The following is a 57,671-nucleotide window of genomic DNA, read 5'->3' as shown; positions in this document are numbered from 1 at the left end:
TTGCTCAAATTGAGGCCGTTGTTTATGCAGGGCAAGCGCACTCAGAAACTTTGCCGAATGGTTCAAGGAAAGGCTTTTTCATTGGTGATGGCACTGGTGTTGGTAAGGGACGCGAAATATCCGGCATCATTTTGGATAACATGTTGCAAGGTCGGAAAAAAGCCGTTTGGGTTTCTTTTAATGAAGGCTTGATAGAGGATGCTAAAAGGGATTTTGCGGGTGTGGGAGGCGACCCGTCAAAGTTGTTTTTCCAGGGAAAGACCAAAGCTGGTAACGCAATCAATCAAGAAGAAGGCATATTATTTACAACCTATTCGACGCTACGCGGCGGGGAGAAAAAGCAGGCAAATGATTTGGGACAAAAGGGCGGTAAGTCTCGCGCTCAACAGATCATAGATTGGTTAGGTAAGGATTTTGATGGTGTTATCGCATTTGATGAAGCCCATAGCATGGGTAATGCCATTGCTATTAAGGGAAAACGAGGCGTCAAGAAGCCATCACAACAAGCGATAGCCGGTATTAACTTACAACGCGAATTGCCTAATGCGCGTGTTACCTACGTGTCAGCCACCGGGGCTACCGAGATAAGCAATCTTAGCTATGCGGATCGTCTTGGCTTATGGGGCGAGGGCACGCCGTTTGCCGACACAACTGCCTTTATCAACGGGGTGTCGAAAGGCGGCATTGCATCAATGGAATTGATCAGCCGAGACATGAAGGCGATGGGCATGTATTTGGCAAGGTCGCTGTCCTACGATGGTGTGTCTTATGAAAGGTTGGAACATCCACTATCTGATTTACAGGAAGATATTTACAACGAACTGGCCGGCGCTTGGCAAGTTGTTCTAAATAACGTTGAGCAAGCTCTTGAACTCACTCAAGCCGGTAAGAGTGGTCCGGGTAAAAGTGCGGCTATGTCGCAGTTCTGGGGCGCACATCAACGATTCTTCAATCAAATTGTCACTGCCATGCAGACGCCGGCAGTGATAGATCATATCCGCGACCAACTGGACGCTGGCCATGCGGCTGTGATTCAGTTGGTAAATACAAACGAAGCAGCACAGGAGAGGATTATCGCCGACGCTACGGCGAATGATGCCCCTTTGGAGGAATTGGATTTTACGCCTCGGCAAATGCTAATGGATTATGTCAGAAACGGATTCCCGGTAGCTGCTTATGAGCAAACACAAGACGCTAACGGCAACACCACCTACATTCCAGTACGTGACTCGGAAGGGAATCAAGTATTTGATCGAGAGGCAATTGCTTTGCGCGATTCGCTGCTAGACACGTTGCATCAAATCCGTGTTCCTGAAAATCCATTGGATTCAATCATCAATGCTTTTGGTTCTGATCGGGTCGCAGAGGTTACTGGCCGTGGACGGCGCTTTGTTCAATCTCGCGATGATGAAGGTAATCTACGAGTTGTCGAAGAAAAGCGCGGCAAGAACTCTTCTCGGGCCGACGCTGAGGCGTTTCAAGCCGACAAAAAGGACATTCTCATATTTTCGGGTGCTGGCGGGACCGGTTATAGCTTTCATGCCGACAACACTGCGGAGAATCAACGTAAACGGATTCATTACATCTTACAACCTGGTTGGCGAGCCGATGCCGCCGTTCAAGGGTTTGGGCGAACTCATCGAACCAATCAAGCCCAAGAGCCCCATTATGTATTACCTACCACTAACTTAAAGGCACAAAAACGATTTGTATCTTCAATTGCTCGTCGGCTTGACCAACTCGGAGCGCTTACTCGCGGGCAGAGAGAGGCCACTAGCCAGGGTATGTTTACCGCTTCCGACAATCTTGAAAGCCAATATGCATCGACCGCACTGAATAACTTTTTTCGTGATCTGTATCGTGGGACCACAAGCCTTAAGTTCCACGAAGTTACCAAGCAGATGGGGCTTAATCTGCTTGATGAAAATGCTTCATTGAATGAGAGCAATCTGCCGGCTATACCGCAGTTTTTAAACCGCCTGCTGTCACTGAAAACTGGCATGCAGAATCAAGTTTTTGGCGAATTCGAGCAACGTCTTATTGAAGCCGTTGATTACGCAAAGCAACGTGGTTTGTACGATGTTGGTCTACAGACAATGACCGCTTTGAGCATCCAAAAAACGCGGGATGATGTTGCTTATGAGGATAAGAAAACCGGTGCCCAGACTCGTTATGTTGAATTGGCCGTCACGAATGAAGTCCACTATTACAAGTGGGATGAGGTTAAAAAGTTCGTCAAGGATAACCCTAAAGAAGGTGATCTAAGCGGGTGGTTCGTCTCTGAGTTCGGAAAGAGCAAAGGCGATGTGTTTTATCTCGGCGACATTGGGGAGCGGTTAGATTCCGATGGTAAATCTGTCCGTCGGGGTATTGTTCATACAATCAAAAAACATGATTATCGATATATCGACAACGCTGATGTTATCAGTCGCGGGTATGACTATCGAGCAGTTAATTCAAATGGTGTTGGCTCTTATCAGAGGGTTACTTTGACTCGGGCGATAGACGAAACCGAAGCAAAAAAACTTTGGAACGAGCAAATCGCCAATGCCCCGAAAACTGAAACAAAAACCGAACGCATGCTTGTCGGTGTCATTTTGCCAATCTGGGACCGTGTCGAAGGTGCGGAAACCATTCAACGATTACAAACAGACGACGGCGAACAATTACTTGGCCGAATGTTGGGGCCTAAGTCCGCCAAACAAACACTGAAAAATCTAGGCCTTGATTCCGGTCTTGCTGGAATGTCGGTGGGCGATTTGTTCGAATCAATCAAAAAGGGTAACAAAGCAATTCTATCCAATGGGTGGGAGATTTCTACTGCTAAGGTGAATTTTGAAGACCGTATAGAGATTAAGGGTCGTAGTTATTTTACTGACGCAGAGAAACGATTGCTAAAAGATCAAGGCGCTTTTGTGGAGCGCATCAATTGGTCTGATAGAGTTTTTATACCTACTGGCGAAGGTGGGGTAGGGGTTTTTGAACGCATCACTGCTTCAAAACCTGTTGTCGATCTAATTGAGAAGAATCGCGGTAAGGACTCCGCAAATAGTGAAAGTGACGATTTGGATATGCATGTCCATGATTCATCATTACAGGATGATGAATCGACCAACGTCATTGAGACTTCAGCCAGTTCTGGCGAATCACCTTTTTCCCCTTGCACGCAACCACCGAAACAAGACGGAATCTATCAGCTAGAGAATAAGCAATACGCGAAGTTTCAACACGGTATTTGGTATCGCTCATACCCAACATCAGAAGAAGCGGCTCAATCGGAAATGAATATTTCTGGAAATATGTTGCCATCCGATAGAACGCCTGATCAATCATGGGTGCTTTACTCTCATGGAGTAAAGGATACCTTCGGCGAGATTGTTATGCCTGGCACCAAGGTGCTTATCGACGAGATTAACAACCCCATCACAACCAATGTAGTCGGCATTGCCGACGCTCCAATAAATGGCGTTATTCGTCAGGAGGATGTTTCAATGGATAAAGCTAAGAAACCTTTTCACGAAGTTGTTGCCGAGAAATTAATTGAACAACTAGAACAAGGGACGGCCCCGTGGCAACGGCCTTGGAACCCGGACGAAGCGGGTGGATTTCTCCCATATAACCCTGTTACCGGCAATCGATATAAAGGTATCAACACTCTCCATTTATTGTCGGAGGATAGGAACGATAATCGGTGGATGACCTATAAGCAAGCTGGTGAGCTTGGTGGGCAAGTCCGAAAAGGAGAGAAGGGGACTGGTGTTCAATATTGGAAATTTACCGATGAGCAAACGAAGCGGGATGATAACGGCAATCCGGTTTTAGACGGAGAAGGCAATCCGGTGAAGGTGGTCATAAAGTTGGAACGTCCACGGGTTTTCTTTGCAACGGTGTTTAATGCTGAACAGATCGATGGTTTGCCGCCGCTTGAAAAGAAAGAGATAGCTTGGGACCCCATTGAACGAGCAGAAAATATATTAGCGGCGTCAGGTGCCGATATACATCATAACGGCGGTAGCCGTGCGTTTTATAGACCGTCTACTGATAGCATTCACTTGCCGGAAAAAGGTCAGTTTCCAACCGCAGAAAATTACTATGCGACCGCGTTGCATGAGTTGGGACACTGGACTGGACACGAAGACCGGCTGAATCGGGACATTGCACATCCATTCGGAAGCGAGGCTTACGCCAAAGAAGAATTAAGGGCGGAGATTGCCAGTATGATCTTGGGTGAAGAGCTTGGTATTGGTCATGATCCTGGTCAACATGCGGCTTATGTTGGCTCGTGGATTAAGGCTTTGCGGGATGATCCAATGGAGATTTTCCGGGCGGCGTCCGATGCGGAAAAAATTCAGACATTTGTTCTCGGGCTCGAACAAGCGTTAGTTCAAGAGCAGGGCCAAGCGCTAACTGCCGATCAGCGACAACCTCATGAACTGACATTGTCTGAGTTTGCTTCTCAGGTCGTTGTCGAGCAGTTGGAAAATCATGGTCGAAAATGGAATGTTACGTTAGGAACCTATTCGGCTTTTTCCGACGCGGCAACTTCTGCTGATGCCGTTGCCGATGTTCATCGTGCCGCCGTAAACAATGCACTTTATCTGAATTCACCTGAGAACTCGGAAAGCACTATTTCGGCAACTATGCCCCCGTTGTCGGTCTTGATTGAGTATCCCGATCTTGTAAGAGATTACGGATTTCAAAGTCAGTTGGTCGCGTTTAAGGATGTAACACGCGGAGCATATTCTGGACAGGTCGACCAAACGTTAATCGCGGAGGTTGGTGGTGTTCAAGTAGGGAAACTGGATTACTCAATCTATAACGGAATACCCGCAATCCAGATGGTCGAAGTGGAAAATGATCATCGCCGGCTGGGGTACGCTACAGAACTTGTAAAACAGTTGCAGCGGCAATTTCCTAATACAGAAATTGAATGGGGCGTATTAACTGAGGATGGTAAAAAGTTTCGAGACAGCTTGCGAATGACCGAAAAGCCTAGCGAACATGAACCAGAATTTGAGCGGCTAAATATAGCAATTGCAGAGCGTGATCGATTGCTTTCCGAAGCTAATGACTTTAATGCTCTCAAGAACCCAACGCCAGAGCAGATTGAAACGTATTCGAATCTAACCGAGCCTCTTAATAATTTGCATGATTTGATTTATGACTTGGAAAGCAAATTAGCCAATCAGTCCAGAACGATTAGGCTAATTGATACAGAGAATGCAATTACATCCAACAAGTCTATCGCCCCAGAAGGCTCGGCGCCTACCGTTGCGGAACTGACGGCGGTCGAATATCAGACGCTAGTGGATGCTGATGAGGTATATCAGCGCGAACTGGTTCGTGTCTATGGGGAAGAAAAAGCGGGCGATACCCGCTATCTACAAAAGCATGAAGATCCGGGCTTACAGCAGGCGGCTGATGCTTTCCATGCCGCATCTGATGTTTGGCATAGTGCTGTTGCTGATGCCAGAAAGAAGTTGGCCGGTGACAGTACTACTATCCGTGTTGTGGCAGAAAGCACTGTCGATGTGGCGTTGTCTTCTGGTTTGGCGGCTGATATTTCGACCGTTTTACTGCGGTCGGAAGAGTGGACGTTCGATCATTATCAGGACTACGAAGGGGATAGCCTGGATGTCGCTTTGCGGAAGGAAGGTTTACATACCCTTAAGGATGTTACAGGCGATGTACCTGGGCAGTTTTTTGACAATGCTATTCGTCGCCTTTCGCCTGTTTTTGGTATAGAACCCGATGATTTTAGCGTTACAAACGCTTATTTAGAACGCAAGGGGTTGGCTCAGGCGTTCCAGACAATGGCCGATAGGTTAGTCCAGGACCAAACACAACAAGTTTCTTCGTCGGCGATCACCTTATCCAAAGACGGTGTTGAGTTGGATAGGCGCAATGTGCTTGATCTGTTCCCAGAGCTCAATGGTCCAGATGGCAAACCGAATGGATTTGGCATATCGAAAATTACTTTAATGCCAGACGGTAAGGTTGTTATCGATGGTGACACCAAGAAAGCAATCGTGGCCGATACATCAGCGCAGTCCGAAACCGGGATCACACATCAGGATATTGCTGACTATTACGAACGTGGGTTTATTAAAACAGTGGTGTTACCGGAATCTACTAAATCTGAAACAGCTCAATTTGAAGGGGGCGTTATGCGCGATCCTGATGTTAATTCAACTGAACGTCTTTTAGAGGATTCGGTGCGGAATATTGAGTACGCGAAAGAGGTCATTCCTGAATGGCGTGGTAGTTACGCTCAAGAGCAGGGCAATGGAAATGTTCGTCTTGCTCTTGATTTAATTGAAAGGGGTGAAATCGATAAAGCGATTGATGCACTATGGTTAAACGTCGACCTAGAACACCGATATGGTGGTGAAAACAGCGATGAGTTTCGTGACGTCATAAAAGTAGTGGAAGAAGACTGGCGGAAATGGCAAGCCGATAATGGGGTTGGTCCGGCTATCACACCGGCTATTCAATGGGGATTTGATGACTTGCCGCGCGATATGAGTCAGTTATCGGGTGCGACGTTCGAAGAGTATCAAAAGGCGGCGGAGGCTGCCCGATTAGAAGAGCAAGCCGTTATGAATGACCCGGATAGCTCTGATGAAGACATATCTGCCGCTAGGGAGAAGAGGAAATCCGCCGATCTGTTGGCTACGGTAAACAATTCAGACTTTCAAAATAAAGTTTCTGAGTTTGAACAGAAACAAGCAGCCACCAATTTGTCCGGCCTCGGTGGTGATAGTGTGCGGCCAGACCAACAAAACACAGGAAATGATAAGACCTTTATTGCTGTGCCTTTCCGCGAGAAAGAGGAAGCTAAAGCATTGGGCGCCAAATGGGATAGGCAACATACATCCTGGTTCATTCCTGCTGGTGTTGATCAATCGGCGTTTTCTAAATGGTTGCCATCAGAGGCTGGAGAAGTAAAAGTAACGTCAGTCGATAATTCTGAAGTGGCTAAACCAACCGCCTCCGATAAGTTGTACCTTGCCGTTCCGTATTCGGAGAGAAAAACCGCGAAAGAAGCCGGCGCTAAGTGGGATGCCGGCGCTAAATCGTGGTATGTCGGTCTAAATGCCAATATGGATAAGTTGCAACGATGGTTGCCTGATAACACTAAACCGCAGCAAGAACCGGCAATGACCCCGCGCGAAGAATTTTCATCGCTACTTAAGGATATGGGGTTTGTGCTTTCGGGAAACCATCCAGTTATGGATGGACAGCGACATAGGCTTGAAACAGTTGGTGATAAGGCGGGCGAGAAGGCGGGATTTTATGTTGCTCACCTGGATGGTCATCCTGCCGGCTTTGCTCAGAATAATCGTACCGGCGAAGCCCAGAAATGGAAATCAAAGGGCTATTCGCTTAGCGATGGAGAAAAGGCGGAATTGCAAGCTCAAAGTGCTTCCAAGTTGCAAGCAAGAGAAAACGAGCTAAAAGCTAAACAGGATTCCGTAGCGGCGTCTATAAGACAGCTACTTGCTATCTCTCCGCCTGCATCTGCCGATCATCAATATTTGCAATCAAAGGAAGCCCGGCCAGGTGATCTTCGAATGGTGCCGACCGATTCAACAATGTTGCCTCCCGATTCGGCTGTAATGATTGGTAAAACATGGAAGGAGTCGAAGGAGCTGCGGGTCTCGCATCCGGATAAACTGGTGTTCACCGCGGGTGATTTGCTCTTGTCGGCGCAAGATGTAAGCGGCGTAATTCGATCAGTGCAATCTATCCAGGAAAACGGCATGAAGCGGTTTGCTGCTGGCGGTGCTAAGCAAGACATGTTTCATGTTGTCGGCGGCAATGGCGTGGAAGTGTTGGCGAGAGTACCGGCCATAGTGATAGGTGAGGGCTATGCTACGGCTGATACATTATCCCAGTCACTTGGGTATCCAACAGTCGCGGCCTTCGATTCCGGCAATTTGCCACACGTTGCGAAGTTATTGCACGACCAGTTTCCTGGCAAACCATTCATCATTGCCGGGGATAATGATTTGCATCAAGAACTGACCGAGGGCCGCAATCCTGGTAAGGAAAAAGCAGAGGCGGCGGCAAAAGCCGTCGGAGGTGTGGCTGTGTTTCCGGTTTTCGCTCCTGGGGAGCAAGCTTACCCCGCCGATCTTGATCCGGTTACGCCGGCACTAGCAAAAGGGGATGGTTTATCAGATGCCCAGAAGGAGGCTATTTCAAAGATGAAGTCCTTCACGGATTTCAACGATCTTGCGACAAAAAGTGAATTAGGTTGGGAAGGGGTTGAACGCCAGGTAACTAATGTCGTGAATAAAATCGTATCCAATCATCATGAACGAATTGAAGCCAGACAGCAGCAAGATAATGTTCAGCGCCTAGAGCTGCAACAGCGGCAGAAACTGGCGTCGCGCAACGCGGTTGCAACTATTTAGGTTATAGCTTGCAGCCATCAGCCAGTGAAAACCGCTGGCGAGAAGAAATCCAGTTAGATGATGGATGTTGTATTTTAGCCGCTAAAATTTTCAATTGTTTTTCTGAGTTTTTTATTATGGCGTTGCCCGATAGCATTGGCCAGGAACCGAATGAATTGACAGCGGCGGAAACATGTCGGTACTGCCTGCCGTGGAGGTATATGTTATGGACAAACCTGAGCCAATTGCCGATTTAAGCGACGATGAGCGCAAACTGCTGATTGAAGGATTGACAGCGTTGCGTCGGGAGCGTGGTCAGGCGTGGAATCTGGCCTGTGATGCTGCCGATGCGAATGGTAGGCGCCGACCTTCCTTGCGTCAGTTCGGTATCGATGATATTAAACGGCTTGCTCGGCGAATTGGCGGAAGAAATGCCCATACCCACTGGCTTGAAGAGTACCGGTAAGTCGTTTTCTATACGGTTCGTCATACCCATCAAAAAATAAGTCAATCGAACATTGTTTTATAGAGCCAGTATTCTGCACTGAGAAAAACGACATTTCTGGGGTTCTGGCTTAGAATCGCCACTATCATCACAAGCCGCGAAAAGATGAGGCGATTTTGAAAAATATAGCTGGGAATGACGTATCCATTTTTTTATTCCGCTTTGAATTACGCGGTCATGCCATCGACTTTGTTTTGAATGAGGCGATTGCCGAAGATATGTACCCCGATATCGATGAGAAAATGAAACCGCTCGTCCATGCCTGTTGCGAAACACTTTTGCGATACAGACACCTCAGTGTGAGCAATACCATTATGGATGGCAATTTTTTGGTTACCGGAGAATTTGAGGTCATGCTGAGTAAGGGGCTAGGACAACACTTTGCGCATGACGAAAAGCAGCGGTTATTCCATGATGCCAAAAATATCGCCGATCTTCTGGGGGAGGTTATGGACAGGGGAACCCAAGAAGAGAAAAACGGAATACAACGGAACCTACCCCCAATAGAGCATACGCCAAATCCCAAGAAGATAAAAAAAGGGCTTGAGACGCTGGGGAAAACCAAACTCCAACAGGCAAAAAGGCAATGGCTTGCAGAGGGAGTACCAATACGGCCAGGGTTAAGGCAGTTGCGTCCTGAGGATTTACCGCCTCATGTCACCGCTTCCAGTGGCTATGACCATAGAGGGCTTTGCTATGTCTTCGATCATAAAACACTGGGGGAGCTGGGGCGGATTGTCATGATCAAGGCCGGGGAACAAGAAATGTTGATGCAGGCCGATTTATACGTAGGGCAGGAAACCCCGGAATCCGCTATTGTAAAAAAGAAAACGGCAATATTTGAGGAAGTAGTTGCAACTGTCAACGCCTGCTTTATATAAATAAGGCATAACCAAATTCAATGCGCGTCCGAATACATTGCTTACGTGAACGTGGCAGGCCACTCCCAAAACATCAGTTCGCATTTAAGCCTGCGCCGGTCGGATGGCTCACTGTGCACGAAGAACGCGATAACGTATTAAACCGATACACCAGAGTCGCCAGGTTCCGGGCGATGGAAAATAGCAACGAGCTATTACCGGCCTTGCGAGACGCTCAGTTGGTTGAATTGACGCGTGAACGCTTAATCCTATCGGGAATAGAACGACAGGAAGACTTGGTTATCAATAAGATCGAGGACTTTGCCCAAACTTGGGTGTGCTGGCTTGATGCGGAAACATAAAGCCAGATAGCAACTACGAAGAAAATGAAGAGTTGAAGCGCTATTTGAAGAGCTCTATCTTTCGCTTTTTGAACTCTGCGGGTGATATTTCTCCTGAGTCCCTTTGGGATTTCAATTCCTCCCACTTAGCTTTCCTTTCTTGCTTGGCTATCCCTTCTCCCTCCCAAGGCGCATAGCCACAGGCCATAGCTCCAGTAATAGCTTCTTGGCTATATCCACGATCCCTCATTTCGTGAAGAAAATCCCAATCGCCCATTTTGTTCTCCTAATCTGTTCTAGCGAATAGTGTTGTTAGGGATTATAGGATTTTCTTGCGAAATTGCATGCTACTTGCCCACCAAAATCACTGTTTTGTACATCGTGCGTGCGTATTCCAATTAAATCCGCCACCGATTTCAATGTCAAAACCACCAGGAATTCCAATCGAAACCCGCCAGTGGCGCCGACCGGCCACAAGCGGCCACAGAACAATCATTGAGGAATGACTGCAAACTGGCACATTGCCGCCGACGGTTTAGCTTCAGAAATCCAGCGGGCTTTTCGCTTCCTTGATCGTCCGACTAGGCACGGTATGCGTGTAAATCATGGTCGTTCGCAAATCACTGTGACCTAATAGTTCTTGAATGGTACGAATATCGACATTGGCTTGCAAAAGGTGACTGGCAAAGCTATGGCGAAACGTATGTGCCGACGCACGTTTCGCAATTCGGCTTCTGCGCACCGCCAATTTAATGGCCTGTTGCACATGGGATTCGTGCAAATGCCAACGCCGATATTCTTGACTGGACGGAACCAACGTGAGGGATTTCGCCGGAAACAACCATTGCCAGGCAAATTCTTTAGCGGCGTTCTTATATTTGGCATCCAGCGATTTAGGCAAGAACACACCGCCAGTCTTCGCTGCCACATCTTGTTCATGCAAGGCGGCGACTCGCTCTACTTGAGCAGCCAATTCAGTTGTTAAGACCTCCGGCATTGGTAGCGTTCGATCTTTCTGGCCTTTTCCGTCATGCACTGTCAATACCTGCAGGTCAAAATTTAAATCCTGCACTCGTAGTTTCAGGCACTCGAATAGGCGTAAGCCACAACCGTACAACAACTTGGCGACCAAGTCATAAGGCGGTTCCAATATACCAATAATTCGATCAACTTCCGGGCGCGATAACACCACAGGAATATAAGGACGACGCTTGGCCCGCACCACACCCTCGACTTTTCCGAATTCTTTTAGCAATACATGTTTGAACAAGAACAGTAACGCATTGAAAGCTTGATTCTGACTGGAAGCGGCAACCTGCTTATTCATGGCGAGATGGCTCAAAAAAGATTTCACATCGTCCATGTCCAGCAAACGGGCATCTTTGCTTTTCGTGTAGGTTTGAAATTGCTGCAACCAGTAACGGTACGCTTGCCAAGTTTTGTTTGAATAATGACGAACCTTGATAGCGGCTTGCAGTTGTTCGTACACCGTCACCCAAGTGGCACCGGTTAACTTTGGCGACTCGTCGACAGGCGAAGGCTTCGTGGTTTCTGGTACGGGTCGTGTCGTAACGGTCTGGTTGACAGGACTCTGATAGGGTTCAGCTAATCGCTTCGATGTTAATGACTGATCAGGTAATGAATCGCTGGAAGGCGTTGATGTTGATTTAATCGCGCCGATCATGCGGTAATAGATGGCTACGGCTCGGCGAGCTTGTTGTCGTTGTGTTTCAGACTGACCTTTACTTTTCAACTTTTCGTCAAATGGAGCAAAGCTTGCAGTGAGCTTTGGGTTTGCTCCGTACTTGTTACAAAAGTCCAGATAAAACCGAAACCATTTATGAAAATCTCGGCGCTGTTGTTCGGGTACATTGCGCTGATGGAGTTGTGTTTCAAATGCCTGGCTAAGAGATGCGGGAACGGCTAACATGGCAACCTCCAAAGCTGATTTTGATATAGTGTGAATGATATACAGAAAGGAAAAATCCTTGCTAATCACAAATTTATTTGAGCAGCGCAGCTTTTATGGTAGATATACGGAACTATCTAATAACTTGTTAGGTGTTTCATGCGAGGACTCTCAGTCATTCTCCTCACCTTGTTTCCCGTCCTCGGACAGGCCGAGGTTATGGATAAAGAGTTCTCGCTTGTTGCCGTCTTGCTTTGGGGGCTGATCGGTGCACTTTTGGTGTTTCTTGCTGCCCGCCTCAAACCGTTGCTTCTGTTTATTTTGGTGCCAGCAATTGGCCTGTTTTTCTTTGGCCATCTCTCCGAGCTAATCGACCCATATGTTGGTCCAGCTATGGCGGCTGAGGCTGGTCAGTTTTATGTTTTCATTTCCTGGGCTGCCCCCGCTATGGTTCTTGTCAGTGGTGGTGTCGGGTTTGCTATTAGGCGCCGTAATGTCAAAGCCAACACCTAACATGGCGCTCAACCTCGCTCCCTTCGGTCGCTGGACGCTGCGCGATAAAGCCGCGCAGCGCCGGTTAGCTCTACGTTGGGGTGCAAACAAGTGTCACGCTACGGAATGATTGTCGCCGGTCAGTATGCTCACGACCTTCCTGTCTTTGCTGGACAAGGTGAAGCTGAAACAGCACTGTTTGCCCAGCGCGATATGGGTCTTCGAGAAATTCATACATTGAGCAGTTTATCGAGCCGACTCGACTATCTGCCAGAAAGTCTTAAGGCCCTTGAACAGTGGTTCTTCGAAAACGGCCAGCCTTCGGCTACGCCTTCTGGGTATTCCATGGCTCATGCAGTCGGGTTCTACTTTGGCGAGGTGCTTTGCCGCACACAACAGTTCCATTGGGTAGTTCAGGAGTTTGTGTTTTCCAAGGGGCATTACGAGGTTGGTGTTCAACGGCCGCTTCTTTCAATCATGCTGACAAAAGGCAAAAAGTTGCAGCCGCAGGGCAACAAGCGAATGCAGTCACTCTGGAGAGAGTTTCAACGCTATGCACCCTAACCCGGCGCTCAACCTCGCTCCCTTCGGTCGCTGGACGCTGCGCGATAAAGCCGCGCAGCGCCGGTTAGCTCTACGTTAGGCGTAAAACATGAACAAGTATCGTTTAATAATGAACGGGGAAAACTTCCTCATTCAGACAGAATCTGGTTTAAAAAAACATGGGTTCTACCAAACTATATTTGTTGAAAGTCAAAACCCAGAAACCGCTGAAAATGAAGCCGTTGAAATTATTAAAAATAGCGACCTCAAAGATATTGTTAAAAATGAAAATAACGACCCTCCTATGATCTACTTAGAAGAAATAGATGAGTTGGAGAGCTTTGAAGGGGTTGAAACTATGGTTCAGGGTCGGGCATTTTATCTTGAGAAAGAGTAAATTCATGCCTAACCAGCGGGTAAACTTGACCGGCAGATGCTACGCTCCTATCGTCGCTACGCTTCTGCCGGCAAGTTACCCTTTGCGTTAGGCTGCCAACACATCGAGAGGCCCCATGAAGATTTCTTCCAAGAAGTGCGTATTGTTCTCCAGCATCTTTGCGCTTGCATTGCTCAGCGGTTGTAGCTCCAAGCAAGCTAGCCCATCTGTGGCAATCGCTAATCCTGCTTCCGAATATTGCATGAAAAAAGGCGGCAAACTTGAAATTGTCAAAGAAGCGTCTGGGGAGAAAGGCATGTGCCATCTGCCTGACGGCATGATCGTGGAGGAGTGGGAGTTGCTCCGCCGTGACAACCCGCAGAAGTAACCGGTATCAGCTTAACAGTTCATTCAAGTCTAACCCGCTTCGCGGTACGGCTTAATTTTTTGCTCCTGATATGTTGAAAATTTTACGAGGTTCTCCTAAATGAATAAGCCTGTTTGTGTTGTTATCGGCGTTGGTGAAGGAAACGGAGCAGCCATCGCGCGTAAGTTTTCGGAAACCGGACATAGTGTCGCACTTCTAGCGCGTAACTTAGAGTTCACATCGAAATTGGCTGGCGAGCTGAACGATGCAATTGCTATTGCCTGCGATGTCACCAATGAACAAGACGTGCAAGCAGCGTTCGCTCAGGTACGCAATCAGTTAGGCGGGGTAACCTGCTTAATTTACAATGCGGGTGCGGGTTCGTGGGGTACGATTGAAGAAATTACCGCCGCCTCTTTCGAGGCCAACTGGAAAGTCAATGCGCTTGGCGCTCTGTATGCCGCCCAGCAAGTTATCCCCGCGATGAAAGAAAATGGCTCGGGTAATATTGTTTTTGTGGGCGCAACCGCTTCACGGCGTGGCGGCGCAAGAACCGCCGCTTTTTCACCCGCTAAAGCGGCGCAACGCGCGTTGGCGGAATCCATGGCGCGCCATCTTTGGCCTTTTGGAATCCATGTTTCGCTGCTTATTATCGATGGCGTTGTAAACCTTCCGGCTACGCGGGAAAAAATGCCCGACAAAAACGACGACTTTTTTGTCAATCCCGCCGACATCGCAGCAACGATAGAGCATCTTTGTACCCAACCCCGTTCGGCGTGGTCTTTCGAGGTCGAAGCCAGACCCTTCGGCGAAACGTGGTAGGGTTCTTGCCTATGTTAACGCATTAATTGGTTGATATTTTTATAGTTACCCTTTTTAGGAAAATCGCAAATGACCGGTACATTTTCATCCGCAGACAGTGCTGTGGTACTTATCGACCATCAAGTCGGAACAATGAAGCTGATTAAAAATATCCCGCTTGAAGTGGCCAAGCGGAATACCTTAGCCCTTGCCAAAGCAGCCAAGGCTTTGAATATCCCTGTCGTTCTTACCAGTTCGCAGGAAGAGAACGTCCAGGGGCCTTTGCTCCCGGAGCTCGAACAGATTTGTCCTGAGGCGTTCACGGCCCGAATTCAGCGTACCGGTATTGTTAATGCTTGGGATGACCCGCATTTCAAAAAAGCAGTCGAAGCGACAGGCCGCAGGAACCTCATTATGGCCGGTGTGACCACCGACGTATGCTTGGTTTTTCCATCAATCAGTGCGCGGCGCGAGGGCTACCAAGTGCAAGCAGTCATGGACGCTTCGGATCGCCTTACGAACTTTCCGAAGAGATGGCTCGGCGGCGCATGGAACGCGAAGGCGTAATTCTCACCGCGACGAACACGCTGCTGGCTGAACTGGCTCAGGACTGGAGCGGTGTCGAAGGTAACCAACTGCTTGGCATATTATTTCAAGATGTGCTTCCACCAATAGCCTAACATTTCGCTCAAACCGACCCGCTTCCGCTACGCTCCAGCGGTCGGCTTAGCTTTGCGTTGAATGGCTGCTATTTGAAGCCCACCCGACATTGAGCGCAATGCTTCAAATGTCAACTTGGGGTCGAAACTGTAAATTCGCCACTTCCAAAAAGCCGCCATTCACTACTGGCGTAATAGTCTCGGAACGCCTTACAGCATCGGCGGTTTTATTTTTCCCGATAACACGGCTATAGCCAGTTCCACTTCATCCATTGCCAGGATTTGATCAATCGTTTCATGTTTGATGCTGTTCGCGATCTGTAGAATTTCTTCGTTGACTGCCTTCAAGGTTGCCGATTGTTTAATCAGCCGATTAACTTCCTTGGTTTGTGCAGCGCTTAGTCGATCCCGCTGCCATCGGGAAAACTGTTCCAGGAAATACCTTTGGTCGTCCAATTGTTTGTCATATAGATCAAAGACCCGATTCAGGGTGGCATCGTCCAATGCATAAGGCTTGGCTATTGCCTGACGCAGGTTGTCCAACTGAATCATGGATTCCTCTAGCATGCCGTCCACCATAAAGGTGAAGGTAGGCAACATACTAATAGGGTGCCACTGAATTTGTTGATCTTCCGGCGGCTGGTTCTGTGTAGTGTCATCACCCGGTTGACAGTGACGTGCCATTAATTCATCCAGTTCCTCATCAAATTCATGGGCCGTCTTTAGCTGAATGGGCTCACGGTTCGGCCAAACTTTCAATACTCTGGTTTTGGTATCGAAGCCTGGTGTTCCCAGTGGTTCGCCGATGACCCAAGTCGGCACATTGATTTCACTGTATTGGTGGACCATGGTTTGAGCGCAAACTTCAAGTACGTTTTCATCGGCACTATCGTCGGCAAAGATCAATTGCGCCGCCCACTCCCCGCAGTGATCGCAGGGAATGAGGCTACTTTCAAAGAGGTCTTCGGGTGGTGAGTTTTTGGGTGTGTCGGGTTGGGCGACAGGATTCAGTTCTAGCCGATGCTGGGAGAGGTCAAGACAATCGGTGTTATCGCGGCAAACCCAGTGGAGCATTTGCCCTGACGGGTTTGGTTTTCGCTCGAACATGGCTACCGTTTTCCTGTATTGGGCATCGGTGGTCTTGGCGTTTTGAATGCGCGGCAGGTTGTTTTTCAGCTCGATTAAATCATCCTGCCCCAGTTCCGACCGGAAAGCGGTGACGCTCCCTTTGGGATCGACCGCGAAAATAAAGTAATTCCCGGTTTCGAGCATTTTATTTAAGACAGTCAGCACGACCGGGTTGTTCGGGTTCACCAGTAGATTGAATGTGGCGTAATGGTAGAAGTGGAAGCCAAAGTGAACCACGACGCAGTCGGCATTACCGTACAACGAATGCCCGAAACTAAAACCGGTGCGGGTGTACTCCTCAGGAATAACCATTTCGAGCCGAATTGCTAAAACGCCGAAGGTTTGTTTCCGTTCCTCAACGAGGCCCAACGCACAGCAGGGTGCTTCGGCGGTGAGAAAATCATCGATAAACTGACTATTGACGGTAAGCCGTGGGAGTAGGGGATAGACGTTGCTCATGGGACATCGCTGGGTTAGGCAGGGGTGGCTTGGGGATGATAAATCATACCCGGAGTTGGAGTGATCACTAAATCCGCTGTACGGGGGGATGCTTGCTTGAAGGAAGGCATTGAAACTTGGATCATCAATACTACAATTCCATCGTTTGCCGCTATTGCTTTTGCCTGATTGATCTTTGGCGCCGCCGATTTCGCCGGCTCGTTTTTTTTACATCCCACCTTTTGAGGAAACCATGCATAAATCCGAACTCATTGACGCCATTGCCAGCCATGCGAATCTCAGTAAAGCCGAGGCTGGACGGGCTCTCGATGGCATCCTCAGTGCCATTCAAAACGCCTTGAAAAACGGCGATTCGGTATCGTTAGTGGGGTTTGGCACCTTCGAAGTCAAGGAACGTGCCGAGCGTCAGGGCCGCAACCCGCAAACCGGCGCTGAACTGACCATTGCTGCGGCAAAACTACCAGGCTTTAAAGCCGGAAAGACCTTAAAAGACGCCGTTAACGGTTAAATTCTCTTTAGGAAAAAGGGCTTTGAATGACTCGAAGTCCTCTTGAAACTGCGCTATGATTCGCCGGTTAACTCACTGTCGAACATTGGCATTTCAGATGATAAAATCGGAACTGATCGGGGCGCTGGCCGCCAAGCAAGCAACCCTGCTGCAAGAAGACGTAGAGCTGGCTGTCAACACGATCATTGAGGCTTTGATCAGCGCTGTCGCCACTGGCGAACGAATTGAAATTCGCGGATTTGGTGGTTTTTCAACGATTCCCCGCCAAGCCCGTATCGGCAGGAATCCAAAGACCGGGGAACCTGTCAGTCTACCTAGCCGGCATGCTGTTCACTTTAAACCCGGACTGGATTTGCGAGACCGGGTAAACGCTTCGAAACAGGCGTTCCCCACCATTAAAGACCTGTAACCCCGTCCTGGGTGCCTGATCAGCCCTCCACCGGTACCGCGATTGCTTGCGGCGGTGTTCTCCATCCCGGCTGCACGAAGCTCGGTCTCCTGTCTCGCAGCGATGGAAAATGACTACGGCGTTATCCCTATTGATTGCCAAAGAAATTCATAGGAAACCGGAGGGCGGTGTTGATCTCTGGCTTGCTGAGCTTCGCCATGTTCGTAGGTATGCAGCAAGAATTTAACGTGCTCCAGTCCTTCCGGCGTTCTGATGGCCTCGCGCGGCGTTTGATCGTTCAATATCGGTAATGGCTTGTCAGCCCAGTCAGAGTAAAGCTGCCGAATTCGCTTCTCTATCAGCTCGGTTATGATCTCGGGTGGCAGGGGTATCGGTTCCGGCCTTTCCTGGGTGTCATTAGGCTGCAAATTAGCCAGTATGCCTTTGGGATCGGACAGTTCCCGGCTAATAAAGGCCACAGCAGTGCCTGAAACCGCTTCGAACCAAGGTCTGCCTTCGTCCGCATACTGTTGAGTATGATAGGACACTTTGATCCGATCCGGGCGTTTGCCGGGATTGATACTGAGACTTCGCCGTGTCAGCCCATCCTCGCCTGCAAAAAGCCGGCTCCAACCCGCATCACGATTGCCTTCGATAGCCGCTTCGCCGGACAACGCCTGGTCCAATGCGTCCCAGTCCAGAACCCGGTAATGATCGGTCACGAACAGGAGCGATTCACCCGTTACACGATCAACCACTGGCGGCATTTCAAAGGCCCTGACAAATAACTGGAGCCAGTGATATGGAATGATGGCACTGGTGATTTCTTTGGCGAGAGGAGAATCCGGTTCGACGCCCTCTAATTCGTCTGTGAGTTCTTCCAACAAATCCCAGCTTCGCTGGCGGGGGAAGCCGTACACGGCGCCGGACAGTTCAAAATGCGCGTCAACCGGCACAATGCGTGCCGCGATCAGGTCGTACCGGTTGGCGTGTTGTGAGCCCGATTTTTCCTGGACGAGGACGGGCGGGCGTTCGGGCAGCATCACATCCCGTAAGGTCAGGCATTTGCCGGGCACCACCTCCACAATTTCGTAAAGTCTGAGGGGCAGGGCCGTTAGACGCTCAAGCCATTGTCGCTGTTCAGCAGACAATAGCGGACCACCCTTTCCGAGTAACAATGCCGCAACACGACAGTCCTGGTCTTTGATCGTCACTACACCATCGGCCAGCAGCCATTCCATGGCATTGATCATAATGCCGGTATACGAGTCGTCGGGCAGGTCCTGAATCCCGGCATATTCATCGTCGTCGAGCCCACCAAAAAAGCCTTCATCGAGCGCGGCATGGGCTGGCTGCTCATACTGGGTGAACAGCCACTGTATGGCTTTCGGGACGGCTTCAGAATGATCGTTCGCTATCTGGGCGTCTGCGGCCTGCAAGCAGCACTGCTTATATTTTTTACCGCTGCCGCAAGGGCAGGGATCGTTTCGGCCTAGTTTTTTCATATCAGGGTGACTTTAAGCCAACCCCAGGATTATTGCATTGAAATTTTTGCAGCATAGCCCGGCAACCCGACACGACTTGTCGGGTGACATAAAAAATGAAAAGTGGTCGATTGATTTTAAAGTGATTTTTCATTATTTGTGTCACAAGCTATACCCGCTTTTGACACAAATAATGAAATATTCCGGATTTTGTGCCACTAATATTGAAAACTTTCGCACCCTTCATTTTGGTAGAGCGAATTCGGCCAAAACTGGCTTCCGCCCATATTTGGTTAAGGGCAGAATTTCAACAGAATTCAGACTGTTGATTTGAAGGCACGAAATTAAATATTCATGCCCTCAAATCCTTCAATAGTTAAGACTGAGTTTATTGGGTACCTGCCATTTGATGATGCATTTTAGCCATCGCTGTATTGGCATCAACTGCTTTTTGGTAGGAGCTGATTAGCGATTGGCAATGTTCTAGGAACATTTCGGATTGCTTGCCGTACAGGTAGCTGTGCTGCTTGTACTGTTGCAGAAGCTTTTTGTGTTCTTCCACTTTAACTTCGGCATCCTTTGCGGCTTGTTCATAATGAGTCGCCAAAGACTCATGGTCATCCTTGGTTTTAGCGCTTTGGATAGCTGCGCTCATATCCATGGGATGGGGGTTTTGTTGGCAACCTGATAAAACTCCCAGCGTTAAAGACGTGACGACCAACAATTTAGTGATGGTTTTCATAAGATCTCTCCAGTTAAGTTAAATTCTTCAGACAGCAATCAAAATGCCGTCCTGCTTCGTAAAAGGGTGTTGTTTAATGCATCATTTGGACTGTACTTATCGTCATAAACCTCCTGGATCTATGAATGTGAAATTTACTGGCTTGGGCTCATCGTGGTCTCAACGAATGGCCTTTCAACAGCGCATAAATTGCAGGGATTACGATTAGCGTCAGCAGCATTGAGGAGATCATCCCTCCCACCATAGGGGCGGCAATGCGCCGCATCACTTCCGATCCGGTTCCATTACTCCACATGATGGGTAATAGACCTGCCATGATGGCGGCCACTGTCATCATCTTGGGCCGCAGCCGTTCTGCAGCACCTGTAATTACACAGGTGTAGAGTTCGTTCAGCCCCATTTCCTTACCCTGTTGCCTGCATTCTTCGATTTTGGCTTGATAGGCGTGATCCAGGTAAATTAGCATAATCACTCCGGTTTCGGCAGCCACCCCGGCCAGTGCGATAAAGCCGACACCCACTGCCACGCTGACGTTATAGTTCAACGCCCACAGTAACCAGACGCCGCCTACCAGGGCGAACGGCACCGACAACATGACGATTAGGGTTTCCGTCATACGGCCAAAGTTCAGGTACAGCAGGATAAAAATGATCAGCATGGTCAATGGTACGACTATGTTCAAGCGCTCAACGGCACGCTCCATATACTCGAATTGCCCACTCCAGGTTATGTAATAACCGGTAGGCATCTGCACGGCTTTCTCGACTGCGAGTTTGGCATCATGAACATAGCTGGCAATATCACGATCCCGCAAATCGACAAAGATATAGGCGGAGAGCAGAGAGTTTTCGGTACGAATACCCGGTGGTCCTTTGGATAAGCTCAAATGTGCAACCGACGATAAAGGAATCATGGCACCGTCAGCAGTCGTTACCAGTAAGTGATTGCCTATGGCACTAGGACTGTTCCTGAGTTCGCGGGGATAACGCACTATCACGCCAAAGCGTTCCCGGCCTTCAACCATAGTGGTCACCATTTCACCGCCAATAGCGGTTGAAATCAGATTTTGAATGTCGCCGACCAGCAAACCATAGCGAGCCAAAGCGTCATAATCTGGATCGATATTCAGATAATACCCCCCGGTAATCCGCTCGGCATAAGCACTGGTGGTGCCGGGTACGTTCTTGATGGCTTGTTCGATTTGCTGGGCTAGCCGTTCCATTTCAGCTAGGTCGTTACCGAACAATTTTACGCCAACAGGCGTCCTAATACCGGTTGCCAACATATCGATGCGATTTTTGATCGGCATGGTCCAGGCATTGCTGACGCCAGGGATTTGCAGAGCCTGATCCATTTCTGTAATCAATTTGTCGACGGTCATGCCCGGCCTCCACTGCGATTCCGGTTTCAGATTGACCACCGTCTCGGACATTTCTAAGGGCGCCGGATCGGTGGCGGTGGCGGCGCGACCGGCCTTGCCGAATACCGATTCGACTTCGGGAAAGGTTTTGATGATGCGATCCTGAGTTTGCAGCAGCTCGGCGGTTTTGGTGACCGACATGCCGGGCAAGGTCTGCGGCATGAACAGCAGGGTGCCTTCGTTTAAGGTCGGCATGAATTCACCGCCCAATTGCATAGCAGGGTAAATACTGGCAACCAGTGCCAGTATCGCCAGCAAGACAGTGGTTTTTTTAAAACGCATGACCCAAGTAATCACCGGACGATACAGCCACAGCAACAGCCGATTGACTGGGTTATCTTGTTCTGCCCGGATATGACCGCGCACAAATAGCAATATCAGTACCGGCACTAAGGTGACCGATAGCAACGCCGCGCCGGCCATGGCAAAGGTTTTGGTGTAGGCCAAGGGTTGAAATAGCCGACCTTCTTGCGCTTCCAGGGTAAATACCGGCAAGAAGGATACGGTGATAATCAGTAAGCTGAAGAACAAGGGCGGGCCGACTTCCCGACAGGCATTCAATACAATGGTGTGTCTGGGTAATTTATACGCATCATGCTCAAGGTGCTTATGCACGTTTTCGACCATCACGATGGCGGCATCGACCATCGCACCAATGGCAATGGCAATGCCGCCAAGACTCATGATGTTGGAGTTCATGTTCAGCAAATGCATGACGATGAACGCCATCAATATGCCAACCGGCAACATCACAATGGCGACGAGGGCGCTGCGCAGATGCAACAGGAATACTGCACAAATCACGGCCACGACCACACTCTCTTCCAACAGCGTGTGTCGTAGATTTTCAATCGCCCGATGGATCAGATCCGAGCGGTCATAAACCGCTTGAATACTCACACCTGTTGGTAGCCCCGCTGTGATTTCCTTTAAGCGTAGTTTCAGGTTATCAATCACTTCCAGCGCGTTTTGACCGTAGCGGGCAATAGCGATGCCGGATACCACTTCACCCTCACCATTCAACTCGGTAATACCACGACGTTCATCTGGGACCAATTCCACTCGGGCTACATCCCGCACTAACACGGGTGTGCCATTGGCGACTTTTAATACCAGCCGTTCCAAATCATGAATACCATGCAAATAGCCACGACCGCGTACCATATATTCTGTTTCAGTCATTTCAATGGCTCGACCGCCCACATCGCGGTTGCCATTGGCAATCACCTCTGTCACGGTTTTTAGGGGGATGCCATAAGCCTGGAGTTTATGTGGATCAACGGTGACTTGATATTGCTGAACAAACCCGCCGATGCTGGCCACTTCGGCGATTCCTTGTGCCTTGGTTAACTGATAGCGTACAAACCAGTCTTGCAAGGTACGTAGTTCAGCCAGCGAGTATTCCTTCCCCAGCAACACATATTGATACACCCAGCCCACACCGGTCGCATCGGGCCCGAGTTGTGGTGTAACACCACGCGGCAAGCGCCCGGCCGCAAAGTTTAAATATTCGAGTACCCTGGAACGCGCCCAATAAATATCAGTACCATCCTCAAAGATCACGTACACAAAGGATGCGCCGAAAAATGAGAAACCACGAACCACTTTGGATCTTGGCACACTCAGCATCGCGGTGGTCAGTGGATAAGTGACTTGATCCTCGACCACCTGGGGTGCTTGGCCAGGGTATTCCGTGTAGACAATCACTTGCGCATCGGACAAATCTGGCAAGGCATCTAGTGGAATTTTGATCACGGCGTAAATGCCGCCACAGATTAAAAGTAGTGTGGTGATCAACACCAGAAACACATTTTTTAACGACCAGGCAATGACCCGTTCCAACATGGCTAGTGCTCCATCACATGTTGACTATGCTCATGTTCTGGCATGGCCACTGAATCGTCCTGATTCGATTCGGCCTTTGGCATCGCCTCAGCACTACTCATACTGTCCAGCGCCGATTTCAAATTGCTTTCGGCATCGATCAGGAAATTAGCGCGGGTGACGACATTGTCGCCATCCTGTAAACCCTCAAGCACTTCGCTGAATCCGTTGGCCTGATGGCCTATCTTCACGGTGCGCGGCTCGAACCGGCCATCATCGAGCTGTACCAGTGCTACCTGCCGCGTACCACTATCGAGAATAGCCGAATCGGGGACACTCAGCTCTCGGTGTCGTTGTTGAGTCGCTAATACTTCAACGCTACCGTACAGGCCGGGTTTCAGAAAACCTTTGGCGTTGTCCATGTCCACTCTGACCTTGACGGTGCGTGTGTCGGTATTCAACGTGGGAAAGATAAAACTGACTTGCCCATGAAAGGATTTATCAGGGTAAGCCTTGATATTGACGCTAACCTCTTGACCTAATTTAATCCACTCTAAATCGGGCTCGAATACATCGACCATCAGCCACACCCGACTCAGATCGGCAATTTGGAACAGTACCTCGCCCGGCATAAAACGCATGCCTTCTACTGCGGGCTTTTCCATGACCACGCCATTGACAGGCGATGGTAACAATAAAGTTTCAATCACGAGTTCGCGCTCTTGCAAGCGTTTTAATTGGGCCGTGCCAATGTCCCAATTTTTTAGGCGTTGCAAGGCATTGCGGGTGAGTTGCTGGGCGGTGGCAAGCGCCTGCGGGCTGGCCTGTTCTAATGCACCTTCACCTTGTTTGGCAATCAGATATTCCTGCTGCGCCGTCAGAAGATCGGGGCTGTAAATATCCAATAGTGGTTGTCCACGTTTGACAGATTGTCCGGTGCTATTAACTAGCAAGCGTTGTATCCAACCCTCGAATTTGGCATTGATGACATGCAACCGACGCTCATCAACTTGAATACTGCCCGGCGCACGGATAGAACGCACTAAATCCCGATATTGAACTTTCTCGGTTTTGGCGCCGAGCTTTTGGATTTTTTCCGGACTAATGGTCAAGAGTTTAGAACTCGTTACCTCGCCTTCGTAAACCGGCAGATAATCCATTCCCATCTCATCCTTTTTCGGCACAGGCGAGGTATCGGCCGCCCCCATGGGATGGCGATAGTACAGAATACGGCCTTTGTTCGGCTGGGTTGTCTGCGAGACTTCATCGGCATAAACCGGTAGATAATCCATGCCCATTTCATCCTTTGCCGGTGTCGGAGACGTCACTTTTGGATTCATCGGATGCCGATAAAACCGTGGTTTATGCTCTGCGACCGACACAGTCTTTTCCATGGGTTGCGGCTTATCCGCCAGCCAAAAGCCGCCGGCGATTCCAATGAGCAGGGTCAATACACTGACCAGAATAGTTTGCTTAGTCATGTGTCAGGTCCTTACCGATTAAGTTCGATAGTTCCGCCAGCAATTGCTGGGTTTCGACCAACGATTTCCAGTATTGGCTTTGATACTGAAACAAACTCAACTGTGTTCGCAGTAAGTTGCTGAAGTCCGTCTTGCCAACAGGGTACCCGGCCATCAAAGAACTGACGGCTTGCTGAGCTTGAGGAATGATTTCATGCTCGAATAATGCTAATCGCTGTTTTGCGTGCAGGTATTGGGCGGTATTGGCTGCAATTTCACCATGGACTTTATTGTGCTCGTCCTGCAAGGCGTACTGCTCCTGCAGCAACTCACTATTGCGTTGATCGACTGCCTTGGCCTGTTTTTGTTCGGCATAGATCGGTAAATTGATGCTGAGTTTGACGCTAGCAAAATCGCTACGGGATTCGCCGGATGGGGTGTTTTGTCTGACTGCGTAACCGGCACCCAGTGTCAGATCGGGATAAAAATCCTTTTCGGCGATTTCAATGCGGGTCTTGGCGGCACCGAGCATTTTGTGATGCTGCTCGAACCGTGGGCTATGTTCCATGGCTTGTGCCTGCAATTCCGCAACCACCAAGACCGGGGTTTTGATCTCGGCTTGGTCAGGCAGTTTTACCAAGGTATCGGAGTTGCGGCTGAGCAATGTGTTGATCTGAATGCCGGTACTGTGGCGCATGCTGATCAGCTCGATTTTTTCATCCTTGAGTTTCGAGAGTTCTAATTGGGCCAGCATCACATCCTGCTGTTGCCCCTGACCGACTTTGTAACGGGACTGGGCCGTATCGATCAATTGCTGAAAAAATTGTTCGCTTTCGGCAATGACATTGATGGCCCTATCGTAATAAAACAAGCGCCACCAAGTCTGTTTGACGTCGCGAACCAAGCGCAAACGGGCGACATCCACCGAGTCGGCTGCCGCCAGGGCTTCTTGTTCGGCTGCTTGTTCCTTCAAGGCCAACTTGCCCGGAAAAGGAATCGTCTGACTAATACCAACATCCATCATGGTCATATCTTCCTTGCGAAGACTGAGACTGTTGGTGGGAACATTTAAGGTATCGAAATTAAGCGTCGGGTCTGGCAGTGCGCCCTCTTGCGATGGAATGGCGGCTAATGCTTCGGCACGCGCTTTAATTTCGGAGATACCAGGGTTACCGGCCTGCGCTAGTTCAACAGCCTGTTCCAGGGACAAAAAAGCTTCATCGGCATGGACTACGCCGATAAAAATCAGTAAATAGCAGCAGAGCGCCCAATAGGGCCACGACACCCGATCAACAGGTGTGGGGTAAAACAAGGGGTACATTATTTTCTCCAATCAAGGGAAACACAGACTCACGCCAAAGCATGAAGCCCTATCACGCCTACAAGGCGCGGGTTACCTGGGAGAAATGGCTAATTCAGAAAAGTACAGAACCGATAGCGTATCGGTATGGGATTGGCAGTCGGTCTTCGTTGTCTATGACGGGTAAAAAGGCAGGGTAATGGGCTAAAAATATAAATACTTAGCCAAGTCAGGCACAAGATAAAAACGGGTAGATCAGGCTTATCGATTTTGAAATTTAGCGCGGGGTTAGGCTGGGAGTCCGGACACGCCTTGAGTGTACAGTTTTGGTTTGGTGAGAGTTGCGTCGCTGCGGCGCCATGATGCGCCGAATCGGAACAACCAACTGGCATCGTGTCCGTCACTGGTATTTGCATTTGCGCAGGCATCGGCATCGCACACGTTGACGACACCAGCATGAAGAGCCAGCTAGTCAACATGATCAGCACCATAACGGTCTGATAGTGATGATGTCGAAAAAATCCCACGGTCATTTCGCCACTAAGATCAATTGATGTGTTTAATGCTCTTGAAACCTATCGCGCATAAAGCGTGGATTCAATCCCAAGCGTAAAGTTTCCCTATCAACACAAAAAATGAATACTTGGCTCAAGCCAAAGATTCATTAGCGTCATTCTTTAAAGTATAGAGCAAGGTATCGCGAGCGGTGAGTTTTTGCAGTATCGCTTTGATAGTTTTACTAGCTGTCCCCTCATGCGCGCATGAGTCACCTAGTGACCCGATAAGCACAAGTCCCAAACTTATCCACACCGAAACCTTAGCGTACTATTTTTTCCGAATTCTGCGGTTATGCCAATTAGAGGGCAACTGGCTAGCCGATCAAGCCAACACAGTTGCAGTATGGCCCTCGTTAAGGTTCTAAGAGCCAAAGCCAATCGGATTTTTTCATTATTTGTGTCATTAGTTTTTCACTAACTTGGCGCACTTTTCACTTTTGTCTGGTGATAGGTATCCAAATATATATCCGAAAATTATAAGTTTGATAGTACAAGAACGGACAAGGCAGAGGGCGAAGTGCTACAACTAATGATCCGCTTCCCGCAACATTTCTGCCATGTCCCGGTTTGCAGTGACGGCCTGCTGATAAAGATCAATCACTTCTTGGCTATGTGCTTTAAGATCGTTCGCATGTCTACCGTAAACATAGCGTTGTGAGTCAAATCGGCTGAGAAATTTTTTATGTTCCTCAATCTTCGTCTGTAATTCGTTGGCCTCGTCTTGGAAGTGTTTGGCCAATGTCTCATGCTGTATAGCCAGGTCAGTATCCATGGCGTGAGGCTCCATGAAGCTACAAGCAGATAATAAGGATTCAGCTAAAACTAAAAGAATCAGTGATTTTAATGTCATGGTTATCTCCAAAGGTATCTTGAAACGGTAATGTCTAGGCGCTTTGATGATGTTAAAGTGCCCTTTAATAAATTCAGAGCACTTAAAAGGCCGTATTTTTGGGATGAAGTAATCTCAATCCGTTGGCTACAACCAATAAGGAAGCGCCCATATCGGCTGCAATGGCTTCCCATAGGGTAGCCACACCGGCAAAGGCTAAAACGGCGAACGCAGCCTTGATCGTCAGTGCAAACGTAATATTTTGTCGAATAATCGCCAGTGTTCTTTTGGAATGTCCGATCAGCCAGGGCAGCTTGGAGAGGTCATCGCCCATCAGAGCAATATCGGCTATCTCGATAGCCGCATCCGACCCTAGCACCCCCATGGCAATTCCCAGGTTGGCCCGTCCCAACGCCGGCGCATCGTTGACACCGTCCCCGATCATCGCTACCTGTCCGTATTGCTCGACCATTTGACTGACGATCTTCACTTTATCGGCGGGCAACAATTCGGCGTGTATCTCATCGATGCCAATTTGGGTCGCGATGTTAGTGGCCGTCACCCGATTGTCACCGGTCAACATGGCTAAATGTTGAATGCCATTTTGTCTCAGCGCTTGCAAAATCGATTTGATTTCAGTGCGAGGCTGGTCGGCAACGGCAATGAGGCCGCAAATATGCCGATCATTGCCGATGGCAATCACGGTTTGCCCCGTTTGTTCAAGGGCAATCGCTTTTTCACTGATTTCCGGGATTTCTTGGCTACGCTCCAACAGATAACGACGCGATCCCAGCCAGAAATCCGTGCCATTAAATAGTCCGGTGACACCTTTACCCGGTAGAACCGTCACATTGTCTGCGCTGGCCACGTTGATACCGCGTTGTTCCGTATAGCGTAAAATAGCTTTTGCCAACGGATGATTGCTTCGTGCTTCCAGTGCGGCGGCACGGCTTAACAGTTCTTCTTCGGTATGACTATTGAATGGATAAACACCGGTGACGACGGGTTCACCAGAGGTTAGTGTGCCGGTTTTATCAAAGGCAATCGCATTCAGATGGGCGGGTGTTTCAATATAAATGCCGCCTTTGATCAGAATGCCTTGTCGGGCTGCACACGCTAAGGCCGCGACAATACTGACCGGTGTCGAAATGACCAATGCACAGGGGCAGGCAATGACCAACAACACCAAGGCGTGGTAAAACCATTCGTTCCAGCCTCCTTCGAAAAATACCGGTGGAATGATGCACATGGCCAACGCCACCAGCATCACAGCCGGGGTATAAATACGCGCAAATTTCTCCACCCATTGTTCGACCTCGGCTCGCTTACCATGAGCTTCGCCGACCAACCGGGTAATCTGTGCCAAGGTGGTATCCGAAACCAACTTGGTGGATCGGATTTCCAATGTCCCTTCAACATTAATACTGCCGGCAAACACCTCGTCACCCACTTGCTTGGCAACCGGCATGCTTTCACCGGTAATCGGCGCCTGATTGACTGAACTGGAACCGGCAATTACGTTGCCATCCAGGGGGATTTTAGCGCCAGGCGCTAATATGAAACGGGTGCCTATACTGACTTCTGCCGCTGGTACCACGCATTCCTGGCCGGTTTCATCCTTGATCGTCACCGTCGAGGGCGCTAAATCCAGCAAGGCTTCAACGGCATGCCGGGCACGGCCAATACTCCAACTCTCAATCGCCAGAGACAGCGCAAACAGAAAACTGACCGTTGCCGCCTCAAACCATTCATCAATGAACATTGCCCCAATAACCGCAATCGTCATCAGCAAATTCATATCCGCTCGGAAGCGTTTCAAGGCATAAAACGCCTTAACGATCACATGCCGAGCACCGCAAGCCACCGCTAAACCAAAGGCTATTTTTTCAGGCAAAGGCATCGCCTGCTGAGCATGGGCATTTAGTAAGCTTTGCAGATAGTCAGTGACCACGTCCCATTGCAGGGTGCCGTTTTTGGCCGAGCTGAAAATGGTTTGAATATCCACAAAGCCGCCGGCTATGGCGATATGAATCAGCATGCCGGCCGCGATAAATACACCGCTAAGCACGGTATAACCGGTCTTCGAACGGTGCAGTTGTTTGACATCGGCATCGGTCTGACCGGACTGCCAACGAGCCGCCTGCATGCCCGTTGCCGCTATCGCTTTGATGATGGTTTTTTCAGTCACGGGCTCGGCATCAGACAACAGTGTCATGCGCCCGTTTAAAACATCAAAGGCCAGTTTGTCACTGCCCCCCACGAGCGGGCCTATCGCGCTTTTCAATGTAGCGACCTCTTCGGCGCAATCCAGTCCCTCGATTTTGAACGTGATGCCACTCGACAAGTTTGATGGCGTTGGCTGGTGGTTATCCGGTTTCTCGCCAGGACAACAACAGGTTTTTTCTGATGGCTCGCAGGTACTCATCGTTTAACCCTCGTTGGAATCAATCTGCGGTATTCCCGGTATCATGGGACTTATTGGTTGGTCTTGGCGATGCGCGAACCAGTAGAGAATCGGTAATACCAACAATGTCAGCATCGTTGACGAGAGAATGCCGCCAATCACTACAGTCGCCAGCGGGCGCTGTACCTCTGCGCCGGTACCGGTGGCAATGGCCATTGGCACGAAACCGAACGAGGCTACCAGTGCGGTCATCAGCACCGGCCTAAGACGTGTCAGAGCACCCTCAACAATCGACTTATCCAGCGACATGCCTTCGTCGCGCAAACCACGGATAAAGGCAATCATCACCAGCCCGTTCAGTACTGCTACACCCGACAAGGCGATGAATCCGACTGCCGCCGAAATCGACATTGGAATATCGCGCAACCAAAGTGCGACCAAGCCGCCGGTCAACGCAAAGGGGATGCCGCTGAACACCAGCAAACCGTCCTTGGCGTTGCCAAACATCATGAACAGGAGTGTGAAAACCAGGATTAACGCCACAGGCACCACAATTTGCAAGCGATGGGCCGCCGATTGCAACTGTTCGAACTGTCCGCCCCAACTTGTCCAATAACCGGATGGAATTTTGACTTTCTGTTGCAGCTTTTGTTCGGCCTCGGCAACAAAAGAGCCGATGTCGCGGCCTCGCACGTTGGCACTGATGACGATTCGGCGTTTGCCGTTCTCGCGGCTGATTTGATTAGGGCCGGGAGCCATTTCCAGGCTGGCTACTTCGGCCAGTGGGATATAGCTGGTTCGTCCATCTCGGTTTTGCCCGCGCGGCAATGAGATTGGCAAGCGGTTGATGGCATCCAGATTACTGCGCAGGTTCTCCGGCAGACGCACGATAATGTCGAAACGCCGGTCACCCTCAAACAAGGTGCCGGCTTCGGTGCCACCAATCGCGGTAGCCACCGCATCCTGCACATCGCCCACGTTCAAGCCGTAGCGCGAAGTTTTATCCCGGTCGATATTGAGCGTCAGCATCGGTAAGCCGGTGGTTTGCTCGACTTTCACTTCGGATGCACCAGGAATCGCTGCCATAACTACCGAAATTTCAGTCGCCGTGTCATTCAATACATCCATATCATCACCAAACACTTTAACGGCAACGTCGCTACGCACGCCTGAAATCAGTTCATTGAAGCGCAACTGGATAGGCTGGGAAAACTCGTAGAGGTTGCCGGGTAGTTTGTTGGCCGCCACTTGTATCGCCGCTAGCAGATCATCGCGTGATTTATCGGGTTCAGGCCATTGCTCGCGTGGTTTGAGCATGATGTAACCATCCGAGATATTCGGCGGCATCGGGTCGGATGCGATCTCGGCGGTGCCGGTTCGTGCAAATATCCGCTCGATTTCGGGAAACTGCTGCTTTAGAGCCTGTTCAATCTGCTGCTGCATGGCGACTGATTGTGACAAACTGGTGCCGGGAATGCGCATCGCCTGAATGGCGAAATCGCCTTCATTCAAGCTCGGCACAAACTCGCTACCCATCCGCGTCGCCAATAGGCCCGACAGAATCACCGTGACCACCGCAAGCGTGAGTATCACCGGCTTGTTGCTCATGACGCTATCCAGTACCGGTGCATAGATACGCTTAGCGCTCTGCATCACCACATTTTCTTTTTCAGCGACTTTATCGCCGATAAACAGCGCTACGGCGGCTGGGATAAAAGTCACCGACAATATCATGGCCCCCACCAAGGCAATGACCACCGTGAACGCCATCGGATGAAACATTTTGCCTTCCACCCCGGTCAGCGCGAAGATGGGCAAGTACACGACCATGATGATCAACTGGCCAAATAACAGTGCCCGCCGTGCTTCTTTCGACGCCGTAAACACTTCATGAAAACGTTCACGACGTGTTAGCGAACGCCCCTGATGCTCCTGAGCATGGGCCAGCCTCCGCACACAGTTCTCTACAATCACCACCGCACCGTCGATGATCACACCAAAGTCGAGTGCCCCAAGGCTCATCAAGTTGGCACTGACCTGGTATGTCACCATGCCGGTGAAGGTGAACAGCATCGATAACGGTATGACCATTGCGGTAATGATGGCCGCACGAATATTGCCGAGGAACAGGAACAGAATCACAATGACCAGAATTGCCCCTTCGGTTAAGTTCTTCTTGACCGTATTGATGGCTTTATCGACCAGTACCGTTCGGTCATAGACCGTCACGGCCTGCACCCCTTCGGGCAGCGTGCGGTTGATTTCCGTCATCTTTTTGTCGACCGCTTGCGAGACGGCACGGCTATTCTGACCGATCAGCATAAAGACCGTACCCAATACCATCTCTCGGCCATTTTCGGTTGCAGCGCCGGTGCGCAGTTCTCGGCCGATTTCGACTTCGCCGACATCGCGAATGCGAATGGGCACACCCTGGACATTACCGAGAATAATGTTGCGAATATCTTCCATCGAATGCACTTGGCCCGGCGCACGAATCAGATATTGTTCGCCGCGCTTTTCGATGTAGCCGGCACCGACATTATTGTTGTTACGATCCAGCGCGGTAACGATGTCTTGCAAGGTCAGACCATAGGACGCCAGTTTTTCCGGAATCGGTGCCACCTGATATTGTTTGGCGTAGCCACCAATGGAATTGATTTCGGTGACACCCGGCACGTTGCGCAACTGCGGTTTGATAATCCAGTCCTGGATTTCACGCAGATCGGTCGCGGTGTAAGGCGAACCGTCCGGTTTTTTGGCCCCTTCTTGGGCTTCGACTATCCATAAATAGATTTCGCCAAGACCGGTGGAAATGGGACCCATCGCCGGCGTGATACCAGCAGGCAGTTTATCCTTGGCTTCCTGAATACGTTGGTTCACCAATTGCCGGGCGAAATAGACATCGGTGCCGTCCTGGAAAATCACCGTGACCTGCGATAAGCCGTAACGCGAAAGCGACCGGGTTTGTTCCAGATGCGGCAAACCCGCCATGACGGTTTCGATGGGGTAAGTGATTCGCTGTTCGGTTTCCAAAGGCGAATAACCCGGTGCCGTCGTATTAATTTGTACCTGGACATTGGTGATGTCTGGCACGGCGTCGATAGGCAGAATCGAGTAATTGAAGATACCGAGTCCTGCCATACCGAGTACAGCCAGGATAACCAGCCAGCGATGCTCGATCGCTAAACGAATAAGTCGTTCAAACATGATGCGAACTCCTGGGGATCAATGCGAGTGCTCGGCACTGCTTTTGCCTTGCTCGGATTTAATGACGAAGCTGCCATTGACAGCGTATTCGGTACCGGGCATGAGTCCTGCCACGATCTCGGTGACTTTGCCATCCGACAGTCCGGTGGTGACCGGTTGAGCAATAAAGCCGCCGGGGACCCGAATAAAAATCGTCGGCTTGTTTTTGATCATCTGGATGGCATCGGCTGCCACCGCGACCGGCACGTCACTTTCCTTGGTAGGCAGTTCGACCGTGATAAACAATCCGGGTCGCCAGGCCATCTGCGGATTGTCCAGCGTCACGCGTGCCGTAGCGGTGCGGGTTTGTTCGCCCATCAATGCGCCCACATAAGACAACGTACCGGTTGCCGAAGAATCGAACGCCGTGGCCTTGATGTTGACCTGTTTGCCGACTTGCACGACATTGAGATCCTTCGCCGAGACGATAATTTCGGCCCAGACGGAGGACAAGTCAGTAATGGTGAAAATGCTGGCATCTTCCTTGACCGCTTCTCCCATGGCGATGTGTTTCTCGACCACCATGCCATCGAACGGTGCGCGAATTTCGTAACGATTGAGTGAGCCGCCGCTGGCCGACACGGTAGGACTTGCGCCGAGTGCTATCAATTTCTGTTGGGCATTATGAACGGCGATTTCCATTTCCTGCATCGCCTGCCGGGCTTGTTGGTAGTCTTGCTCCGCCGAGATTTTGTCCTCCCATAAGTGTTTTTCCCGCGCAAAAGTAGAGCGGGCTAACTCCAGTCGCCTTTGTGCCGACAACAATTCACTACGCTGCTCGGACAACGCCGTACTGGCAATCACGGCGATGACCTGGCCTTGTTTGACTTGCTGGCCCAGGTTGGCGGAAATGCTCTCCACCACGCCGGCCAAACGCGGTACCACATGAGACGTCTTATCTTCATTGAAGCGAATTTCACCCGGTAGAGTGACAGAGCTTATGATGTGCGCTGCACCTGCGGTCTGAATCGAGATACCGGTTTCGGCGATTTGCTGATCGCTCAAGGTTACTTTGCCTTCTTCTTTACTGAAAGCAAACTGAAACGTCTGACCATCATGCCTTGCCGTCACGTTCGCTTCAAAGACATGGGGCTCATCGATAGCCTGGATACTCTGCCAATACGCTTTTTCAGGCGCAAACTCGATGCGCTGTTGCTCGCCGCTCGGGCGCTTTAGTTGCACGGAGAGTTGATCGGCAACGGGCTGAAGCGGTTTATCCTGATTGAACGGATAAACGCGAAAGTGCGGTTCACCACCTTCCTCGCTGAGCAGGATTTCCAGCTTAAAGTCACCGTCGCTGTAAACAGTGCCGCCGTGCGGGCCTTGGGCCTGCCTGGCGTCATCGGCATGTTCGGCGCTATCGACTTTAGCCGCTGCATGGTTTTCTTCGCCGTGTTCCTCGCCTTCCGGCATCGATTTGTCGATGCTCAAAATCAATAGGCCGAGCAAGAGGCCGACCACAACAATCGCGGCAATAGCGGTCCATTGTTTTTTGTTAATCGTGTTCATGGTGATACCTCGGGTTGGCTGTCCGCGTTCATATTGCCGCCGACCAGACGTTCCACGTTGGCCACGGACTTGTGATATTCGGCCAAGGCCAGTAAATACTGATTTTTGGCGCCGAACAGGGTGCGCTGTGCATCCAGTACGTCCATAAAACTGAATTTTCCCAAGCGGTAGCCTTCGCGAGCGGCGTCATAAGCACTTTGGGCGCCCGGCAAAATGTCTTGCTGCAAGGTGATGATTTCGGAATGAGCGGTATCCAAGGCCTGATAGGCGGTGTTCAATGCCGTGGCGATGCGTATCTCGGCGCTGCGCAATTCGTCTTCCGCTTTGGTCAAACGATGCTCGGCTTCTTGAATACGGCCTTGATTGCGGTCAAATACCGGCAATGGCACCGAAAAACCAACGACTAAGGCGTAATCATTGGGCATCAGAAATTTACTGGCGCCTACAGTCGCGGTGACATCCGGGATAGCTTTGGATTTTTCCATCGTGATAAGCGCCTGACGTTGGGTGATCTCGGTGACCCAACGGGCTAAATCGGGATTTTTGGAGAGGCGTTGCGCCAATGAGTCCAGGGAAGCTGGTGCTTGTATACTTTCCAAATGACCGTTTACCGTCTCAAAACGCGGTGTCGTGCTGCCCCAGCCGGCGGCTAAGCGCTTGCGGGCGGCTTCCAGTTCTTTCTGGGCTCGCATCAGCTCAATTTGCACCGAAGCGCGAGCAACTTTAGCCTTGGTTTCTTCAACGGGCGATACCTTGCCTGCCTGCACTCGCGCAGCGGTCGTAACCGTTGTCTGATTGGCCAATTCATGAATTTGCTGTGTCAGCGTCAAGCGCTGTTGGGCGGCCAACACGTCAATAAATGCCTGAGTGACTTGGGTGAGTACATCGGCTCGTTTGGTTTCGTAATCCCAATCGGCTAATTGTTTGGTCAGCGATGCCGCTTCCATGCGGGCGGTGCGTTTTCCGCCCAATTCGATCAATTGGCTGAGTTCCAAGGTGACGACATCGCCATCGAAGCCCTTGATGACCTGATTACCAAAGTTCGCGGCATTGGCATTGAAGGTGGGATTGGGAAACAAACCCGCTTGGAGGGTGGCGGCTTCCTGTGCTCGGCTCTCCCAGGAAAAGGCCGATAGCTCGGGGTTCTGGGTTAGCGCTAAAGCCAAGACTTGAGACAAAACCAGGGAACCGGTCGGTTCCTCAATGGCTTGCCGACTGGAACCGTTTGCACCCAGATCGCCTGATTGTGCCGGCAATAGCGTGTCGTCTGCCGGACTCGCATCGACCGAGCCGGCAGTAATCAATAAACACAGTGCAACGCCAAGTGGCCGCACATAATTCGAGAACATGGAAAATTTCTCCGTAGCATAGAGGGAACGTCAACACGGACACAGGTGAACCTGCGTCTTCATCTGGTGAGTTACGGCTAGGAGAGTCGGCTAAATCAGTAAAACGGTGCTGCGCAGGGCGAGCAGTCTGGAATCGGTGAAGGGCGGGTCGAAAAATGCCGGCTGCCGAATGATGACTTTGGCATAAAGAGTCAAGAGCGAAATCAGGAAAAATACCGGCAAAAGCCCGGTATCAATCGCTAATTTTAATAACTCCGTCAGTTGCAAGGGAATGTGGTCATCGCCATCGATAGGGATGTCAGTGCAAGGCGATGGGCAGGGATCACCGTCATCGCTCGTAAGAGCATTGGTCTCATCATTGAAACGAGTGGCAGCATTGACACGAGCGAATTGGTCGCTTCCAGTCTTCTCTACAGCGACATGGCCATCAGCCCCAAAACACAGCACAAAGGACGATACATCTCGATGGCCCAAGCCAAAATGACCGAGCACTGCGAGTATCAGCACAATAGAAAGCCAAGTTTTAAAGCGGAGTAGGGTAACCATTCTTTAAAAGAATACTCGCCATCCAAAATAATTCAAGCATTTAGGAACAAACACCGGCGAGCATGACCCTGAAAGGCTGCTTGATTGCTTTAGCCGAACAGTTCTGTCGGGTTATTTCATTATCTATGGCATTAGTTTTTCACTAATTTGACACACTTTTCATTAATTGTGGCACCCGACACGACTTTCTTCCTTTCCAAATACTTTCTTTACAGTTATTTTCTTTCGTTTTTACTTACTTAATTAGTTTATTACTTTCTTTGTTTCTTAATTACTTTGTTTCTTGATTTGTGCTAGACTATGCGCACAGTCAAATTGATGGAGGTCGTCATGAAAGAAGAGTTTGATTCCGCTGTGGGTCGTCCCGCCGATATAACCGATGAACGCATCATTGAAGCCGGCGAGATTTTGGTGAGGGCTAGTCGGAATGTAACGGGCTTTGCGTTGCGCAAACTCACCGGCGGCGGTGATCCAAAACGACTGAAAGAAGTGTGGGATAGGCACCATGTCAGCCAGGCTGTGACCAATGCAGAGCCGGTGGCAGAGTTGCCTGTAGAGGTGGCTGAAACTTTGGCGGCCATGACCAAGGCCTTGGTGGACAAAATCAATACGTTGACCGTGGAGTTAAACGACAAAGCCGTCAAGACCCAAGAGCGCCGGGTGGCGGATGTCTTGCGGGCTGCGGGCGAACAGCAGGCCCAAGCGGAGCGCGAACTTGCCGATGCTTCGCAAGCTGTCGATGAGTTAGAGGCAATGCTGGCGGAAGAACGGTCCAGGGTAGGGGAGTTGGAAAAACGTCTAGCCGACGTGTTAGCGGCTGATCAAGCTAAAGCGGTTGAACTGGCTACCTTACGCGAACGGCTAGAGGCGGTCGAAAAAAACGCGAAGGTAGCGGGCGAGCAGCATGTTGCCGAACAAGCACAATTCCGGCAAGCATTGGCGGATCAAAAGCGGGCGGCACAAGAATTGGCGGTAGAACGGGACAAAGTGAAAACGGAACTGACTAAAGTACAGACTAAGGCGGAAGCCGCTGAAGAGTCCCATAAGGAAGAGAGAAAAAGGGCTGCCGCTGAGCTACAGCGAGTCGCCGATAAGCTGATAAAGCTCGAAGCGGAAAGAGATGGCGCCAAAGCGGAGGCGGGTAAAGCCCGAGAAGAGCTTGCCAAGCTAACAGGCCAATTGGAAGCCATGAAATCCCAGGCCGCTCAGTTGATGCAGGCCATTGGAAACCAACAACCGGAAAAAGCCGAAAAACCGAAAAAGGTATAAGGCATTTTGCGGCTAAAAAACGGAGAATTCAGTGATGATGAACGTGAATCAATTGCAACAGGCCAAAGTAGTTATGCATCGATGGATAAGCAGTTATCGTTGTCGGACTTTCATTGGTTTTAAAGGCTCGGTTGTTAAACCGTATGGCTTTCGCTCTTATTATTGGGCGCACACCTATACTGCCCGTGATTATTTGTTGGGCATAAAAGAGCCGCATGGTGCATGTCTGTCATTGTTGGACCTTAGAAGGTCAGGGCAATGAGTCTGGGATTGGCAGGGTCGTGTCTGGGGGCTTGATGTGTGAAGCCGGACTCTGAAAATGACACCACCTATATTAATGGTATCTAAAGGCGTGCAGTCGTCTTCTGACATTGGTGTCCTAAATCGACCGGTTTCGGACAGTCTTTAAAAACCATGTACTAAAGTAGGCTTATTGAATTACGGACATGTGTTATAATTCGTACATCCATTTCGGACGGAATTAGCGCATGTCACGCATCTTTGCTTACTGTCGAGTGTCGACCACGGACCAGACTACCCAAAACCAAAGCCTGGAAATTCAATCCGCCGGTTTTGCCATTCAGCCGCATCGTTTGATTGAAGAAAGCATCAGCGGTTCAGTCGCGGCGAAAGAACGCCCCGGTTTTAATAAACTGATCGAGCGACTGGAAGCGGGCGATGTGTTGGTGGTGACCAAACTGGATCGCCTCGGTCGCAACGCCATGGATGTCAGAGCCACGGTCGAGCACCTTTCCGATTCCGGGGTGCGCGTTCATTGTCTGGCGTTAGGTGGGGTTGATCTAACCAGTTCTGCCGGCAAGATGACCATGCAGGTGATCGCAGCTGTCGCCGAGTTTGAACGTGATCTGTTAATTGAGCGCACTCAAGCAGGCCTTAGTCGCGCGAAGGCCGCGGGTAAACAGTTTGGTCGTCCGCCGGCACTCAATGCGGAAGATCGTGCTGAAGTTGTCAAGCGATTGGCCGCTGGCAGCACCGTTTCGGAGTTAGCTCGGGATTTTAAAACTACCCGGCAAACCATTATGCGAATTCGGGAAGCGGCGATGAAATCACCGCAAAGTGAAAAGTCGGTCAACTATTCTGGAGAGTAAGCGATGAATCATTTATATATGGAACGACACGATGACAAAGACAACATGCATCGTTTTTATCAGATGTTTGTGACGCCGGGTCTATTTGATGATTGGTCGCTGATCAAGGAGTGGGGCAGGGTAGGGTCACCCGGTACCGTCAGAAAGGAGTGGTTCGATACCCAGGAAGAAGCCATCGTCGCCGGAAATAAGTTGTGCACGGCGAAATGTAAAAAGGGTTATCAAGCGATTCGCACCGAACGATGATGCTGGAGATTCCATTTGCACTATGCGATCGTTACATGAAATCGCTGTTAGCAAGTCACCACAAAGACATCAGGGGCTAAAACCATGATAGATGAACAACGCCCCTCTGGGTTATTTAGCGACTTGGCTACCAACCCAGAGACTAAGGCTGCGATCCTGATCGACTGCGAGTTAGCCGTGGACGAGTTCGCCGCAAAGCACGGCAAGACCTCCGTCAACATTATGCCGTCGGTGGATACAACATTGACTTTGAAGAAGGCTATCAAGCTGCTGCGCGTTTATGGCGCTACCTTCGGGAGACATGAATCATGACTGAAGAAATACTAACTGATGAGCATTCGGACGACAAACCCGAGAACAAAGAAAAGAAAAAACCTATCCCACGTGATGTGAGTGGCGTTGGCTATATCACCACATCTGGCACAATCCGATATTGCAGGACAGGTATCGATATTCCATTACCCGACGATTTCAAGGAATGGTGCATATTCCAATCCAAACCAGCTACCCATTCCGATTGAAAACCGCCACTGATGTAGAGTCAAACCAGGCCATCGATTCCGACACGATTATGCCAGAAGTAAATGACGAATTTACAGTTTCGACCCTATGAGGTCTGTCGCCGCATCTGATTAAAAATGGCTGCAATAGGACTTTTAGCGACTAAAATTACTTGACATGCGACATATGATTCGATTGATTGCCAATAGATGAGGCCATAAATGTGAGATGGGCAATAGAAATTCAAAAGACGAGTCTTAATACAAGGAATCTTTCCGACCTGCTTCGCGGATTAGGATTTAACCTAGTTGAAGGAATAGAATATCCAGCTTTAGCATCACCAGTTATTGATGCCTGCTTGACTTCGGCAGATGTATTCGAAAAAGCCAAGGCTGTAAGAGAAGCGTTAAAAGGCCCCGCACAAATAGATACCGATTTTTTACTAGGGTCAGTCATAGATTACTCCATGAATCCACCAAGACGCCATGCATTTCTTGAAGTTGAGTCATTGGTATCGACAAGTACAGTAAGTACCTGCGCTATAACAATTTATCCACCAGATGGACTTTCAGCAACCGAATTAGAGCAATGGCACGCCGAACGTGAAGAGCAGCAATATCAAGCAAAACTAGAACGTCAACGTTCGAAGCTAGAACCCGCTTTTTATAGTCCAAGAGCGAAAAAGGTTTTAGAGTTGCTAGCTATTGAGAATCCATCCGGTGAAACAATTTACAAAATTTATGAACTAGCTCAGGGGCCAGCAGGGAATCGAGAAAATTTTCATACACAGTTTGGTATATCAAAAGATCAATTCAATCGTTTTAAAGACGCCGTACATAGCCCAGAAATTTCTGGTGATATGGCTCGACACGCTTATGGACATCGACCAAATACGCCAAATCCTATGTCACTAATTGAAGCGAAAATCTTTATTCGTCATATTGCAGAAAACTGGTTACAAAGTGTGCGAGACAATAGATCTGACTTGTAATGTCTAACTTTTCGAATGGCGAATATATTGCCTTTACCAGCCATTATTTGACTTATCCTGATAGGCACTTAATGGCCGAACTTGCTCTGTCAAAATTGAAGGAGCAAAACCGACCCAAAGCGGTAGTTGGCTTCGTCTGAATCAATGACGGCAATTTGATCATTAGCGGCTATTATTACTTATCACCGATGTTATACGGAAAGGAAAAGCATATGCTAATCAATAGACTATCGTGTAAAAGAGCATTTGCCGGTAGATATACTATTAACAGCTTAATAACTTGTTAACCTCCAATAGAAAAGGATAAGTAATGCCATCAGAATTAGAGCCTGAAGCCCCTGAGCTAATAAAACAGCTACGATGGCTACAAGTACATGGCAAAAACCATTGGAAACTGATTGTCATTGCTTTAGTAACAGTACTTGTTATCCCTGCATACAATTTGGCGACTACTATTGCCTCTAAACCAAAGTCGCTGGGCGAATTTCAGATAGTTATAGAAAACCAACTGCCCGAGACACTCAAGGTTGGGGAACTAGCTGAATTCTATCTAAGTGCACCAGAAACCCCCGCGATGAATAGGCAGGTTTCTTCGGGGCTAATCCGGCTTTCACTTCCGGATGGCATGTACCGGCTAACTGTTGAACCGGGTCAAACGGTCAAGTCAAAAGCATCCCTAGTAAATGAAGCTCGTCTATTACCTTACCTTGATGCAGGTGAGTTTTTCGGGCTAATCATTTTTTCGGCCTCTCCAAAGCCGATTCGAACAGAAATACTCTTTATGAGAAAGGAATTTGAAAATGGCATCTATTTTGGTGTCAAAAGCTAACCAGTCACTCTTGGCGTTCGCTTCGCTCACTCAGACGCGCCTCGGCGCGCCGCATAGTTTGTGGTTAGCTATTGAAATTTTTTGGTATTTATTAAAGGATAGAAGATGAAGTCTGTCAGTTTCGTTAATATGAAAGGCGGAGTGGCAAAGACCACAATGGCAGTTAATGTAGCAGACTGCCTTGCCACTCGACATGATATGCGTGTTCTTGTTGTTGATATCGATCCACAATTTAACGCAACGCAATGCGTGGTTTCCGGTGAGGATTATAAGGAACATTTGGATAATCAGCGTCATACTGTCGTTGATATATTTGATGATTCACCTCGGCCTGTTGTTGGCGTCGTGGCTGGGGCGGATACAAAAGAGCCGTTATCAGTAGAAGAGATAGAGCCTTTAAAGATAAAAGATAATTTCGACTTACTTCCGGGGGCACTAGAGCTTTATCGCTTAGACATGACAGGTGGTCAAGGCAGGGAAAATAGATTAAAAATCTATATAGAGCACCTTAAAGAAAAGTTTGAATATGATGTGGTCATTATTGACACGCCGCCGACACCGTCAGCGTGGATGTCGTCAGCGCTTATTGCGTCAGACTATTATTTAGTACCAGTCAAACCTGAGCCATTGTCTGCTACGGGTATTGATTTGTTACGCTCAGTAATTTCCCGTGTGACCAAAAACTATGGGCTTAAATTGTCCTGTGCTGGCGTAGTGTTAACCATAGCCGAAGAAAACACCAAGGTGTTTAAAGGAGCAAAGCATTTTATTGACAATAACAACTACTGGAAAGGTAAACGATATGCCCAGCATCTGTTAAAAAGAACAGAAGTGGCTAGACAGCAAGGTGAACAAGGTTTGATCTTAGATACTAACGATCGTGAGCTAAAACTTGCATTGTCTAAAATTGTTGTTGAATTCCTCGATAGAATCGGATTGGAAAGCTAAAGTAAGGGTGCGAAAATGCTGTCGAAGCAAGAAATACTAAAACTAAAACGTTTTCTCGAAGAGTTTTCGTGGCTGATGGACACTTACTCTAAGATTGACCTAAAAAAAGCATCGCTACTTATCGATGAATCTTTGGGGGAAACCTCTGAACTAAGGAAAGCTGTTGGTAGCTATGAGTCAAAGAACCCGAATATTCAGTTCTTGACCGGGGTTTTGCCTTCTTTATTTCTCGATGATTCTTTATTTAGAACTAACGATGATATCGCGGAATTTGCAAGTACTGTATTGAAACTAGAAATACCAAGGCATCACAAGAAATCCAAATATGAAATCATTGGCCACATCGTCTGCGAAACAAATAAATTGAATGAAAAGGAGCTCGGGAATCTAGTTGGAGCTTTATCATTACTTGTGAATGACGAAAAAGGAAAAGAGATTCTTGCTAAGAAAAAGAAGGATGATTCTTTTAGTTGGAATGAAATGATTCAAACTTTAACAAAGGATTAGCAATGTCTCGCGCTTTAAAGGATGACTATTCTAACTTAGTAGAGTTCATAAATAGTTATACGCTCAAAGATGCATACAGTGACGGTGATTTTGATAGTGCCATTAAGCCGATGCATAAAGGGTATTATGCTGCGCTCGTGATAATGGCAGAGCTAGAACATCAGGGTGCGCAGCCAGTAACACCGTTTAGTAAAGCCCAGAAAGAAGTCCAAACTAAAATATTCTGGTCGTATTTGACTGAGTCATTTTCAGAATTAGGGAGTTCTTTTTTCTTGATACTCAACGGTTGTTATAAAGCCGCTGAACAGGTCTTAAGAAGCAGTATTGAAAATTTCGTCAAGGCACACGGTAGTCTCGATAACGAGGGGCTTCATCAAGTAAAGAATGTATATGAAGTCTTTGAGATATCAGGAGCAACCTCATTTTTCTCAAAGGGGATAGGTCGGGATACTCACATAAAGCTAAATGAGCTTTATGTGAACTTGTGTTCATCAGTACATACTGGAACAGAACAGGATATGCAGCGCATTAGTGCATTGGGTGAATTTCCTGCTATAGATAGAGCTAGAGTTTTAACAGCTAGCAAAAAGTATCTGAAGATAGTCAAGCTATACGTATCATCATTGTCGGTGATGTTTAGTGAGGTTTTCCATAAGATGCATCATAAAAATCGAGATATTGTGACTTTATCTTTATCGGAAAAAGCTCTTCAAGCTCTACATGTAAAATAATTTGTAACAAAAACCATCGACCGGACGCGCCAAAGGCGCAAGCCGGTGGTGGTTGCCGTTAAATGACCGGTTTCGGTTTCGGTTTCGGTTTTACTATTGCCATACGCTAAAGTCTTTGAATGTCGCATAATGGCCGGACTTGCTCTGTCAGGATTGAAGGGGTAAAACCGACCCCTTCCTGCCATTCGCGTTTCTCCAATCCGGCCAGTCAGCCCACTGAAGATTTATCAAATTGGAGAGCTACGAAGCAGCCAATGGCGACCTCAACTAATCGGTAGAGTCGAGATGAGGCGTGCTAGCATTAGGTTTGGCTTGCTGTTTCCGCCCCTTTCGTTTGGCGGTGCCTCACTAGCTAAAACATAACTCCCGGGAACACCCACCCTCTATTGCCTTCGGCTGCGTCTTGTTCACTACGGCCGCCCGATACCCGGTATCGCAGTGACGGAAAATTCACTACAAATCCATTTGTAATTTGTCCAGCAGATTCTTTACTTCCGGTTTAGCCGCCAGTTGCTGGGGAAAGATGGCATAAATAGTACGACGGATTTCCGGGTCTGCTAGGTAACGGAAACTTATATTCCCTGCTTCTTTAGGTATAGTGAATTCCGGCATTAAGCTTACGCCTATACCTGCGTGCACCATATTGAGTATCCATTCTTCACTATTACTGCGATAAGCCGGACGCAGGTCAATTTGCCTATCCAAACATACGCTTTTTAATTTTTCGCGTAATTCGCAATTCAATCGATCCAGAAATGGCTCGTTTTGAATGGCGCTTAATTCTATAGTTTCAAATTGCTTAAAGCGGTGCTTATCATTAAATGCCACCACATAGCGTTCCTCATACAACGGCATAAACTGATAAAAGCCATCAGTTAAATCCCTTGGCGAGCTAATAAATAAATCTAAGCCGCCAAGAGACAGTTGTTTCAGCAAATTAGTCTCACAATCGACTATCAACTCCACTTCTATTAGGGGAAATTCTTGCTGAAAATCGGCTAAAATTGGACTTAATCGTTGCGAGCTAATAGTTAACATAAGACCTATCCGCAAAGGCACAGTGTTCTGCCGGGTGAAACGGATAGCGTCAGCCTTAATCGCCTGGCTTTCTCGAAAAATGTTCCGCAAATTCGGTTCGATCAGACGCCCTAACGCTGTCAAACTGCAACCAGATCGATCCCGAGTAAATAATTCACCACCTAATTCATCTTCCAGTTTTTTTATTGCTTGCGTTAAAGACGGCTGAGAGACATATACTGATTCTGCCGCACGTGTAAAACTGCTTTTATCACAAATAGCTAAGAAATAACGAATTTGCTGCATTTCCATGATAAGCCTGCATTTGAACTAAAGCCTAGAGCAGGCATTTAATTCAGCCTGGACAAGTAAATAATTTAACACCTAAACCACTAACCAGTTTCGACCCGCAGAAGTCACACATGGGTGCTCCAAATCACGTTAATGTGCCCGATTTCACAAATCACGGGATTTGACCTTAACCGTATGTTCTACCAGCAAGCCGCAACTAACAATGATGACATGCTGCTCACTAACATCCGCATATTTTTTATATGTTGTGAAGCGTCTCGAAAATTCTGGCTGCAGATCCGATTATCGTACACTCTAAGAAACCACAGAAATAAAACTAGGCTTAGGCGTTATATATTATAACTATTACTCCGCTATCCTCCATTCCCACCTACAATATTCAGGTATAGCATGTTTTAATATTCTTGTTTCAACGTAATTTTTCTTTATAAGTACCGACAATGTTTTATTTGTGCTTCCAACCGGCAGAATCGTCCAATGCCTTTCACATCTCTTAAGCAAAGTTTCCTGTGCATGAGTCAATTTTTCTTGCTGCATAGCTACATCTATTTCTGATTGCTAAATTTATAAAAATAGTGAAACTTTTGAGTATTATGTATTAAGATTTGTCTTACAAAACGGAAAATAATTTTTAATAAATCGCTAAACGCATCTTTAAAAAAGACCCTCATCAACTATTCGCCATTAGGCGAAAGAGCAAGTTGTAAATTCTTCTCTTAGAGGTAAGAAAATGCTTGGGCTATGAGCTCCCAAACCCAGCACACGCGCATCAGATGTACTGGTATTATTGATGATGAAGGTCTGTAAACTGCTTCTAATATTGAATTTATTACCTTTATATATTTCCATAAATAGACAAGACGCATAAAACGCTCGGCGAATACGTGTGTTTTCAATTGACGAGCATGCATTGCAATAGAAAACAAGATGGATGCTTAGCTTCACTAGCAAAACCCGAAGGATTAATTCCATCCATTCCCCTTTGGCGGAGAATTTATATCTCTGAACTTATACTGCTGGTCATAAAGTAACTGATAGAGCTAACTATCCATCTTGGTTAAAGAATTTAACTAAGTGGTATGTCATCGTACATGAAAAAAAATATGTAATGGCACTCGATATACATCTTTTATAACTTTTAGTTATTTACCTATAACCAGGTCTTTTAATTGATCAATTCCAACAAGGTGTTCAGAAGCTGCAAAAAACTCAGTAATTTGGCTGCCATGCCTAGGCCACTGTGAATGTGGTTGATCACCTTCGCAATATAAGGTTTTTACACCATTTGCACATCCGGTATAGGCAACACAACCATTATCCAGTTTATCCGGAATCGGATCGCATTTATTACACGAGGCCCACCAACCAGACGATTGCTGTCCATAACCAGGAAACAGCCGATCCTTGCTGCTATGCATGATCATCACCGATATGGGCTTCGGACATTTACGGTCACGTAAATCCTCGTAGTTAACACCGGCGGCGCTAGGTGCAATCGCACGAGGAATGTGACTTGTTCCGGTCATAAACGCTAGCGCCATCGCAGAAGTGCCCCCATCGGAATGCCCAGTGATATAAACCTGCTTTTCATCAATACACCATTTTTTGGCCATCAAATGTGGAATCGTCCCTAATTCTACAGTGGTGCTCGGCGATAACTCCGGATGATCGACATAGGCTACAATGAAGCCTGCGCGTGTGGCAGGTAAGGTCAATCCCGTCGTCTTCTCTGTTTTGGCGCGATTCGAACCCGCTGGGGAAAATACCAATAATAATGGGTGAGAAATAGAAGAATCATAATTCAGTGGGGTCAGGACGTTATATTTAATGCCGTTTTCTGTCGATTCGCCGTAACTAATGCCCGAATCACCGCTAAGCTGATCAGTTTGGCAGCGGTCCTGATTTATTTGGGGGCGATAGCTAGCCCGCCCCAGTTCTACGGAAGTACCACGATGATCCAGCCACAACAAGAAAATCACCGCTACGACGGGTAATCCGAATAACACCCTCCGCCATTTATCTCTCTCAGGTAGAAAAGACTTTAACTGATGGATATTCATAGTCGTGATTCTCATATTTGTCAGATTGAGTTAAACCGCTTTAGCGATTAAGTGTCTTGGAGGTTACTGGTCGTATCGTGCTGTCCCAACCTAAATAATCCATAGATCAATAAGCACAAACTGCCGGTAATCACAAACAGATGCATGTAACTCTTCCCTGGCAGCGACTCCAAGCCTACAGAGAACGGTATGTGTGAATCTAGGTGCTTGTCCTTGTCTACTATTGCAATATGCGCCAAATAGTGCCCTGCACCATATTGGCTGAAGTCCACCGAACCATTCATCGTACCGGTTTTAACTTTTTGTGGTTCCTGATAAAAAACCCTTGTACCTTCGGGCTCTTTAGTAATCTCAAATTCAACGCTGAGATTACGCATGCTTTTACCTTCGTAATCGAACACCAGTTTGGTAGGGCCGACTCCAGGGATGATATTGCAATATTCCCTGTCGCCTGACAGAGTCGGTGTATAGGCTGTTAAATGCACTTGCTCAAAACCCAGCCGAGTTTTGCAGGCATCGACTTCGTCGGCTGCACCACGATGTGCATTGGCATTTGTCGGTATCAGCCCCACCATAGTAAGGATCAACGCTAACTTTAACCCGTGGCTTTTAATACTGTATGTTGGCAAGTGTTTTTTAAAACTAGCTTTCATCAACTTACTCCCCTGCTTTGAACACATTCTGAAAAACTCTGCTATTTGATTGGCCTTGGATTTGATCAAGGAATCCATAAAAGGTGTTTTATCCGCCCTTTTTGCGGCCGGTAGGGCGTAGCGTCTATTAAGCATGTAAAAATTTTCATTTCGGTGGGCACCGGGGAAATTGCAAATAAATTTGTTGAACTAATAGGTTTGTCGTATGGCTCTCTAAAAGGTTAGCCATATAAAACCGCTTTTTTTGTCACTAGTAAAATACCTATTTTCTATAATTGAATAGGAATATCCTATTCAAAATAGTGTAATTTTGATTGCTAGAAATTCGCTATTCCCCGGTGACCGCGTTTGTTTTTGGAGGTTTTTCAACTTTACCACCACTAAAACATCGCTAAAGTTTGAAACATTGGTATGTAGTGGCCTAATAAAATGGACACCCTAAGAAGTTGATAAACTATCAACCATTGAGGTGAAAAGAATGAAACAAAAACGACGAAGTTTTGATGCGGGGTCAAGCTGCAAGTAGTGCAGATGATCCGGGAGCAGGGGCTCACGGTTATGCGGGTTTGCCAGGAGCTCAAGTTGGGCCAAACGGCGGTGCGTCGCTGGCGGAAGCTGGTGCAGGCCGAGCAATTGGGTCAATCCGTCATCTGCTAGCCGGTAACGCCTGACCAGCATCGGATTCGACAGCTGGAATTAGACAATCAGCATGCCGGCAGAGCTGGTATACACTGCCTTGCTTATGGCTATTGCTCAGCGGTGACCGCCAGTTGGGTTGATCGTACATCCCGCCGGGGCAGCCAGTACACCAGAGATGAATACCGGGATTAGGCCCATCATGGCGTCGCCAGCGAGGCCAGCCGCGATGTGACTGGGCTATATCGTCAATTTCTACAACAGTCGGCGCTTGCCTTTGTCATTGGCATCCCTGCCATCCAATAGCTATGAAATGAAAATGGCAGATCAACAACCTTTTTGTGTGTCCGAAAAAAGTTGACCACTACAGTATTCAACGATAAGCGCCACCAACGCCGGTAGACTTTTAGATAAAAAAATAGCTAGTTTTATTTCCTGAAAGTTAAAACCAAACCCCTATCTCATAAACATTCCTATCGAACATGCAGAATGACATTTGCGGGATGGGATGCTGCAGGACTCGTACTAACCAAACCGATCTCGCTGGGTATTTGCCCACTTCTACTTTCTAGCGCGGTTCCAAACCTACTATCTGTATTCTATTCGGAAGAACTGTATGCACACTAGCGCGGAGAAGGTACCCAGGCGGAATGGGGTCCCGAACGGGGGGAAATAGAGGGCGACGTATCGTCATCCATGGTGGTTAGCAGAATATCGACCAACGCCAGCAGTTAGCATGGCGGATGGTTTAAATTCGTTCAATTTTCTTGAAATATATTTTTTTACATACGTAACAATAGCTTAAAAATTATCCCTTCGTCGACTCATCAGATAAATGCCGATTGCACAATGGATAAAATCAACAGCCCGCTCAGCCAATCTCAGCGAAAGAAGAGTATATAAACTTCTGTTTCATATGCCTTTTTCAAAGTTATAAAACTCTTTGTCACGAAGATAAAACCAACAGGTCCGCTACACCGTCATCTAATAAATAGCTTTAGCCTATTTAAGCATAGATAATCTGTATTTTACAAGTTGACATCCCCAATATAGCATTATGCGACAGATATGGTAATGCCGGTTAATAATTATATACGGTAGATTAGTTATTCTAACGATGCATTTAACTGTAGCTCGTCTTATATATAGGTTGTTTCCATTATTCCATAGTAATGCAGTATGACTAAATCGATATTGATTCGTCCGTTATAGATACACTGTGAATTAGTGCCATTATCTAATTCTAGTTGAATAATATTGTTAATCTGAAAAATTAATTTTGAGATACTAATAATGAGCAAAGAAACTAAATGGGCCATCTGCAGTACCTGCGATATCAATTGCGGACTTCTTGTCACTGTTGAAGACGGTCTGGTGAAATCGATCAAAAAAAATCCAGATCACCCACTAACGCCGAATTCCATCTGCGTAAAGGGAGCAAATGCAAATAAATACATTACTCACCCAGACCGATTAACACACGCACTGAAAAGAGTCGGTGATCGCGGATCGGGCCAATGGGAACAAATTAGCACAAAGCAAGCTTTAGATGAGATTGCCGATAAGATGAAGCAATTGATAGCAGAAGACGGTCCGGAAACAATCGGCAGCACTTATGGTTGGAGTTCTAACGCCGGCGCAGCATCACGAAGATTTATGAATCTACTGGGGAGTCCGAACTGGACTTGGACAGGATACGTATGTTTAGCCAATTCCACAGTGCCCAGTAAAGCGACTTACGGCTTTTGGCAGTTTCCAGACTTTCACAATACCAAATGCATCGTACTTTTAGGCCATGCTCCGGGGCCCCAAAGATGGACGGCTGAGTATCTGTGGATTAAAGATGCCTTGGATAGAGGCGCAAAATTGATCGTCACAGATCCACGCCGGAATAGTTACAGTGATCAAGCAGACATTTTTCTGCAGATTAAGCCTGCTACGGATAGCGCCTATTTATTGGCCTGGATCAATGTGATCATCGAAGAAGATCTGTATGACAAAGAATTTGTAGAAAAGTGGACAGTTGGTTTTGAACAACTCGCTGAAAGAGTGAAGGAATACAGTCCAGAGTGGGCGTCAGAAATCACCGGCGCACCAGCGGATAAGATTCGCGAGGCTGCCCGAATGTATGCCACGAATGGCCCAGCGGTGATCCCCTGGGGCGCCGTACCGGATCACCATGCCAATAGCACCCAGACTTTACGCGCCTTAACCATATTGAGATCTATCACCGGCAATCTGGATGTGCCCGGAGGCGAACTGCTGATGGGCTATCATCCGGAAATTTTATCGGATGATGAATTCGAGCTCAATGATAGGTTACCGGTGGAGCAGAGAAAGAAAATGCTCGGTATAGATCGTTTTAAGCTCTTGAGTTGGGAAACACTCGAAAAGACCGGCCCGGCAATGGAAAAGGTTTGGGGAAAGAAATACTCAAACCAGGTATCTGGTGGCGCGATGGCGCACCCTGCAAGCATGTGGGAGGCAATGAAAACGGGCAAACCATATCGCTTGAGGGCACTTATATCGCAATGCAACAACACCTTAAACAGTTATCCCAACACCACTCACATATACGAAGGTTTGATGAGTCTGGATCTGCTAGTGGTAATGGATCTTATAAAGTCGCCCACGGCTCAAATCGCCGATTATATTCTGCCCGCTACTCATTGGCTTGAAAGGCCAAACCTGTTTAATTACTGGGATTGGATTCCAGTATATCAGGGTGGACAACAATCGGTCCAAGCGCCTGAAGAATGCCTGCACGACTGGATGTTATGGCGCGAGCTTGGTGTTCGTCTGGGGCAAGAGAAGGATTGGCCATCTACTATGGAAGATGCCTACGATGAACGGTTAAAGCCTGCGGGTTTAACGTGGGAAAAATTATCAACCCAAGATCGGGCTTCTGCACCTGAAATAACTTTCAAGAAGTATGAAAAAACCGGCTTTGGGACACCTAGCGGGAAAGTTGAGCTCTATTCAAGCATCTTCGAAGAGCTAGGCTATGATCCGTTGCCAAGTTGGATTGAACCACCGGAAAGCCATGTGAGGAAACCGGAGTTAGCGAAGACTCATCCGTTGACTTTTTTCACCGGTATGCGCGAAAACTATTGGTTTCACAGTTTTGGGCTCGGCCGGTCAATAAAAGAGTTGCGTAGCCGTGAGCCGGACCCGCGTATGCAAATTCATCCGGATACGGCTTACGATTTAGATCTCTCGGACGGGGATTGGGCATGGGTGGAATCAACTAGCGGAAAGAGAATAAAACTCAGATCGTGGCTTAGTAACGACACACACCCTAACGTAGTCAGAGTGCCTCATGGTTGGTGGTACCCAGAAACAACAGGAAGTGAAGAACTAGAAGCCGCGTTATCAAGTCTTTGGAAATCAGCGGATGCGGTCATTCTCCATGACTCTGACGAATACTGTGACAAGGAACAAGGCAACTTCCAACTCAGAGGGCTAGCTTGCAAAGTCTATAAAGTGGAGGATGGAACAGAAGGAACGAGCTATATAGCTTAAACATTTAAATTAATGCCACTACATGGCTTCGTAGGCCATCATTACTGCTCTTAAAATAAGTTAAGCCATATTCATGGGATAATATCCTCATGAAATGTAAACGAGATTCAGACGGCCGAGAAATTGATCACCATACTCTGCAAGTGATGCGGCAGCAGGCGGTCAAGGCTGTGAAAAATGGGCAGACGGTGGCCAGTGTGGCGGCAGCGATGGGTGTCAACATTCGCACGGTGTTTCGTTGGTTGTCCGATTTTGCAACGGGCGGTCAAAATGCCCTGCTGGCCAAAAAGATTACCGGACGCCCACCGCTGGTGACGCCCGACGAAATGCGCTGGATCGCCGAGACCGTGCGGGACAAAACGCCCTGGCAAATGAAGTTGGAGTTTGGCTTGTGGACCTTGTCGCTAATCGGGGAAGTCATCTATCGCCAGTTTGGCAAACGCCTGACCGCGCCAAGCGTGGGGCGAATCATGCGGTTGCTGGGTTTTACGCCGCAAAAACCCTTGTATCGGGCTTGGCAGCAGGATCCGGTGTTGGTGGAAAAATGGCAGACTGACGAGTTTCCGGCCTTGAAAGCTGAAGCCAAACGCACCGGTGCGGTGATTTATTTTGCCGACGAAGCCGGTGTACGTTCTGACTTTCATGCCGGCACCACTTGGGCGCCGGTCGGTCGGACGCCGACCGTGAAGACGACCGGGCGACGATACGGTTTGAATCTGATCTCTGCGGTCAGCGCGCGAGGCGATTTTCGCTTCATGGTGCAAGAAGGCAACGTCACCGCCGAGGTGTTTATCGAATTTCTGAAACGTCTGCTGCGCGGCGCCGAACAGCCGATCATGCTGGTCGTCGACGGGCATCCGATTCACAAGGCCAAGAGCGTTAAAACGTTTGTGGAGCAACAGCAGGGCCGGTTGCAGTTGGTTTTTCTGCCACCGTATGCGCCACAGCTCAATCCCGATGAACAGGTCTGGGGGTATATCAAGCCGCGCGTCGCCAAGCAAATGCCGGACAATAAAATCGAATTAAAGAAACTCGTCCAATCGGCCATGCATCGCTTACAGAAACTCCCCGATGTCGTGAAATCTTTTTTCAGACACCCAGAATGTCAATATGCTGGCGAGTGACAATACTTTCTTTATGAGCAGTAACAGGAGAAAATCATGTCTTTTTTACTTTCCAGCCCAGGTGTTACAAATCTTCCCGACGTAATGAACTTATACCCTGAAAGAGGTAGTTTAATTCTCCGCCTGATCGACGACATCATGCGGAAAGAATCGCAGTTGTCTGACGGCGAACGCGAACTTATCTTTACCTATATTTCCGCATTGAATGCCTGCCAGTTTTGTTTTCACTCACACGCCCCTGCAGCTACGGCGCTCGGAATTGATGAATCGGCAATCGGTAATATGGAGATTGATCTTGATACCCAAAATGCAAAGCTCAAACCGATATTTAGCTATGTCAAAAAACTCACCCAAACGCCAACACAAGTGACTAAGGACGATGTTAATGCCATCTATGCGGCAGGCTGGAATGAGCAAGCCTTTATGGATGTGGTTGGTATCTGTTGCGTAGTTAATTTTATGAACCGGTTTGTCAATGGGGTCGGTATAGATGTTGATGCGGACACCGCGCGTGAAACAGGAGCGTCGGTCTTGCCTACCATCGGTTATTCCGGATGGGCTGAAAACGTAGAAAAGTTACTTGCTTAACTAATTGAAATGCGGGTTATTCCTTTCAATTTGATAAGTAAGCAGAGCTTTATACATTTGTAACACACAAGTTAATCAGGCGTAGTAAAGCGCCTCTTTAAGAGCAAGGATGCTCTTTTCTTATTTTCAATATTGAGGCTACCAACTTAAGAATTGACAAAAGTGTTAGAGCTAGATCTACGAGGTTTGAAATCTTCGGGGGTCTAAATACAGCTGCTCTTTCTTGAAACGGTAACCAATAGTTGGGGACAGATTAAATCATTATCTATGTTACAGCCAAGGTTTAGTCGACATATTGAGAGAGCCCGTGCTTTGAAAGGAGTGTCACGAGCGTGAATTATTTACATACAACACATCCAAAAAATTCAACAGCTTCCAATCTGATTGATCCCCAGGGACGTCATTTAAATTACTTGCGCCTCGCCGTAACTGATCGCTGCAATTTCCGTTGTACCTATTGCATGCCTAAGGAAGGGATCGATCTTAAAGCTCGGGATAATATTATGCGTTTTCAGGAAATGGAACACCTGCTTGGACTATTTCTGGATTTAGGTATAACCAAAGTGCGCATTACCGGTGGCGAGCCTTTTGTTCGTAAAGGGCTACCTGATTTTTTAACCAAAATTAATCAATATGAAAAACTAGAAACAATCAATTTAACGACGAATGCTTATTTTATAGAAAACACGATTGAATTGTTTCAAAAAATAAAAATAGGTAGCGTTAACATCAGTCTTGATTCGTTAAAGCCAGACGTTTTTTATAAAATTACCCGCCGTGATGATTTTGAACGGGTGCGGAATAGCATCGATAAGATTTTACTAACAGACCTGAATATTAAATTGAACATGGTAGTTCTCAAAGGCGTCAATGACAATGAAATTGTTGATTTTGCGATGTTGGCCAATAAATACAAAGTCGAAGTCCGTTTTATTGAACAAATGTCATTTAATGGCGGAGGCTTTTCAGGCGAAATTTATTCTGCAGATGAAATTATTGGCACGTTGCAGAAATTTTTCCCCGAAATGGTCGAACATCCTCAAATGCGTTCCACTGCCAGGCTTTTTGATATCCCGGGATTTAGGGGGGAAATTGGAATCATCGCCGGTCACTCTAGAACGTTCTGTTCTACATGCAGCCGTTTAAGGATAACTCCCGACGGTACATTCAAAACCTGTCTCTATGATCATGGAGCCGTTAATTTAAAAGACATGCTGCGCTCAGGAAAAAGTGATAAAGAAATAAAAACGGCAATTAGAGATGCTGTAGCCAAAAGAGCAAAAGACGGGTTTGAATCGCAACACCGGACTCAGCAAAAAGTTCATTTTTCAAAAAATCATCTGTCAATGGCACAGATAGGCGGATGATGGAAATAATTAAACAAGATTTTTTATATTGGGAATTTTGAACACTGTTACTTCAGCTGGTTTCATTGCATCAGAGTTCGCATCTCGTGCAAACCGACTAGCTATTGACTTAGTGATATTCATCGACTTATTTTGTACCAAACGGATTATACCAATACAAAAGTCATTAGAACACGCGAATTCGATACCCAACAAGCTACCTCCAATGCTATCGAAGTATTTGGTGAGGGTGCATCGATGTGTGAATTTTTTAGCTGCCATAGCCATCGGCAAAGGCAACTTTTGCAGTAAGCATGAACTCTACCTGCTTGCGCAAGGCATTTCCGTGACACTAGAAGGGGGATATAGATTGAAATGATGTGTAAATTTTCAGCCCCTACATCTTTTTATGCGAATTGTTACAAATGACAGCTTTAGAGATTGACGCGTCATCCAATATGCAGTTCCGGGCATCCGAAAAAGGCCGTAGTGACTCAGTGATAAAGTCAATTTGCTCGCCGAATACCGGACAGTCGACCAGTGTACAGGATGCCTTAATTACTGAAACTGGCTAGTTACCCCGGTCGGCGGCTATTGGCCGATTTTGTTGAAAAAGTCGGTTTGGGGTAATTTTGCCGCCAGTAAATCTTGTAACAATCTTTTTTTATAGCTAAATATTTTCAATAAATACCGCATTTTTCACAAAAGGGACTTTTTCAACACAATCGGCCGGTAGTGCGCATTCATTTTTTGAACGAGTCGATCCAGCCTCCCTAAGCGACTAGTGAAGCCACTGCGAGACTCCGCCGTGGTGTGAGCATGTACCCCGGCGGTGTTGGCTAAAAGAATAACTGCCGTCGCGGCATTGGGCGCTTGCACCTCCAGGAATGGCGCCTGTCTTTGAATGCGCCGGAGAATGGACTGCCTTTCCACTTCTATTCGTGTAGTGGCGGTGCTCCACTAAATCGTTCTCGTTCAGGTCATCAGCCTGAATGCTGATTGAGGGCGCTCGCTCTTTTGAAAATGCGTCAGGTACTTGAATGGCCGAAACGGCGAGCATGCCCAGCAGCAGAATTGCTTTTTTATTCATGGACACGTCCTTTTATGATGTCCTCCAAATAATCCATTTTACCCCTTGTTACATCCGCGCGGAATGACCCAGGATGCACTAGGTTTATCATGCTTGGCGTAATCCGCGACCGGAATGGTTTCGCCGATCACCCGCTCGATTTCGTCCACACTGACCAAATAGCGATCCAGATTTTTCTTCGTGGCATCGGTGCTGTTCGGGACGATCCAAGCGATAGCCCGTTCGTCTTGGCCGGCACCACGAATCACAACCTTCCAAAACGCATCCGGCGTTTTGACGCCATGCGATTTGACGAAATAGTCATCCGCTGGATTGTTGCCCCAGATCACGCCGCCGATGACCAGGAGCTCGTCGATGTCACGGTAACATTCGATAATTTCCTCGGTGCGTTCCCAAGCACCCCTGTTCATCTGCTGTGTTTGCGGCAGGATGTTGGTCATAAAATTGGTTTGCTTGATGGCCTCGTCTGAATAATCTAGATGGTTCGCCGGTACTTGATGCCCCCGGTCATAGCCGTGGCCATAGGCTTTGGCTGATGTTTGCTGGCATTCTGCGGGCACATTGGGATCAAGGAAGAAATCCGGGTACCGTGTAAAATTGCCGGAATCCCTTTGAGCTGTGTACCGAAACTTAATCGGACCGCGTTTCGAGCAATCCAGCCAGACAGTAAAACCCTGGTAATCCAGTTTGAGAATGTGATCTGCCGTCGCTATCGATTCGGTGGGTGTTGGTGTTGGTACGACTTTCGGTAAATTCGGTTGGGCGATCGGTTTCGATGTTGCTGGCGCTCTTGTTGCTCGCTCGGGATGGCAGTGATATTCGCCGGTTTTGCGATTGGTATGGCAGCCTTCACTATTGACACCGCCGGGATGGGCTGAAACGGGTGTTTGAACGGCCAGAGCCAGGATGCTGGCAGTTAGCCAATATCCAGCGGTTTTGATGTGCATGCAGACGCTCCGAACGGGTGCAAAAGAATAGATCGATAAGCTTATCAACCAAAGCGGAATTGATGCCGTGTCATTGGCTGATTCAATTTTAGCCAGTTTCGACGAGTTTTCGTATACGACATGATAATTGCGCTGTTATCCCTACAGCTCAATTTTTGAATAGAACGGCGGGTTTCCGGCTTTCAGAAGACATCGAGCTGAAACAAGTGGATGACAGAAAATGGCCGGCTGCCGCTGATGGCCAGTGACATAATTTCAGTTTCAAATAATTCAGGTTTGCGCTGGATGATTGCCGGTCGGCGGCAACGTTATTAGGTTCAGTTGCAGATAATGTCGGTTTGAACACCATTTAATTCCGGTCAAAAATTGTGCTGATTGCTGATTGCTGATTGCTGATTGCTGATTAGCTCGTTTTCGATTGCAAGTCCCTACAATTAGGTGTTGAAGCGTCTATCTGTGGCTTCTATAGTGCCCTCTAACATACGTTCCATCTCTACGAAAATATCCATGTACGTTGACGGTCTTTGGCAGTCCGGTAATGGGACTAATGTCGCCATAACAAGACCCGTTTTCTGCGCAAAGCGGAGCATCGGACGGGTGTGGTTGTTGTGGTGTATAGCTAGGTGCCAAATAAGGCTGGTTTTGTATCTTAGTAACCGGAACGGTAGAGCTATACTTTGAAGGCGATGCATCGTGTATTCCTGTGATGGCACTTTTCCCGTACTCCTCCGCCTTCTGGACTTGTTCCGTGCTGAGCAGGGCATGATTACAAAGAGCCGGGTAACTGCCAAGACAGGTTCTTAAGTTGGTCTCGTACTCCGCCTTCTGGACTTGCTGGGC

At 48.1% G+C, this 57,671-nt stretch carries 45 protein-coding genes (1 of these 45 running past the window's edge); 26 read left to right on the top strand and 19 right to left on the bottom strand.

What is annotated here, in order from left to right:
* The 4 genes from CWO84_RS10110 to CWO84_RS24375 all read left to right on the top strand — a co-directional run.
* Positions 1 to 8,420, top strand: partial view of a strawberry notch-like NTP hydrolase domain-containing protein gene (locus CWO84_RS10110; RefSeq protein WP_101052501.1) — the 3' portion only. The gene continues 1,615 nt to the left of window position 1, outside the view; 8,420 of the gene's 10,035 nt are visible here — the last part of the coding sequence; its start codon lies off the left edge, out of view; it ends in the stop codon at positions 8,418 to 8,420.
* A gap of 172 nt (positions 8,421 to 8,592) precedes the next feature.
* Positions 8,593 to 8,865 carry a hypothetical protein gene (locus tag CWO84_RS24620; RefSeq protein ID WP_205800366.1) on the top strand — a complete coding sequence of 91 codons (273 nt, stop codon included), beginning with the start codon at positions 8,593 to 8,595 and terminating at the stop codon, positions 8,863 to 8,865.
* A gap of 155 nt (positions 8,866 to 9,020) precedes the next feature.
* On the top strand, positions 9,021 to 9,785 hold the full coding sequence (locus CWO84_RS24615) for a hypothetical protein (protein ID WP_205800365.1): 765 nt from the start codon (positions 9,021 to 9,023) through the stop codon (positions 9,783 to 9,785).
* A 173-nt stretch (positions 9,786 to 9,958) separates the two neighbouring features.
* Positions 9,959 to 10,126, top strand: a complete 168-nt coding sequence (locus tag CWO84_RS24375) for a hypothetical protein (RefSeq protein ID WP_165786297.1) — start codon at positions 9,959 to 9,961, stop codon at positions 10,124 to 10,126.
* A gap of 40 nt (positions 10,127 to 10,166) precedes the next feature.
* Here the strand turns inward: CWO84_RS24375 and CWO84_RS10090 are convergent, their stop codons facing one another.
* Together CWO84_RS10090 and CWO84_RS10085 are read right to left on the bottom strand one after the other, a co-directional pair.
* Positions 10,167 to 10,382: a hypothetical protein gene (locus tag CWO84_RS10090; protein ID WP_101052497.1), complete on the bottom strand. Its 216-nt coding sequence runs from the start codon at positions 10,380 to 10,382 to the stop codon at positions 10,167 to 10,169.
* 264 nt (positions 10,383 to 10,646) lie between these two features.
* Positions 10,647 to 12,104: an integron integrase gene (locus CWO84_RS10085; protein ID WP_240618017.1), complete on the bottom strand. Its 1,458-nt coding sequence runs from the start codon at positions 12,102 to 12,104 to the stop codon at positions 10,647 to 10,649.
* Positions 12,105 to 12,233: 129 nt separating this feature from the next.
* Here CWO84_RS10085 and CWO84_RS10080 point away from each other — a divergent pair, with 129 nt between their 5' ends.
* From CWO84_RS10080 to CWO84_RS10055, 6 genes are all read left to right on the top strand, one after another.
* Positions 12,234 to 12,527, top strand: a complete 294-nt coding sequence (locus tag CWO84_RS10080) for a hypothetical protein (RefSeq protein ID WP_133120660.1) — start codon at positions 12,234 to 12,236, stop codon at positions 12,525 to 12,527.
* 105 nt (positions 12,528 to 12,632) lie between these two features.
* Positions 12,633 to 13,070: a hypothetical protein gene (locus tag CWO84_RS10075; RefSeq protein WP_101052493.1), complete on the top strand. Its 438-nt coding sequence runs from the start codon at positions 12,633 to 12,635 to the stop codon at positions 13,068 to 13,070.
* An 88-nt stretch (positions 13,071 to 13,158) separates the two neighbouring features.
* Complete coding sequence (locus CWO84_RS10070) at positions 13,159 to 13,446, top strand: hypothetical protein (protein WP_101052491.1); 288 nt, start codon at positions 13,159 to 13,161, stop codon at positions 13,444 to 13,446.
* 115 nt (positions 13,447 to 13,561) lie between these two features.
* Positions 13,562 to 13,813, top strand: coding sequence for a DUF333 domain-containing protein (locus tag CWO84_RS10065; RefSeq protein WP_064028471.1), 252 nt, complete (start codon positions 13,562 to 13,564; stop codon positions 13,811 to 13,813).
* 99 nt (positions 13,814 to 13,912) lie between these two features.
* On the top strand, positions 13,913 to 14,614 hold the full coding sequence (locus CWO84_RS10060; protein WP_064028469.1) for an SDR family NAD(P)-dependent oxidoreductase: 702 nt from the start codon (positions 13,913 to 13,915) through the stop codon (positions 14,612 to 14,614).
* A gap of 69 nt (positions 14,615 to 14,683) precedes the next feature.
* On the top strand, positions 14,684 to 15,160 hold the full coding sequence (locus tag CWO84_RS10055) for an isochorismatase family protein (protein WP_205800364.1): 477 nt from the start codon (positions 14,684 to 14,686) through the stop codon (positions 15,158 to 15,160).
* A 302-nt stretch (positions 15,161 to 15,462) separates the two neighbouring features.
* Here CWO84_RS10055 and CWO84_RS24610 read toward each other — a convergent pair whose 3' ends face one another.
* Positions 15,463 to 16,839, bottom strand: coding sequence for a hypothetical protein (locus tag CWO84_RS24610; RefSeq protein ID WP_205800363.1), 1,377 nt, complete (start codon positions 16,837 to 16,839; stop codon positions 15,463 to 15,465).
* Positions 16,840 to 17,071: 232 nt separating this feature from the next.
* Between CWO84_RS24610 and CWO84_RS10045 the strand changes: the two genes are divergently transcribed.
* The gene (locus tag CWO84_RS10045) at positions 17,072 to 17,347 is read left to right on the top strand and encodes an HU family DNA-binding protein (protein WP_101052544.1); all 276 of its coding nucleotides are present in this window, start codon (positions 17,072 to 17,074) and stop codon (positions 17,345 to 17,347) included.
* A 97-nt stretch (positions 17,348 to 17,444) separates the two neighbouring features.
* Complete coding sequence (locus CWO84_RS10040) at positions 17,445 to 17,756, top strand: integration host factor subunit beta (protein ID WP_101052489.1); 312 nt, start codon at positions 17,445 to 17,447, stop codon at positions 17,754 to 17,756.
* Between the two features lie 113 nt (positions 17,757 to 17,869).
* Here the strand turns inward: CWO84_RS10040 and CWO84_RS10035 are convergent, their stop codons facing one another.
* The 11 genes from CWO84_RS10035 to CWO84_RS24140 all read right to left on the bottom strand — a co-directional run bounded on the left by CWO84_RS10035 (position 17,870) and on the right by CWO84_RS24140 (position 36,405).
* The gene (locus tag CWO84_RS10035) at positions 17,870 to 19,240 is read right to left on the bottom strand and encodes an SEC-C metal-binding domain-containing protein (protein ID WP_101052487.1); all 1,371 of its coding nucleotides are present in this window, start codon (positions 19,238 to 19,240) and stop codon (positions 17,870 to 17,872) included.
* Positions 19,241 to 19,607: 367 nt separating this feature from the next.
* Complete coding sequence (locus CWO84_RS10030; RefSeq protein ID WP_101052485.1) at positions 19,608 to 19,961, bottom strand: hypothetical protein; 354 nt, start codon at positions 19,959 to 19,961, stop codon at positions 19,608 to 19,610.
* A 148-nt stretch (positions 19,962 to 20,109) separates the two neighbouring features.
* Complete coding sequence (locus CWO84_RS10025; protein ID WP_101052483.1) at positions 20,110 to 23,226, bottom strand: efflux RND transporter permease subunit; 3,117 nt, start codon at positions 23,224 to 23,226, stop codon at positions 20,110 to 20,112.
* 2 nt (positions 23,227 to 23,228) lie between these two features.
* Positions 23,229 to 24,686 carry an efflux RND transporter periplasmic adaptor subunit gene (locus CWO84_RS10020; protein ID WP_101052481.1) on the bottom strand — a complete coding sequence of 486 codons (1,458 nt, stop codon included), beginning with the start codon at positions 24,684 to 24,686 and terminating at the stop codon, positions 23,229 to 23,231.
* Positions 24,679 to 25,986: a TolC family protein gene (locus CWO84_RS10015; RefSeq protein ID WP_101052479.1), complete on the bottom strand. Its 1,308-nt coding sequence runs from the start codon at positions 25,984 to 25,986 to the stop codon at positions 24,679 to 24,681. The genes CWO84_RS10020 and CWO84_RS10015 overlap by 8 nt, the downstream gene beginning before the upstream one ends.
* A gap of 1,062 nt (positions 25,987 to 27,048) precedes the next feature.
* Positions 27,049 to 27,372: a hypothetical protein gene (locus CWO84_RS10010; protein WP_101052477.1), complete on the bottom strand. Its 324-nt coding sequence runs from the start codon at positions 27,370 to 27,372 to the stop codon at positions 27,049 to 27,051.
* An 82-nt stretch (positions 27,373 to 27,454) separates the two neighbouring features.
* Positions 27,455 to 29,776 carry a heavy metal translocating P-type ATPase gene (locus CWO84_RS10005; RefSeq protein WP_101052475.1) on the bottom strand — a complete coding sequence of 774 codons (2,322 nt, stop codon included), beginning with the start codon at positions 29,774 to 29,776 and terminating at the stop codon, positions 27,455 to 27,457.
* Positions 29,777 to 29,779: 3 nt separating this feature from the next.
* A complete protein-coding gene (locus CWO84_RS10000) occupies positions 29,780 to 32,962 on the bottom strand; it encodes a CusA/CzcA family heavy metal efflux RND transporter (RefSeq protein WP_101052473.1) in 3,183 nt (1,060 codons plus the stop codon).
* A gap of 18 nt (positions 32,963 to 32,980) precedes the next feature.
* Positions 32,981 to 34,510 carry an efflux RND transporter periplasmic adaptor subunit gene (locus CWO84_RS09995; RefSeq protein WP_101052471.1) on the bottom strand — a complete coding sequence of 510 codons (1,530 nt, stop codon included), beginning with the start codon at positions 34,508 to 34,510 and terminating at the stop codon, positions 32,981 to 32,983.
* Positions 34,507 to 35,859, bottom strand: a complete 1,353-nt coding sequence (locus CWO84_RS09990; RefSeq protein WP_101052469.1) for a TolC family protein — start codon at positions 35,857 to 35,859, stop codon at positions 34,507 to 34,509. The genes CWO84_RS09995 and CWO84_RS09990 overlap by 4 nt, the downstream gene beginning before the upstream one ends.
* A 90-nt stretch (positions 35,860 to 35,949) precedes the next feature.
* The gene (locus tag CWO84_RS24140; protein ID WP_132324953.1) at positions 35,950 to 36,405 is read right to left on the bottom strand and encodes a hypothetical protein; all 456 of its coding nucleotides are present in this window, start codon (positions 36,403 to 36,405) and stop codon (positions 35,950 to 35,952) included.
* A 330-nt stretch (positions 36,406 to 36,735) separates the two neighbouring features.
* On the opposite strand from CWO84_RS24140, the gene CWO84_RS09980 reads away from it, so the two are divergent.
* The 10 genes from CWO84_RS09980 (at position 36,736) to CWO84_RS09935 (ending at position 43,536) form a co-directional block, all read left to right on the top strand.
* Positions 36,736 to 37,674 carry a DNA-binding protein gene (locus CWO84_RS09980; RefSeq protein ID WP_101052465.1) on the top strand — a complete coding sequence of 313 codons (939 nt, stop codon included), beginning with the start codon at positions 36,736 to 36,738 and terminating at the stop codon, positions 37,672 to 37,674.
* Positions 37,675 to 38,162: 488 nt separating this feature from the next.
* On the top strand, positions 38,163 to 38,783 hold the full coding sequence (locus CWO84_RS09975) for a recombinase family protein (protein WP_101052463.1): 621 nt from the start codon (positions 38,163 to 38,165) through the stop codon (positions 38,781 to 38,783).
* Positions 38,784 to 38,786: 3 nt separating this feature from the next.
* On the top strand, positions 38,787 to 39,029 hold the full coding sequence (locus CWO84_RS09970; RefSeq protein WP_101052461.1) for a WGR domain-containing protein: 243 nt from the start codon (positions 38,787 to 38,789) through the stop codon (positions 39,027 to 39,029).
* Between the two features lie 84 nt (positions 39,030 to 39,113).
* The gene (locus CWO84_RS09965) at positions 39,114 to 39,341 is read left to right on the top strand and encodes a hypothetical protein (RefSeq protein ID WP_101052460.1); all 228 of its coding nucleotides are present in this window, start codon (positions 39,114 to 39,116) and stop codon (positions 39,339 to 39,341) included.
* Positions 39,338 to 39,550 carry a hypothetical protein gene (locus tag CWO84_RS09960; RefSeq protein ID WP_101052457.1) on the top strand — a complete coding sequence of 71 codons (213 nt, stop codon included), beginning with the start codon at positions 39,338 to 39,340 and terminating at the stop codon, positions 39,548 to 39,550. Before CWO84_RS09965 ends, CWO84_RS09960 begins: the two co-directional genes overlap by 4 nt.
* Before the next feature lie 203 nt (positions 39,551 to 39,753).
* Complete coding sequence (locus CWO84_RS09955) at positions 39,754 to 40,521, top strand: hypothetical protein (protein WP_101052455.1); 768 nt, start codon at positions 39,754 to 39,756, stop codon at positions 40,519 to 40,521.
* A 310-nt stretch (positions 40,522 to 40,831) separates the two neighbouring features.
* Positions 40,832 to 41,350 (top strand): hypothetical protein, encoded by a 519-nt coding sequence (locus tag CWO84_RS09950; protein ID WP_101052453.1) that lies wholly within the window; start codon positions 40,832 to 40,834, stop codon positions 41,348 to 41,350.
* Between the two features lie 105 nt (positions 41,351 to 41,455).
* Positions 41,456 to 42,298: an AAA family ATPase gene (locus CWO84_RS09945; RefSeq protein ID WP_101052452.1), complete on the top strand. Its 843-nt coding sequence runs from the start codon at positions 41,456 to 41,458 to the stop codon at positions 42,296 to 42,298.
* 15 nt (positions 42,299 to 42,313) lie between these two features.
* Positions 42,314 to 42,805, top strand: a complete 492-nt coding sequence (locus CWO84_RS09940; protein ID WP_101052451.1) for a hypothetical protein — start codon at positions 42,314 to 42,316, stop codon at positions 42,803 to 42,805.
* A gap of 2 nt (positions 42,806 to 42,807) precedes the next feature.
* On the top strand, positions 42,808 to 43,536 hold the full coding sequence (locus CWO84_RS09935; RefSeq protein WP_101052450.1) for a hypothetical protein: 729 nt from the start codon (positions 42,808 to 42,810) through the stop codon (positions 43,534 to 43,536).
* A 453-nt stretch (positions 43,537 to 43,989) separates the two neighbouring features.
* On the opposite strand, the gene CWO84_RS09930 is transcribed toward CWO84_RS09935, so the two are convergent.
* The 3 genes from CWO84_RS09930 to CWO84_RS09920 all read right to left on the bottom strand — a co-directional run bounded on the left by CWO84_RS09930 (position 43,990) and on the right by CWO84_RS09920 (position 47,713).
* Positions 43,990 to 44,865, bottom strand: a complete 876-nt coding sequence (locus CWO84_RS09930) for a LysR family transcriptional regulator (protein WP_101052449.1) — start codon at positions 44,863 to 44,865, stop codon at positions 43,990 to 43,992.
* 1,142 nt (positions 44,866 to 46,007) lie between these two features.
* Positions 46,008 to 46,925 (bottom strand): poly(3-hydroxybutyrate) depolymerase, encoded by a 918-nt coding sequence (locus CWO84_RS09925; protein WP_101052448.1) that lies wholly within the window; start codon positions 46,923 to 46,925, stop codon positions 46,008 to 46,010.
* A 47-nt stretch (positions 46,926 to 46,972) separates the two neighbouring features.
* Entirely contained in the window at positions 46,973 to 47,713 is a 741-nt protein-coding gene (locus tag CWO84_RS09920; protein WP_240618016.1) for a hypothetical protein, read from the bottom strand.
* 1,794 nt (positions 47,714 to 49,507) lie between these two features.
* Here CWO84_RS09920 and CWO84_RS09910 point away from each other — a divergent pair.
* The 4 genes from CWO84_RS09910 to moaA all read left to right on the top strand — a co-directional run bounded on the left by CWO84_RS09910 (position 49,508) and on the right by moaA (position 54,815).
* Complete coding sequence (locus CWO84_RS09910) at positions 49,508 to 51,736, top strand: molybdopterin-dependent oxidoreductase (RefSeq protein ID WP_101052447.1); 2,229 nt, start codon at positions 49,508 to 49,510, stop codon at positions 51,734 to 51,736.
* 89 nt (positions 51,737 to 51,825) lie between these two features.
* Positions 51,826 to 52,860, top strand: coding sequence for an IS630 family transposase (locus CWO84_RS09905; RefSeq protein WP_101052446.1), 1,035 nt, complete (start codon positions 51,826 to 51,828; stop codon positions 52,858 to 52,860).
* Positions 52,861 to 52,896: 36 nt separating this feature from the next.
* Entirely contained in the window at positions 52,897 to 53,448 is a 552-nt protein-coding gene (locus tag CWO84_RS09900) for a carboxymuconolactone decarboxylase family protein (protein ID WP_101052445.1), read from the top strand.
* 332 nt (positions 53,449 to 53,780) lie between these two features.
* Positions 53,781 to 54,815 (top strand): GTP 3',8-cyclase MoaA, encoded by a 1,035-nt coding sequence (moaA, locus tag CWO84_RS09895; RefSeq protein ID WP_240618015.1) that lies wholly within the window; start codon positions 53,781 to 53,783, stop codon positions 54,813 to 54,815.
* 760 nt (positions 54,816 to 55,575) lie between these two features.
* Here moaA and CWO84_RS09885 read toward each other — a convergent pair.
* Both CWO84_RS09885 and CWO84_RS09880 read right to left on the bottom strand, forming a co-directional pair.
* The gene (locus CWO84_RS09885) at positions 55,576 to 55,884 is read right to left on the bottom strand and encodes a DUF3761 domain-containing protein (RefSeq protein WP_205800361.1); all 309 of its coding nucleotides are present in this window, start codon (positions 55,882 to 55,884) and stop codon (positions 55,576 to 55,578) included.
* Between the two features lie 38 nt (positions 55,885 to 55,922).
* Entirely contained in the window at positions 55,923 to 56,831 is a 909-nt protein-coding gene (locus CWO84_RS09880) for a DNA/RNA non-specific endonuclease (RefSeq protein ID WP_101052443.1), read from the bottom strand.
* Positions 56,832 to 57,671 lie beyond the last annotated feature (840 nt).

It is taken from the genome of Methylomonas sp. Kb3, assembly GCF_002834115.1.
Lineage (GTDB): Bacteria > Pseudomonadota > Gammaproteobacteria > Methylococcales > Methylomonadaceae > Methylomonas > Methylomonas defluvii.
This window is presented reverse-complemented; position numbering and strand designations above follow the sequence as displayed.

What these genes read in the sequence shown, in the direction of transcription:
- CWO84_RS24620 (WP_205800366.1), top strand. Translation starts at nt 8,593, where the DNA reads ATGTCGGTACTGCCTGCCGTGGAGGTATATGTTATGGACAAACCTGAG.
- CWO84_RS24375 (WP_165786297.1), top strand. Translation starts at nt 9,959, where the DNA reads ATGGAAAATAGCAACGAGCTATTACCGGCCTTGCGAGACGCTCAGTTG.
- CWO84_RS10090 (WP_101052497.1), bottom strand. Translation starts at nt 10,382, where the DNA reads ATGGGCGATTGGGATTTTCTTCACGAAATGAGGGATCGTGGATATAGC.
- CWO84_RS10080 (WP_133120660.1), top strand. Translation starts at nt 12,234, where the DNA reads ATGGATAAAGAGTTCTCGCTTGTTGCCGTCTTGCTTTGGGGGCTGATC.
- CWO84_RS10075 (WP_101052493.1), top strand. Translation starts at nt 12,633, where the DNA reads ATGATTGTCGCCGGTCAGTATGCTCACGACCTTCCTGTCTTTGCTGGA.
- CWO84_RS10070 (WP_101052491.1), top strand. Translation starts at nt 13,159, where the DNA reads ATGAACAAGTATCGTTTAATAATGAACGGGGAAAACTTCCTCATTCAG.
- CWO84_RS10065 (WP_064028471.1), top strand. Translation starts at nt 13,562, where the DNA reads ATGAAGATTTCTTCCAAGAAGTGCGTATTGTTCTCCAGCATCTTTGCG.
- CWO84_RS10060 (WP_064028469.1), top strand. Translation starts at nt 13,913, where the DNA reads ATGAATAAGCCTGTTTGTGTTGTTATCGGCGTTGGTGAAGGAAACGGA.
- CWO84_RS10055 (WP_205800364.1), top strand. Translation starts at nt 14,684, where the DNA reads ATGACCGGTACATTTTCATCCGCAGACAGTGCTGTGGTACTTATCGAC.
- CWO84_RS24610 (WP_205800363.1), bottom strand. Translation starts at nt 16,839, where the DNA reads ATGAGCAACGTCTATCCCCTACTCCCACGGCTTACCGTCAATAGTCAG.
- CWO84_RS10045 (WP_101052544.1), top strand. Translation starts at nt 17,072, where the DNA reads ATGCATAAATCCGAACTCATTGACGCCATTGCCAGCCATGCGAATCTC.
- CWO84_RS10040 (WP_101052489.1), top strand. Translation starts at nt 17,445, where the DNA reads ATGATAAAATCGGAACTGATCGGGGCGCTGGCCGCCAAGCAAGCAACC.
- CWO84_RS10035 (WP_101052487.1), bottom strand. Translation starts at nt 19,240, where the DNA reads ATGAAAAAACTAGGCCGAAACGATCCCTGCCCTTGCGGCAGCGGTAAA.
- CWO84_RS10030 (WP_101052485.1), bottom strand. Translation starts at nt 19,961, where the DNA reads ATGAAAACCATCACTAAATTGTTGGTCGTCACGTCTTTAACGCTGGGA.
- CWO84_RS10025 (WP_101052483.1), bottom strand. Translation starts at nt 23,226, where the DNA reads ATGTTGGAACGGGTCATTGCCTGGTCGTTAAAAAATGTGTTTCTGGTG.
- CWO84_RS10020 (WP_101052481.1), bottom strand. Translation starts at nt 24,686, where the DNA reads ATGACTAAGCAAACTATTCTGGTCAGTGTATTGACCCTGCTCATTGGA.
- CWO84_RS10015 (WP_101052479.1), bottom strand. Translation starts at nt 25,986, where the DNA reads ATGTACCCCTTGTTTTACCCCACACCTGTTGATCGGGTGTCGTGGCCC.
- CWO84_RS10010 (WP_101052477.1), bottom strand. Translation starts at nt 27,372, where the DNA reads ATGACATTAAAATCACTGATTCTTTTAGTTTTAGCTGAATCCTTATTA.
- CWO84_RS10005 (WP_101052475.1), bottom strand. Translation starts at nt 29,776, where the DNA reads ATGAGTACCTGCGAGCCATCAGAAAAAACCTGTTGTTGTCCTGGCGAG.
- CWO84_RS10000 (WP_101052473.1), bottom strand. Translation starts at nt 32,962, where the DNA reads ATGTTTGAACGACTTATTCGTTTAGCGATCGAGCATCGCTGGCTGGTT.
- CWO84_RS09995 (WP_101052471.1), bottom strand. Translation starts at nt 34,510, where the DNA reads ATGAACACGATTAACAAAAAACAATGGACCGCTATTGCCGCGATTGTT.
- CWO84_RS09990 (WP_101052469.1), bottom strand. Translation starts at nt 35,859, where the DNA reads ATGTTCTCGAATTATGTGCGGCCACTTGGCGTTGCACTGTGTTTATTG.
- CWO84_RS24140 (WP_132324953.1), bottom strand. Translation starts at nt 36,405, where the DNA reads ATGGTTACCCTACTCCGCTTTAAAACTTGGCTTTCTATTGTGCTGATA.
- CWO84_RS09980 (WP_101052465.1), top strand. Translation starts at nt 36,736, where the DNA reads ATGAAAGAAGAGTTTGATTCCGCTGTGGGTCGTCCCGCCGATATAACC.
- CWO84_RS09975 (WP_101052463.1), top strand. Translation starts at nt 38,163, where the DNA reads ATGTCACGCATCTTTGCTTACTGTCGAGTGTCGACCACGGACCAGACT.
- CWO84_RS09970 (WP_101052461.1), top strand. Translation starts at nt 38,787, where the DNA reads ATGAATCATTTATATATGGAACGACACGATGACAAAGACAACATGCAT.
- CWO84_RS09965 (WP_101052460.1), top strand. Translation starts at nt 39,114, where the DNA reads ATGATAGATGAACAACGCCCCTCTGGGTTATTTAGCGACTTGGCTACC.
- CWO84_RS09960 (WP_101052457.1), top strand. Translation starts at nt 39,338, where the DNA reads ATGACTGAAGAAATACTAACTGATGAGCATTCGGACGACAAACCCGAG.
- CWO84_RS09950 (WP_101052453.1), top strand. Translation starts at nt 40,832, where the DNA reads ATGCCATCAGAATTAGAGCCTGAAGCCCCTGAGCTAATAAAACAGCTA.
- CWO84_RS09945 (WP_101052452.1), top strand. Translation starts at nt 41,456, where the DNA reads ATGAAGTCTGTCAGTTTCGTTAATATGAAAGGCGGAGTGGCAAAGACC.
- CWO84_RS09940 (WP_101052451.1), top strand. Translation starts at nt 42,314, where the DNA reads ATGCTGTCGAAGCAAGAAATACTAAAACTAAAACGTTTTCTCGAAGAG.
- CWO84_RS09935 (WP_101052450.1), top strand. Translation starts at nt 42,808, where the DNA reads ATGTCTCGCGCTTTAAAGGATGACTATTCTAACTTAGTAGAGTTCATA.
- CWO84_RS09930 (WP_101052449.1), bottom strand. Translation starts at nt 44,865, where the DNA reads ATGGAAATGCAGCAAATTCGTTATTTCTTAGCTATTTGTGATAAAAGC.
- CWO84_RS09925 (WP_101052448.1), bottom strand. Translation starts at nt 46,925, where the DNA reads ATGAATATCCATCAGTTAAAGTCTTTTCTACCTGAGAGAGATAAATGG.
- CWO84_RS09920 (WP_240618016.1), bottom strand. Translation starts at nt 47,713, where the DNA reads ATGCTTAATAGACGCTACGCCCTACCGGCCGCAAAAAGGGCGGATAAA.
- CWO84_RS09910 (WP_101052447.1), top strand. Translation starts at nt 49,508, where the DNA reads ATGAGCAAAGAAACTAAATGGGCCATCTGCAGTACCTGCGATATCAAT.
- CWO84_RS09905 (WP_101052446.1), top strand. Translation starts at nt 51,826, where the DNA reads ATGAAATGTAAACGAGATTCAGACGGCCGAGAAATTGATCACCATACT.
- CWO84_RS09900 (WP_101052445.1), top strand. Translation starts at nt 52,897, where the DNA reads ATGTCTTTTTTACTTTCCAGCCCAGGTGTTACAAATCTTCCCGACGTA.
- CWO84_RS09885 (WP_205800361.1), bottom strand. Translation starts at nt 55,884, where the DNA reads ATGAATAAAAAAGCAATTCTGCTGCTGGGCATGCTCGCCGTTTCGGCC.
- CWO84_RS09880 (WP_101052443.1), bottom strand. Translation starts at nt 56,831, where the DNA reads ATGCACATCAAAACCGCTGGATATTGGCTAACTGCCAGCATCCTGGCT.